The 56291-nt window shown below is 50.8% G+C and carries 60 protein-coding genes and 1 tRNA gene (2 of these 61 running past the window's edge); 29 read left to right on the forward strand and 32 right to left on the reverse strand.

Going from position 1 to position 56291, the window contains the following annotated elements; all coding sequences use genetic code 11:
* Both ACHZB8_RS08015 and ACHZB8_RS08020 read left to right on the forward strand, forming a co-directional pair.
* Positions 1-174, forward strand: the 3' portion of a protein-coding gene (locus ACHZB8_RS08015; protein WP_316859728.1) for an SIR2 family protein. It extends 723 nt beyond the left edge of the window; the window shows 174 of its 897 coding nt (coding positions 724-897); its start codon lies beyond the left edge, outside the window; the stop codon is at positions 172-174.
* Entirely contained in the window at positions 171-605 is a 435-nt protein-coding gene (locus tag ACHZB8_RS08020; RefSeq protein WP_316859729.1) for a hemerythrin domain-containing protein, read from the forward strand. Before ACHZB8_RS08015 ends, ACHZB8_RS08020 begins: the two co-directional genes overlap by 4 nt.
* Before the next feature lie 66 nt (positions 606-671).
* Here ACHZB8_RS08020 and ACHZB8_RS08025 read toward each other — a convergent pair whose 3' ends face one another.
* From ACHZB8_RS08025 to ACHZB8_RS08055, 7 genes are all read right to left on the reverse strand, one after another.
* The gene (locus ACHZB8_RS08025; protein ID WP_316859730.1) at positions 672-1031 is read right to left on the reverse strand and encodes a 2Fe-2S iron-sulfur cluster binding domain-containing protein; all 360 of its coding nucleotides are present in this window, start codon (positions 1029-1031) and stop codon (positions 672-674) included.
* Between the two features lie 83 nt (positions 1032-1114).
* Positions 1115-1405, reverse strand: a complete 291-nt coding sequence (locus tag ACHZB8_RS08030) for a 2Fe-2S iron-sulfur cluster-binding protein (protein ID WP_316859731.1) — start codon at positions 1403-1405, stop codon at positions 1115-1117.
* Positions 1406-1438: 33 nt separating this feature from the next.
* Entirely contained in the window at positions 1439-2701 is a 1263-nt protein-coding gene (locus tag ACHZB8_RS08035) for an FprA family A-type flavoprotein (protein ID WP_316859732.1), read from the reverse strand.
* A gap of 12 nt (positions 2702-2713) precedes the next feature.
* Complete coding sequence (locus ACHZB8_RS08040) at positions 2714-2989, reverse strand: 4Fe-4S binding protein (protein ID WP_316859733.1); 276 nt, start codon at positions 2987-2989, stop codon at positions 2714-2716.
* Between the two features lie 11 nt (positions 2990-3000).
* Positions 3001-4599 carry a nitrogenase cofactor biosynthesis protein NifB gene (nifB, locus tag ACHZB8_RS08045; RefSeq protein ID WP_316859734.1) on the reverse strand — a complete coding sequence of 533 codons (1599 nt, stop codon included), beginning with the start codon at positions 4597-4599 and terminating at the stop codon, positions 3001-3003.
* Between the two features lie 188 nt (positions 4600-4787).
* Entirely contained in the window at positions 4788-6431 is a 1644-nt protein-coding gene (nifA, locus tag ACHZB8_RS08050) for a nif-specific transcriptional activator NifA (protein WP_316859735.1), read from the reverse strand.
* 24 nt (positions 6432-6455) lie between these two features.
* Positions 6456-7214, reverse strand: coding sequence for an ATP-binding protein (locus ACHZB8_RS08055; protein ID WP_316859736.1), 759 nt, complete (start codon positions 7212-7214; stop codon positions 6456-6458).
* Between the two features lie 401 nt (positions 7215-7615).
* On the opposite strand from ACHZB8_RS08055, the gene rsxA reads away from it, so the two are divergent.
* The 7 genes from rsxA to ACHZB8_RS08090 are packed head-to-tail and all read left to right on the forward strand — an operon-like array spanning position 7616 to position 13093.
* Positions 7616-8197: an electron transport complex subunit RsxA gene (rsxA, locus tag ACHZB8_RS08060; protein WP_316859737.1), complete on the forward strand. Its 582-nt coding sequence runs from the start codon at positions 7616-7618 to the stop codon at positions 8195-8197.
* A gap of 21 nt (positions 8198-8218) precedes the next feature.
* On the forward strand, positions 8219-8755 hold the full coding sequence (locus tag ACHZB8_RS08065; RefSeq protein ID WP_316859738.1) for an RnfABCDGE type electron transport complex subunit B: 537 nt from the start codon (positions 8219-8221) through the stop codon (positions 8753-8755).
* Positions 8756-8768: 13 nt separating this feature from the next.
* Positions 8769-10307, forward strand: coding sequence for an electron transport complex subunit RsxC (rsxC, locus tag ACHZB8_RS08070; RefSeq protein WP_316859739.1), 1539 nt, complete (start codon positions 8769-8771; stop codon positions 10305-10307).
* Positions 10304-11395 carry an RnfABCDGE type electron transport complex subunit D gene (locus ACHZB8_RS08075; RefSeq protein ID WP_316859740.1) on the forward strand — a complete coding sequence of 364 codons (1092 nt, stop codon included), beginning with the start codon at positions 10304-10306 and terminating at the stop codon, positions 11393-11395. Before rsxC ends, ACHZB8_RS08075 begins: the two co-directional genes overlap by 4 nt.
* Positions 11392-12120 (forward strand): RnfABCDGE type electron transport complex subunit G, encoded by a 729-nt coding sequence (locus ACHZB8_RS08080; protein ID WP_316859741.1) that lies wholly within the window; start codon positions 11392-11394, stop codon positions 12118-12120. The genes ACHZB8_RS08075 and ACHZB8_RS08080 overlap by 4 nt, the downstream gene beginning before the upstream one ends.
* On the forward strand, positions 12117-12830 hold the full coding sequence (locus tag ACHZB8_RS08085) for an electron transport complex subunit E (protein ID WP_316859742.1): 714 nt from the start codon (positions 12117-12119) through the stop codon (positions 12828-12830). The genes ACHZB8_RS08080 and ACHZB8_RS08085 overlap by 4 nt, the downstream gene beginning before the upstream one ends.
* Complete coding sequence (locus ACHZB8_RS08090) at positions 12827-13093, forward strand: RnfH family protein (RefSeq protein WP_316859743.1); 267 nt, start codon at positions 12827-12829, stop codon at positions 13091-13093. The genes ACHZB8_RS08085 and ACHZB8_RS08090 overlap by 4 nt, the downstream gene beginning before the upstream one ends.
* 65 nt (positions 13094-13158) lie before the next feature.
* Here ACHZB8_RS08090 and ACHZB8_RS08095 read toward each other — a convergent pair whose 3' ends face one another.
* Positions 13159-14373 (reverse strand): alpha-D-ribose 1-methylphosphonate 5-triphosphate diphosphatase, encoded by a 1215-nt coding sequence (locus ACHZB8_RS08095; RefSeq protein ID WP_316859744.1) that lies wholly within the window; start codon positions 14371-14373, stop codon positions 13159-13161.
* Between the two features lie 331 nt (positions 14374-14704).
* Between ACHZB8_RS08095 and gph the strand changes: the two genes are divergently transcribed.
* Positions 14705-15364: a phosphoglycolate phosphatase gene (gene gph, locus ACHZB8_RS08100; protein WP_316859745.1), complete on the forward strand. Its 660-nt coding sequence runs from the start codon at positions 14705-14707 to the stop codon at positions 15362-15364.
* Positions 15365-15485: 121 nt separating this feature from the next.
* On the opposite strand, the gene ACHZB8_RS08105 is transcribed toward gph, so the two are convergent.
* A complete protein-coding gene (locus tag ACHZB8_RS08105; protein WP_316859746.1) occupies positions 15486-17087 on the reverse strand; it encodes an MBL fold metallo-hydrolase in 1602 nt (533 codons plus the stop codon).
* Positions 17088-17363: 276 nt separating this feature from the next.
* Here ACHZB8_RS08105 and ACHZB8_RS08110 point away from each other — a divergent pair, with 276 nt between their 5' ends.
* Complete coding sequence (locus ACHZB8_RS08110; RefSeq protein WP_316859747.1) at positions 17364-18086, forward strand: TIGR00730 family Rossman fold protein; 723 nt, start codon at positions 17364-17366, stop codon at positions 18084-18086.
* Between the two features lie 82 nt (positions 18087-18168).
* Here ACHZB8_RS08110 and ACHZB8_RS08115 read toward each other — a convergent pair whose 3' ends face one another.
* From ACHZB8_RS08115 to ACHZB8_RS08140, 6 genes are all read right to left on the reverse strand, one after another.
* Positions 18169-18654, reverse strand: coding sequence for a hypothetical protein (locus ACHZB8_RS08115; protein ID WP_316859748.1), 486 nt, complete (start codon positions 18652-18654; stop codon positions 18169-18171).
* Positions 18655-18876: 222 nt separating this feature from the next.
* On the reverse strand, positions 18877-20253 hold the full coding sequence (locus ACHZB8_RS08120) for a DUF2793 domain-containing protein (protein ID WP_316859749.1): 1377 nt from the start codon (positions 20251-20253) through the stop codon (positions 18877-18879).
* 197 nt (positions 20254-20450) lie between these two features.
* The gene (gene hemH / locus ACHZB8_RS08125) at positions 20451-21485 is read right to left on the reverse strand and encodes a ferrochelatase (RefSeq protein WP_316859750.1); all 1035 of its coding nucleotides are present in this window, start codon (positions 21483-21485) and stop codon (positions 20451-20453) included.
* Between the two features lie 196 nt (positions 21486-21681).
* The gene (locus ACHZB8_RS08130; RefSeq protein WP_316859751.1) at positions 21682-22200 is read right to left on the reverse strand and encodes a GNAT family N-acetyltransferase; all 519 of its coding nucleotides are present in this window, start codon (positions 22198-22200) and stop codon (positions 21682-21684) included.
* Between the two features lie 12 nt (positions 22201-22212).
* Positions 22213-22941: an RlmE family RNA methyltransferase gene (locus ACHZB8_RS08135; protein WP_316859752.1), complete on the reverse strand. Its 729-nt coding sequence runs from the start codon at positions 22939-22941 to the stop codon at positions 22213-22215.
* Between the two features lie 123 nt (positions 22942-23064).
* Positions 23065-25056 (reverse strand): exopolyphosphatase, encoded by a 1992-nt coding sequence (locus tag ACHZB8_RS08140; protein WP_394706145.1) that lies wholly within the window; start codon positions 25054-25056, stop codon positions 23065-23067.
* Positions 25057-25450: 394 nt separating this feature from the next.
* On the opposite strand from ACHZB8_RS08140, the gene ACHZB8_RS08145 reads away from it, so the two are divergent.
* The 10 genes from ACHZB8_RS08145 (at position 25451) to ACHZB8_RS08190 (ending at position 32249) form a co-directional block, all read left to right on the forward strand.
* A tRNA-Gln gene (locus tag ACHZB8_RS08145) sits at positions 25451-25524 on the forward strand.
* An 85-nt stretch (positions 25525-25609) separates the two neighbouring features.
* Positions 25610-26743 carry a site-specific integrase gene (locus ACHZB8_RS08150; protein WP_316859753.1) on the forward strand — a complete coding sequence of 378 codons (1134 nt, stop codon included), beginning with the start codon at positions 25610-25612 and terminating at the stop codon, positions 26741-26743.
* An 83-nt stretch (positions 26744-26826) separates the two neighbouring features.
* On the forward strand, positions 26827-27135 hold the full coding sequence (locus ACHZB8_RS08155) for a helix-turn-helix transcriptional regulator (protein ID WP_316859754.1): 309 nt from the start codon (positions 26827-26829) through the stop codon (positions 27133-27135).
* Positions 27132-28361, forward strand: coding sequence for a type II toxin-antitoxin system HipA family toxin (locus ACHZB8_RS08160; protein ID WP_316859755.1), 1230 nt, complete (start codon positions 27132-27134; stop codon positions 28359-28361). Before ACHZB8_RS08155 ends, ACHZB8_RS08160 begins: the two co-directional genes overlap by 4 nt.
* 75 nt (positions 28362-28436) lie before the next feature.
* On the forward strand, positions 28437-29750 hold the full coding sequence (locus ACHZB8_RS08165) for a MobA/MobL family protein (protein ID WP_316859756.1): 1314 nt from the start codon (positions 28437-28439) through the stop codon (positions 29748-29750).
* A gap of 46 nt (positions 29751-29796) precedes the next feature.
* The gene (locus ACHZB8_RS08170; protein WP_316859757.1) at positions 29797-30000 is read left to right on the forward strand and encodes a hypothetical protein; all 204 of its coding nucleotides are present in this window, start codon (positions 29797-29799) and stop codon (positions 29998-30000) included.
* Positions 30001-30064: 64 nt separating this feature from the next.
* The gene (locus ACHZB8_RS08175) at positions 30065-30316 is read left to right on the forward strand and encodes a hypothetical protein (RefSeq protein ID WP_316859758.1); all 252 of its coding nucleotides are present in this window, start codon (positions 30065-30067) and stop codon (positions 30314-30316) included.
* A gap of 154 nt (positions 30317-30470) precedes the next feature.
* A complete protein-coding gene (locus ACHZB8_RS08180) occupies positions 30471-30980 on the forward strand; it encodes a hypothetical protein (RefSeq protein ID WP_316859759.1) in 510 nt (169 codons plus the stop codon).
* A gap of 68 nt (positions 30981-31048) precedes the next feature.
* Positions 31049-31528 (forward strand): hypothetical protein, encoded by a 480-nt coding sequence (locus ACHZB8_RS08185; RefSeq protein WP_316859760.1) that lies wholly within the window; start codon positions 31049-31051, stop codon positions 31526-31528.
* Positions 31509-32249: a hypothetical protein gene (locus ACHZB8_RS08190; protein ID WP_316859761.1), complete on the forward strand. Its 741-nt coding sequence runs from the start codon at positions 31509-31511 to the stop codon at positions 32247-32249. Before ACHZB8_RS08185 ends, ACHZB8_RS08190 begins: the two co-directional genes overlap by 20 nt.
* Here ACHZB8_RS08190 and ACHZB8_RS08195 read toward each other — a convergent pair.
* The 3 genes from ACHZB8_RS08195 to ACHZB8_RS08205 form a co-directional block, all read right to left on the reverse strand.
* Entirely contained in the window at positions 32206-33120 is a 915-nt protein-coding gene (locus ACHZB8_RS08195; protein ID WP_316859762.1) for a M48 family metalloprotease, read from the reverse strand. The genes ACHZB8_RS08190 and ACHZB8_RS08195 overlap by 44 nt on opposite strands.
* A gap of 35 nt (positions 33121-33155) precedes the next feature.
* Positions 33156-34727, reverse strand: a complete 1572-nt coding sequence (locus tag ACHZB8_RS08200; RefSeq protein WP_316859763.1) for a type IV secretory system conjugative DNA transfer family protein — start codon at positions 34725-34727, stop codon at positions 33156-33158.
* Positions 34728-35157: 430 nt separating this feature from the next.
* The gene (locus tag ACHZB8_RS08205) at positions 35158-35343 is read right to left on the reverse strand and encodes a hypothetical protein (RefSeq protein WP_316859764.1); all 186 of its coding nucleotides are present in this window, start codon (positions 35341-35343) and stop codon (positions 35158-35160) included.
* A 604-nt stretch (positions 35344-35947) separates the two neighbouring features.
* Here ACHZB8_RS08205 and ACHZB8_RS08210 point away from each other — a divergent pair.
* Together ACHZB8_RS08210 and ACHZB8_RS08215 are read left to right on the forward strand one after the other, a co-directional pair.
* Positions 35948-36157 (forward strand): hypothetical protein, encoded by a 210-nt coding sequence (locus tag ACHZB8_RS08210; protein ID WP_316859765.1) that lies wholly within the window; start codon positions 35948-35950, stop codon positions 36155-36157.
* Positions 36154-36684, forward strand: coding sequence for an antirestriction protein ArdA (locus tag ACHZB8_RS08215; RefSeq protein ID WP_316859766.1), 531 nt, complete (start codon positions 36154-36156; stop codon positions 36682-36684). Before ACHZB8_RS08210 ends, ACHZB8_RS08215 begins: the two co-directional genes overlap by 4 nt.
* 20 nt (positions 36685-36704) lie before the next feature.
* Here ACHZB8_RS08215 and ACHZB8_RS08220 read toward each other — a convergent pair whose 3' ends face one another.
* The 8 genes from ACHZB8_RS08220 to ACHZB8_RS08255 all read right to left on the reverse strand — a co-directional run bounded on the left by ACHZB8_RS08220 (position 36705) and on the right by ACHZB8_RS08255 (position 45682).
* The gene (locus ACHZB8_RS08220; protein ID WP_316859767.1) at positions 36705-37796 is read right to left on the reverse strand and encodes a hypothetical protein; all 1092 of its coding nucleotides are present in this window, start codon (positions 37794-37796) and stop codon (positions 36705-36707) included.
* Complete coding sequence (locus ACHZB8_RS08225) at positions 37786-38115, reverse strand: hypothetical protein (RefSeq protein ID WP_316859768.1); 330 nt, start codon at positions 38113-38115, stop codon at positions 37786-37788. The genes ACHZB8_RS08220 and ACHZB8_RS08225 overlap by 11 nt, the downstream gene beginning before the upstream one ends.
* Before the next feature lie 103 nt (positions 38116-38218).
* The gene (locus tag ACHZB8_RS08230; protein WP_316859769.1) at positions 38219-38551 is read right to left on the reverse strand and encodes a hypothetical protein; all 333 of its coding nucleotides are present in this window, start codon (positions 38549-38551) and stop codon (positions 38219-38221) included.
* Positions 38552-38571: 20 nt separating this feature from the next.
* Positions 38572-39444, reverse strand: coding sequence for a phage integrase N-terminal domain-containing protein (locus ACHZB8_RS08235; RefSeq protein WP_316859770.1), 873 nt, complete (start codon positions 39442-39444; stop codon positions 38572-38574).
* Between the two features lie 1155 nt (positions 39445-40599).
* Positions 40600-40878, reverse strand: coding sequence for a recombinase family protein (locus ACHZB8_RS08240; RefSeq protein ID WP_316859771.1), 279 nt, complete (start codon positions 40876-40878; stop codon positions 40600-40602).
* Positions 40879-41227: 349 nt separating this feature from the next.
* Complete coding sequence (locus tag ACHZB8_RS08245; RefSeq protein ID WP_316859772.1) at positions 41228-41551, reverse strand: hypothetical protein; 324 nt, start codon at positions 41549-41551, stop codon at positions 41228-41230.
* Positions 41545-44007: a filamentous hemagglutinin N-terminal domain-containing protein gene (locus ACHZB8_RS08250; RefSeq protein WP_316859773.1), complete on the reverse strand. Its 2463-nt coding sequence runs from the start codon at positions 44005-44007 to the stop codon at positions 41545-41547. Before ACHZB8_RS08250 ends, ACHZB8_RS08245 begins: the two co-directional genes overlap by 7 nt.
* A gap of 13 nt (positions 44008-44020) precedes the next feature.
* Positions 44021-45682 carry a ShlB/FhaC/HecB family hemolysin secretion/activation protein gene (locus ACHZB8_RS08255; protein ID WP_316859774.1) on the reverse strand — a complete coding sequence of 554 codons (1662 nt, stop codon included), beginning with the start codon at positions 45680-45682 and terminating at the stop codon, positions 44021-44023.
* 71 nt (positions 45683-45753) lie between these two features.
* Here ACHZB8_RS08255 and ACHZB8_RS08260 point away from each other — a divergent pair, with 71 nt between their 5' ends.
* Complete coding sequence (locus tag ACHZB8_RS08260) at positions 45754-46215, forward strand: invasion associated locus B family protein (RefSeq protein WP_316859775.1); 462 nt, start codon at positions 45754-45756, stop codon at positions 46213-46215.
* Here the strand turns inward: ACHZB8_RS08260 and ACHZB8_RS08265 are convergent.
* The 4 genes from ACHZB8_RS08265 to ACHZB8_RS08280 all read right to left on the reverse strand — a co-directional run bounded on the left by ACHZB8_RS08265 (position 46204) and on the right by ACHZB8_RS08280 (position 49634).
* Complete coding sequence (locus ACHZB8_RS08265; protein ID WP_316859776.1) at positions 46204-47337, reverse strand: DHHA1 domain-containing protein; 1134 nt, start codon at positions 47335-47337, stop codon at positions 46204-46206. The two genes, ACHZB8_RS08260 and ACHZB8_RS08265, sit on opposite strands and share 12 nt — an antisense overlap.
* A gap of 1 nt (position 47338) precedes the next feature.
* The gene (locus tag ACHZB8_RS08270; RefSeq protein ID WP_316859777.1) at positions 47339-48205 is read right to left on the reverse strand and encodes a hypothetical protein; all 867 of its coding nucleotides are present in this window, start codon (positions 48203-48205) and stop codon (positions 47339-47341) included.
* A 97-nt stretch (positions 48206-48302) separates the two neighbouring features.
* The gene (locus ACHZB8_RS08275; protein ID WP_316859778.1) at positions 48303-48743 is read right to left on the reverse strand and encodes a hypothetical protein; all 441 of its coding nucleotides are present in this window, start codon (positions 48741-48743) and stop codon (positions 48303-48305) included.
* Positions 48744-48995: 252 nt separating this feature from the next.
* Positions 48996-49634, reverse strand: coding sequence for a hypothetical protein (locus ACHZB8_RS08280; protein ID WP_316859779.1), 639 nt, complete (start codon positions 49632-49634; stop codon positions 48996-48998).
* 509 nt (positions 49635-50143) lie between these two features.
* Between ACHZB8_RS08280 and ACHZB8_RS08285 the strand changes: the two genes are divergently transcribed.
* The 4 genes from ACHZB8_RS08285 to ACHZB8_RS08300 all read left to right on the forward strand — a co-directional run bounded on the left by ACHZB8_RS08285 (position 50144) and on the right by ACHZB8_RS08300 (position 52667).
* Positions 50144-50518: a tyrosine-type recombinase/integrase gene (locus tag ACHZB8_RS08285; RefSeq protein ID WP_316859856.1), complete on the forward strand. Its 375-nt coding sequence runs from the start codon at positions 50144-50146 to the stop codon at positions 50516-50518.
* Between the two features lie 351 nt (positions 50519-50869).
* The gene (locus ACHZB8_RS08290; protein WP_316859780.1) at positions 50870-51469 is read left to right on the forward strand and encodes an Arm DNA-binding domain-containing protein; all 600 of its coding nucleotides are present in this window, start codon (positions 50870-50872) and stop codon (positions 51467-51469) included.
* On the forward strand, positions 51412-52149 hold the full coding sequence (locus ACHZB8_RS08295; RefSeq protein ID WP_316859781.1) for an integrase: 738 nt from the start codon (positions 51412-51414) through the stop codon (positions 52147-52149). The genes ACHZB8_RS08290 and ACHZB8_RS08295 overlap by 58 nt, the downstream gene beginning before the upstream one ends.
* Before the next feature lie 92 nt (positions 52150-52241).
* Positions 52242-52667: a hypothetical protein gene (locus ACHZB8_RS08300; protein WP_316859782.1), complete on the forward strand. Its 426-nt coding sequence runs from the start codon at positions 52242-52244 to the stop codon at positions 52665-52667.
* Between the two features lie 337 nt (positions 52668-53004).
* On the opposite strand, the gene ACHZB8_RS08305 is transcribed toward ACHZB8_RS08300, so the two are convergent.
* Entirely contained in the window at positions 53005-53994 is a 990-nt protein-coding gene (locus tag ACHZB8_RS08305) for an HNH endonuclease signature motif containing protein (protein WP_316859783.1), read from the reverse strand.
* A 6-nt stretch (positions 53995-54000) separates the two neighbouring features.
* Complete coding sequence (locus tag ACHZB8_RS08310; protein WP_316859784.1) at positions 54001-55098, reverse strand: DNA cytosine methyltransferase; 1098 nt, start codon at positions 55096-55098, stop codon at positions 54001-54003.
* A 316-nt stretch (positions 55099-55414) separates the two neighbouring features.
* Here ACHZB8_RS08310 and ACHZB8_RS08315 point away from each other — a divergent pair, with 316 nt between their 5' ends.
* Positions 55415-56291 carry the 5' portion of a TIGR04141 family sporadically distributed protein gene (locus ACHZB8_RS08315; protein ID WP_316859785.1) on the forward strand. It continues 698 nt past the right edge of the window, so only the first 877 of its 1575 coding nucleotides appear in the window; its start codon is at positions 55415-55417; its stop codon lies off the right edge, out of view.

The raw sequence follows: 56291 nt of genomic DNA on the forward strand, positions 1-56291 counted from the left end.
TGGATCCTTGTCGAGGAACCGAGCGACAAGGAAAAAACGCTATTGCGCCAAAAAGAATATCGAGATTCTGGAAATGAGCCTTTCGGACTTCCTGAAATTGGCAAAAACCCCAGTTGTCGCCTAGCTGACAAAGTGTTTTGCTATCATGCGAAAAGCAAGCGGAATAGGCCATGAACGAGAGTTTGATCAATTGGGACGAGAATACGCACAATTTCGGCGTAGACGACCTTGATTCACTCCATCAGGAAAGCACGCTTTTGGTCAATCATCTGGCAAAAACGCTGGATGAAGCCGTCTTCAAGGCTCTGTTCATTCAATTGCTCGACCACACAAAAGCGCACTACCATCTGGAAGAGAGCTTGATGGATCAAAGCGATTTTTCCGACAGTCTGGTGCACAAGTCCCAGCATAAGCGGATGCTGAGTGAACTGGTTGATACCAATGCCATGGTGCAGGCTGGCAACATTGCCATCGGGCGGGCCCTTCTTCTGGATATTCCGAGTTGGTTTGAAAACCATACGGCGATCATGGATCGCGCATTGGCCGACCATCTCAAGGCAAAAGGCTTGGCCCATAGTCCTTATCAAGCGCGCAATGGCGCTTGATAGTCTCTTGTTTCGAAGTCACTATTCGACGGAACCCTGCTCCGCAGAAAACTGCTCCGCTCGTCATCACATGGTTTCATATGTGATCCGAATGTCCTCGTCGCGAACGATCATCTGACAAGCCAGACGCCAGTCGCTGGGCATGTCATTGACAACAACCTTTTCAAGTTCATCCTTGCTCAGCTTGCCGATTTCACGCAGGACCGATTTTTCCTTGTCGGTCATGTGAACACCCATATGGGTCGGGCCTCCTTCAAGATCGGTCACGTGAATGACACAAGAGCCGCATTCGCCATCGCCGCAGTCAAAAGCAATAGGTACCTTATATTCCTTTGCGAGTTCGAGAATGGTCTTCTTGTGGCTGCCTGCTGGCGCGTAGATTTCGATTTCTTCAAATTCGGGATGTTGAAATACGATTTTTGGCATTGTTCAGGTCCTTTTTGTTCGATGCCGCATTGCTCTGGCAAACACCATTGCCGGAGGGCACATGCGCATTGAGTGGGCGCAAATCAGGCCGGTTTGACTTTGACTTCACCTTCACCGATGACCTGTGCCTGACAGGCACAGCGCATATCCTTGCCCGCCATGTTTTCCTTCAGAACCTTGTCTTCAAGAGCGGTTGGCTCTGACAGATGCTCCATTCCTTCCTCCACCGTCATGAGGCAGGTTCCGCAATCGCCTTCCCTGCATCCATAAATGATACCGGCGCCGATCTTTTCAGATACTTCGATCACGCGGGTTCCGCCCGGAACATTGACCGAAACATCAATGTCAGTGAATGTCAGTTTTCCTTTGGCCATACTTGTCTCCTTGGTCCGTTCTCTTTCAAAAAGTCATAGGTCTGCAAAGTCGATCTCTTTCGGCTTTGCCTTTCCAGCCAGAACTTGCGCGATTTTTCTGCCATAGGCTTTGCAATCGCCAAGCTCCTGTTCTGTCGGGTGAAATTTCATGCGCAGGCCCTTTTCGGGAACGCGCATTTTCAGGCCGCGCAGGCGATCCTCGATCATGCCGACAGCCTCTCCGGTCCAGCCATAGGAGCCGAAGGCAGCACCGAGCTTGCCCTTTGTCTCGATCGCGACAAGGGAAGCCAGCATGTCCCAGACCGGTTTGACCGCATCGCCGTTGATGGTTGGCGAGCCGAACATCAACCCGTCGGCATCCTCGATCAGATCGACGAAGGGCTCGACTTCCCCGCCCTGAAGATCATAAAGAGAGACAAGCACCCCTTCGACATCGCTCGCTCCCTCGTAAACGGACTTGGCCATGTCGGCCGTCGCTCCATAGGCGCTCATATAGAAGATCAGCAGACTTTTACTCTCTTTGCCCTGTTCGATGGGGATCGAGGAAGTGGAAAGGGTGCGGTAACTCCTGACATATTGCATCGGCTGGTCACGCAGGATCGGACCATGCGAGGGAGCAATCAGCCTTGGCGACAGGGCTTCAATCTTGTCCATAGCCTCAAGGACATAACGCTTGTAGGGGCGCATGATGTGCTTGAAGTAATATTCAAAGGAAAAGCGGAAATCGCCGACCAGATCATTGAACAGCCGGTCGTCGCAATAATGGCTGCCAAAGACATCACAGGAAAAGAGCAGCTTTTCCTCTTCCAGATAGGTGCATTTGGTTTCTGGCCAGTGCAGATAGGGCGTATGAACAAAGCGGATGGTTCGCTCACCGAGTTTGATGCATTCGCCATCTTCGCTGAGACAATATTCATATTGCCCCAATTCATCCTTGAGCGTCGCCTGCAATAGACGCAAGCCACGATGGGATACAAAGATTTTGGCTTGAGGGGCACGTCGCATCAATTCGGGAACAGCGCCCGCATGATCCGGCTCAAGGTGGTTGAGGATGACAAATCTGATATCCTCATAGCGTGTCACGCTTTCCAGGCGGGCAAAGTACTGCTCGGCGCATTCTTCCTTGACCGTATCGATGATGGCAACCCCGTCCGGGCTCTTGATCGCATAGGCGTTGTAGGTGGTGCCGTTGGCGGTTTTGAGGATCAGGTCAAACACCCGCAAATCAGGATCAAGCGCACCGATCCAGTGCACATCCGGCGCGATCTCAAGAGTTGCGTCTTTACCTAGCGACATTGTGTTGCCCACCTATAAAACGCCCTGCGCGACCAGTTCGGCCATTCTTTGCGGAGGAATGCCGGTCAGGGATCCCGGCGGGTTGGCAGCCTCGCCGAATTGATCAAGAATCGCGCCTTCTACCGGGCAGATGCTGGCGCATTGCGCATCGGCAAACTCGCCCTCGCAATGAGTGCAGGCCTTGGCCGTAATGACAAACTGGCCGTCCCCTGCGCAGATCGCATTTGAGGGACACACATCCATGCAGGCATGGCAATTGACGCAAAGGCTGGTGATTTGATAGCTCATGGATCGCTCTCCTATGCGCTCGCTGGCCGGATTTCTTCGCTCACCATGACACCGGTTCGTGCCAGCTCGTCATAAACGGCCATGAGACTTGGCACGATTGGTTTCATGGCATATTCGCCATTGGGTGTGATGCCCGCGTCTTCCAGTTGCGACCAGGGTTTGAACCCGACCTTGGCGCAGAGAACCACTAAGCAATCCTTGAGACTTTCGATTGTCTCGGGCAGCGCTGCATCACCCTCGCCGCAATGTGTCGGGCCACTGCAATATTGGGCGGTCTTGCGATGCCCGACGAGCCGAGCCCCATTGGGCGAGACTTCATAGATCATGAATTCCTTGGCGGATCCGAAATGTTCGTTGATGATGCCCTGTCCGCTGCTGGCGACCGCCATCAGAACCGACGGCAAATCGGGCATATTGCCCGCCCGGACGCCAGTGGCCAACAAAGCCCGGTCCTCCGCAGGATCGAAGGCTTCTGCCTGCCCCGTCTGGCTCTCATCGACGACAACCCCGTTAAAGGTAAACAGAGTCCCGCGTTTGCCGTGTCTCATCTGTTGCCTGAGATCTTGTTGCCGCGCCTTTTGCCGCTCGCGTTCCATTTCGATATTGGCTTGCACCTCGGCGCGATTCTTCATCGCCTTCTGATAATCGACATCGAGCGCGTCAATCTTGTCCATGGTGAATTCAGCCCCACGATCCTCGCCAAGGAGGCCGACCGCATCGGCGCGACACTGGCGGCAATGGCGCATCATGTTCATGTCGCCACAGGCATCCTGAAGTTTGGTCAGTTCAGCCTGAGTGGGGGCTCTTTGCCCCATGACGCCATAGTATGTGCCGTGCTCGGGCTCTGTGATCAGTGGCATGACATTGTGCAGGAAGGCCCCCTTGGCCTTGATGACACGACTGACTTCCCTGAGATGGTCGTCATTGACACCGGGAATAAGCACCGAGTTGACCTTGACCAGAACACCACGCTCAATGAGCATCTCCAGCCCCTTCTGCTGGCGTTCGATCAGGATTTTCGATGCTTTCACGCCCCGTATGCGGCGATTGTTGTAATAGATCCAGGGGTAGATCTTCGCTCCCACTTCCGGATCAAGCGCGTTGATGGTGATGGTCACGTGATCGACATTGCATTTCACCAATTCATCGACACAGTCAGGCAAGGCAAGGCCATTCGTTGAGACACAAAGCTTGATGTCGGGGGCCTGTTCGCTCAGTGCCTTGAAGGTGTCGAATGTTCGCTGCGGATTGGCCAAAGGATCGCCCGGGCCGGCAACTCCGAGGACGGTCATCTGCGGGATGGTCGCCGCAACCGCCAGAGTTTTCTTGACTGCCTGTTCAGGGGTCAACAACTCGGATACGACACCGGGACGGCTTTCGTTGGCGCAATCATATTTGCGATTGCAATAATTGCACTGGATGTTGCAGGCCGGGGCAACCGCAACATGCATGCGAGCATAATGATGATGGGCTTCTTCGGAATAACAGGGATGGTTCCTGACCCGTTCGCGAATGGATGCAGGCAATTGCTCAATATGGTCGTTCGAGCTGCCGCAAGAAATCTGGCTGCATCCGACAGACTGATCTGTTTGCGAGTGTCCTTCCAGCATTGCGCCCATAGCCTTTCATTTTGGTGGTCCAATTCCAGACTATGGTTTTGCAAGGGATGTGCCAGTCAGACACAAATCAACAAGATATTGAAATTACTATATAATTTTTAATGTAGCAGAAAAACTCTCTGTCGCAGATCCGACAATTTTCAAACGTGAAGATGCAGCATTCGTGACAATTGGAACAATCAGATTCTACGAACCGAAATGCCGAGGATCTTGATGCGATAGGCGATCTGTCTCGGGGTCATGTCGAGCAGGCGTGCAGCCTTTGCCTGCACCCATCCGGCCTCTTCGAGCGCGGCGATAACGCGCTCACGCTCATCGAGTTCTTCATCCTGCCACGCTTTTTCTGCCGTGCGGCCGGGAGGTGTTTCCTCCTGCCTTGTCTTGAGAACCGGAGGCAAGGGATGGGCGGGCACTCCGACCAGGGTTTTTTCGGGCAATCCCGAGAGTGAGACGACGTCTCGGTCAATGATGCCGTCCGGGCTCATGACGGCGGCGCGCTCCATGCAGTTTTCCAGCTCGCGCACGTTACCCGGCCAGCTGTGCCGCATCAGAAGGCGGATTGCGCTGTCCTTGAGCGTCAATTGCCGCCCCTGCTGCCGGGCGATTTTGGAAATCAGAAACCGCGCCAGTTCCGGCACGTCATCCATGCGCTCATGCAGGGACGGCATGTTGATGGCCATCACGTTGAGACGATAATAGAGGTCCTCGCGGAAATCCCCGCGTTCGACGGCGGCTTCTAGATCCTTGTTCGTTGCAGCGATGATACGGACATCGACCTTATGGGTCTTGTTGCCGCCGACACGCTCGAACTCCCCTTCCTGCAAAACCCGCAAGAGCTTTGATTGAAAGGCCGGGGTGATCTCGCCGATTTCGTCAAGGAAAAGTGTGCCGCCATCAGCTTGCTCAAAGCGCCCCTTGCGCATGGAGGTGGCGCCGGTGAAAGCTCCCTTCTCATGGCCAAACAACTCAGACTCCAGAAGATTATCAGGAAGCGCTGCGCAATTGAGCTTGAGATAGGGCTGGTTGGCGCGCGGCGAATTATAGTGGATCGCGTTGGCAATCAGTTCCTTGCCGGTGCCGCTTTCACCGCGGATCAGAACGGTTGTGTTCCACTTGGCCACCATGCGCACCTGATCGAAAATCAGTCGCATGGCGTCGGTCTCACCGATGATGTTTTCAAAGCCATGCTGGCGCTTGACGCTCCGGCGCAGACTGTCGCGCTCTTCACGCAGACGATCCTGTTGTTCCTGAACGTTGTTGGACAACAGGATTGCCTGACCGATGAGAGAGGCAATCATTCGCATCAGTTTGGCATTGTCTTCAAGAAACTTGTCGGCGAAATAGGGTTGCGCAGCGAACACCCCGACAGGCTCGTCTGTTCCAAGGAAAATGGGAGCGCCGATAAAGGGTCGTTTCGGATCATAGACCCCCAGACGATCAAGAAAACGGGGTTCATCGGAAATGCGCGGCACGATGATCATTTCCTTCTCGCTCAGAATAGAACCAACGATCCCCTCACCGGGCAAATAGCTGACATTCTGGGTAAAGGTTGCCTCGTCCTGGTGAATATCGATAATCTTGAGAAGTCCGGTATCGTTGTCGAGCAAGCAGATCATGCCATAATGCAGGCGTCCTTCTTCATGCAGCAGTTTCAAGACTTCCTTGGCACTCACATGCAGGTTCAAAGAGCGGCCAAGCAGTTGGCTCACTTTGTAAAGAGTTTCAAGCTCCCTGCGATAAAAAGCACAAAAAACAGGTCTGGGACAAAGACCTTCATCCTGTTCTATCACTTCTTCCGGAGTCGTTGGGCACTGGGTGTTCATGTTACTCGCTATTGGATCGTGGGATTAACAGGCAGGCAGGTTGATGCAGACGATGGAACCACCGGTAACGCTTTCGCGAATGTCGATGTCACCATGCAGGTCCGAAACGATCTGACGTGCAATCGCCAGTCCCATTCCTGCGTGATGCGGCCTTGACTTCCAGGCGGTGTAGAAGGGTTCGAAGATTTTGGCTCTTGCTGATCGCGCAATACCTGGACCGGAATCGTGAATGCAGACTTCCACGGTATGATCGGCACCTACGCGAGAGATGACACTCACCTCACGGCTGTTCGCGCCATGTTCATTGATCGCATTGATGGCGTTATCAAGAATGATACGCAGCAAAACCCGAATGACGATATCGTCACTAAAGATCATTGGCAGACTTGAGGAGGCATGCCAGTCAACCTCTATCCCGCTGGCGTCAATCCGGTCGGCGGAGACGATCAGACAATCCCTGATCGCTTCGTTGATATTGACGGGCGCGTGGAGAAAGTCCTTCTCATCAGGCAGAGACAGACGCAATGTGCGCGCAGCTTCGCGACCGGAATCAAGCGCCTCATCCAGCGCGCATCCCATTGGCGGGCAGCCGCTGGCACTCTTGGAGCAATTGCCGCGTTGCAGATTGTTCGACAGCGCGGTCATGACATTGAGTGGTTTTTGCAACAAGTAAAGGGCGCCATCGATGACTTCTCGCGTTCGATACTCCATTTCCATTTCAGCCATGCGGGCCCTGATGGCATTCAGTCGCGCCTTTTCATATTCCTGCTTCTGAAATTCCACGAGCTGGCATCTGGATGCGCATTCTGCGGTATAGAAAGGGACGTGCGCCCGATTTGCGAGAGGTTCCGGCATTTCTTTCCATCACTCGAGTTGCTGTTGCGTCCCTCAAATCGATGCAATTTGTATGCCGGTCTTGGTTTTCCTCCGTTTTCCGGGCTTTTTGCCAAGCTCGAGCCCTTTGCCCGATAACAATTGTCGCCTTTACGACATTTTTTTAGGCGCGCAGCCCTTGCTTGTTGCAAATGCGTCAAAACACGCCAGCCTGCCCAATTTTGGTTTGCCCTGCAAAAATCGGAGGTTTCAGCCAGCCAGCCCGATACGATCCGTCGTTGGCACGTTTGATGCAAAGTCTTATTCGAACTTCATTTTCTGACAAAACCCCGAAGCGAACGGAGTGCCAGATGGAACATACATTGCTGATCCTTTTGGAAACGGCGCTCGTGAATAACGTTGTGTTGGTCAAGTTTCTCGGGCTTTGCCCGTTTCTTGGCGTGTCGAACAAGCTTTCGGCAGCCTTGGGAATGGGTTTTGCCACGACATTTGTCCTCACGATTGCAGCGACGGCTGCGTGGGCTGTCGAGAAGCTGGTCCTTGAGCCGCTGGGACTGCAATATCTGCGTATCCTCACTCTGATCCTGCTGATTGCCGCCATCGTTCAATTCACGGAAATGGCGATCAACAAATTGTCGCCGGTTCTTCACCAGAGGCTCGGGATATATCTGCCGCTAATCACCACCAACTGCGCCGTTCTGGGCGTTGCCCTTCTGAATATTCAGGAAGATCACACCTTCCTTGAGAGTGTGTTGTTTGGCCTTGGCTCGGCGGCTGGCTTCTCTCTGGTGCTGGTTCTTTTCGCCGGGTTGAGGGAACGGATCAGGCTCGCGGAGGTTCCCACCCTGTTCAAGGGAACGCCGATTGCCTTTTTGACCGCTGGCTTCCTGTCGCTGTCGTTCATGGGATTTGCCGGCCTTGTTTCACACTGATTGCACCCAGAGGACTCAGACATGTTTACAGCAATGAGCGCACTTCTGATCATGGGGCTCATTTTGGGCGGTGGCCTTGGTCTCGCAGCGCTCTATTTGCGAGTTGAGGGTAATCCGATAGCCAAGGAAGTGGAAGACCTTCTGCCCGGCTCCAACTGTGGGCAATGTGGTTTCCTCGGCTGCGCAGACGCGGCCAATGCTCTGGCCGAGCACAAGGCAGACGTTACCCTGTGTCCACCGGGTGGCAAATCGCTTGCTGCCGAGCTTGCCGACAAACTCGGGGTCGAAGCGGACTTGTCCGACATGGAAGACACCGGGCCTGTCATCGCCTTCATTTTCGAGGATCTTTGCATCGGATGCACCAAATGCATGAAACGGTGCCCGACGGACGCGATCATCGGCGCTTCCAAGCAAATTCACGGCGTTGTCGATGATGCTTGCACAGGATGCAAGAAATGCGTCGAGATCTGCCCGACCGGCGCAATCACGATGCGCGAAGAAACATCAACCCTCCAGACATGGCACTGGCCTAAACCCGACCTGCCATTGGCAAGCTAAGGGACCGGATCTGATGAAACTTTTCAAGATAAAAGGGGGTGTTCACCCCAAGGGACGCAAGGAGTTGGCGGCTGAAAAGCCGATTGCCCCGATCCCTCTGCCGAGCCTTTTGCGCATTCCCTTGCAACAGCATATCGGTGCCCCGGCAACGGCGATTGTCGAGAAAGGCGATCTGGTCAAGAAAGGCCAGTTGCTGGCGGTCTCACGCGGGGCTGTTTCTGCGGCCATTCATGCGCCGACTTCCGGCAAGATCATCGCAATCGGCCGTTTCATCGCCCCCCATGCCTCGGGGCTGCCTGCCCCAACCATCACCTTGCGCCCCGATGGCAAGGATGAATGGGCAGATATTCCCCCTCCCCTTGATCCGTTCGCATGCGAACCCGAAGAGATTGCTACGCGTGTAGCCGCTTCGGGCATTGTCGGCATGGGGGGAGCGACCTTCCCCTCGGCAGTCAAGCTCAATCTGCGCAACCGCAATGCGCTGCATACACTGGTGATCAACGCGGCGGAGTGCGAACCATATCTGACTTGCGATGATCGCCTGATGCAGGAAAGGACCGCCGAGGTGCTCGACGGGGTTGCCATCATCTGTCATGCACTCGGCGTTTCAAAAGCCATTGTGGCTATTGAAAAGAACAAACCGCAGGCTTATGAGGCTCTAAAGACGGACGTCAAAACTCAATCCCGCTTTGACATTCAGATCGTTCAGGTGCCGACACGCTATCCGATGGGATCGGAAAAGCACCTGGTCCAGGCCCTCACCGGCAAGGAAACGCCAGCTCGTGCGTTAACCGCCGACATCGGCATTGTGGTACATAATGTGGCCACCGCTCATGCCATTCAACAGGCCGTTCGCCATGGGCGTCCGCTGATTTCAAGGGTCGTGACAGTCAGCGGCGAAATGATGTCCCAAAGGGGCAATTTCGAAGTCCCGATCGGCACACCGATTTCCCACTTGATCGAACAATGTGGTGGCTTTATCGGGGAACCGGACCGTCTTCTGCTCGGCGGCCCGATGATGGGGCAGCCTGTTTCGAGCCAACGTGCGCCCATTGTCAAGGGTGTCAATGGCGTTCTGGCGCTTGGCAAAAAAGAGACCCCCGCAAGGCAGAGCATGCCCTGCATTCGCTGCACATCCTGCGTATCGGCCTGCCCGTGCGGACTCGTGCCATACGAAATGGCCGCAAGGATCCGGGCTGATGATCTGGAGGGTGCCGTCGAGATCGGTCTGCTTGATTGCATCGCCTGCGGATCCTGTGCCTTTGTCTGCCCGGCGACCATCCCGCTGGTGCAATATTTCAATTTTGCCAAGGGGAGCCTGACCGCCAAACAACGGGTGGCCCACAAGCAGGAAGAAACCAAACGCCTCATTCAGATTCGCGATGCCCGCATGGAGAAGATCAAGCGGGAAAAACAGGAAGCCATGGCTCGCATGAAAGCAGAACGCGAAGCCAAGAAACGGCAAAAGGAATTGGAAGAAGCAGCAAAAGCGGCACAAGAGGACGGGCAGTCTGAAGACTGTTCAGAAGAACAAGCAAGGGCAAAAGCATGAGCAGCATCGATATTCCCTCAGGTCCCTATTCCCACTCGGGGGCCAGCATCCCCCGGACCATGGGACTGGTTCTGGTAGCCCTCCTGCCCTCGACGATATTCGGCTTCGTCGTCTTTGGCTGGCCCGCGATCTTTCTGTTTCTGACAACCGTCCTGACCGCCATGGCTGCCGAAGCCTTGAGCCTTAAAATGTCCGGCAAGCCCATAGCGCCATTCCTGTTTGACGGTTCGGGGATCCTGACAGGCTGGCTGCTCGCCATGACCTTGCCCCCCTGGTCACCCTGGTGGATCGGCGCGGTCGGTTCCGTGGTTGCGATCATGCTTGCCAAACATGCCTTTGGCGGATTGGGACAGAATGTTTTCAATCCGGCGATGGTGGCAAGAACGGTTCTGTTGATTTCCTTTCCCATCCAGATGACCCAGTTTCTGGGGCCCCAGCCGATTTTTGGCGCAGATGCGCCGGGCTTGTTGCAAGGCCTTGGCATAACCTTTGGCGGCCATCCCGAGATTGACGCCCTTACCAGCGCATCGTTACTCGGCTCAATCAAGACCCAGTTGGGACAGGGCGAAGTGTTGCAGCAAATTCTCTCGCGCGAGTTCGACCTCAAATCCATGGCGATTGGGCTCGCCCCAGGATCGATGGGGGAAACATCGGCCCTGCTGGCACTCGTGGGCGGTCTGTTTCTGCTGGTCACCCGCGTCATCAGCTGGCACATTCCGGTTGCCATGGCTGGCGCAATGATTGTTCTTTCTGGCCTGTTTCATGCCATGGATCCGGGCCAATATGCGAGCCCGCTTGTGCATCTGGTGTCCGGCACCTTCGTTTTTGCCGCCTTCTTCATCGCGACCGATTATGTAACCGCACCGGGAACACCGGTCGGCAAGCTCATTTTCGGAGCCGGTGTCGGCACCCTCACATTCGTTATCCGCAGTTGGGCGGCCTATCCGGAAGGCGTTGCCTTTGCCATTCTATTGATGAATTCGACCGTGCCGCTAATCGATACCTATATCAAGCCGCGCATCTATGGCCGCACCAGAAAAGGCGACCCGATCCAGTACAAAGATGCCGAACAGGGAGATGCAGGATGAGCGAGACCGAGTTGAATGCGGACGAGCTGTCAGGCCCTGACGACGCGTCAGGTCTTTGTCGGAAGATGACCAAGTCTCTCGCCGATTTCCATACCAGATTTCACGCCAATCCGCTCTATCTGGCAATCCTTTTGGGTGGCTTCTCGCTGATTTGCGCACTGCTTCTTTCCTCGAGCCATCTGGCGACGCTCGATCCTATTGCCCAGCGCCAAAAGGAGGATCTGCAAAACTCTCTGGCGCTGGTCATACCGGCAGCACTGCATGACAATGATCTCATCAAGGACTCCTTCCTGCTCAAGGACAAGGACGGAGCGGAAAAGCGGGTTTATGCCGCCTACAAGGATGGTCGGTTTGAAGCGGTCGCCTATCAGGTTCAGGGGATTGGCTATGGCGGCCCGATCCTTGCTCTGCTCGGAGTAGACCGAAGCGGAAAAATTCTGGGTGTGCAGGTGTTGCAGCATTCCGAAACACCTGGACTTGGCGACCGCATCGAAGCCAACCGATCCGACTGGCTCAGCCAGTTTACCGGCTTGTCCCTCATCACTCCGGGGCGCGCGCAATGGAAAGTTAAGAAAGACGGGGGCCGCTTTGACCAATTGTCCGGCGCCACGATCACCCCGCGCACCGTCGTGCAATCGATCCTCGGCGGCCTCGATTTTTTCGAAGCGCACCGTGAGACACTGCTCAATTGTCCAAAAGGAAACTGCGAAGGAGCCGGTTCATGAGCAAAGGCTATCTTGACATCACGCTTGAAGGGCTCTGGACCAACACGATCCTGTTCTCCCAGACTCTGGCCCTGTGCCCGATGCTGGCGGTAACAGGGACAGCAACCAACGGCCTTGGGCTTGGGCTTGCGACCACGGTCGTTCTGGTCGCTTCGGGTTTGCTCATCTCACTGCTTCGCAGTGTCATCGAGCCGGAAATCCGTATTCCGGCCTATGTGTTGATCATTGCGGCGCTGGTGACAATTGTCGATCTCTATATGAACGCCTATATGCATGATCTATACAAGATCCTTGGGCTGTTCATCCCGCTGATCGTTACCAACTGCGCCATCCTTGGACGGGCCGAAAGCTTTGCCTCCAAGGCCAGAATCCTGCCTTCCATGCTTGACGGGCTGATGATGGGTGTCGGTTTCACATTCGCTCTGGTTCTGCTCGGATCGGTGCGCGAGATTCTTGGCTCCGGCACGCTTTTCTCAGGTGCTTCGCTTTTGCTCGGGCCTGCTTTCAGCTTTCTGGAAGTGGAGGTCATTCCCGACTATTCGGGCTTCCTGATTTTCATTTTGCCACCGGGGGGCTTCATCATGCTCAGTCTCATTCTGGTCGGCAAACGCATCATCGACAACCAGTTTGAGAAGGCCAGGTCCGAACCAGAGGGACAGTTGGCTGCATCAGCCCCCAAACAAATCACCATTTCGGAGCCATCAGCATGAATATCGGGGTCGCCTATGTCACACCCACGCACAAGGTCTGGCTGCGCATGGAAATGCCGGATGGATGCACGATAGGGGAAGCCATCGAAAGATCTGGCGTGCTGGAGCAATTCCCCGACATCGATCTTGAAGCGCAAAAAGTCGGTATTTTCGGGCGGATCGCCAAGCTCGACAAGGTGCTTGAGGATGGGGACCGTGTCGAGATCTACCGGCCGATTACCGCCGACCCCGAGCTTGTCGAAAGGCGCGATCAGGAAGACTAGGAAGAACGGGCAAAGTTCTCTCCCTCTGGCGCAATCTCAGCTGTGGGAACCAGAAAGCCCAAAGCTCAATGGGCAGGATTTGCGACATAGGCCGGGCGACCGGCTACCCATGTTCTGCGGACTGCCGGAACATGCCCCTCGGGCCAGCCCACCAGCACGAGATCGGCCCGTTTGCCGATCATGATGTCACCGCGATCCGCCAGCTTCATTGCCTTTGCAGGATTGCTTGACACGAGCTTCCAGAGAGACAGGCGATCAGCACGCTGCTCTTCATCCAGCCGGGCCACGGCGGCCAGCATGGCGGGATAATAATAGTCCGACGCGAGAATGTCACAAAGCCCTGCCTCAACCATGTCGCCGGCTCGGGGTGAAGCTCCCATGTGGCTGCCGCCCCTCACCGCATTGGGTGCCCCGAACACAACCTTGTCGCCCCGCTCCTGCGCCACCGCAGCAACGGAAACCGACATGGGAAATTCGGCAATATTGGCCCCCTTCTTGCGGTAGAAATCACGGGTCTCGTCTTGCGTATCATCGTGACTGAGCATCGGAACATCGTGCTCCCGTCCCAGTCGGGCCACTTCGTCAATTGCTTCAATGACCCTTGGACGCATCGACCACCGTTCCCTGATCAGCCGCGCATAGTCACCGGCGTCAAGTCCGGACCGCTTTGCAATCGGCTCAATCCGCGTTACAAAATCAGCGCTTTGTATGTCGGCCAGAGGAAAGTGACCCGAATAGGGAAAGGGTCGACGCTGGGCCGGGATCTCAGGATCCGCCACGCACATGGAGGTGTGATCGTTAAACGCAAGAGCGGGGCGCACGGGACCTTCGAGCACCTCCTTTATGAGATCCACCCCCTCAAGGCAAAAGGTCTCCCATCGCAGCTGAACCCGGTTCTCGATGGTCAATCGGGGACCCCATTGATCAAGGGCCCTAATCATTGCTCGCGCCTGCTCTACACTGCGCAGACCGGGCTCCCAGCTGATGGTCAGGGCATGATAGGCCGTTGCGATGCCATTTGCCGCCAATTGCCGATCCGTTTCCATGAGAGCCGCTTCCATGGGAAAAAAGACCTTGGGACGCGGCATCAACTGTCTTTCGAAAGCATCTCCATGCACATCAACAAGCGCGGGGGCCAGAATGCGCCCCCTGCCATCGATTTCTTCTCCCTTCACGGCACCACCAATATCCGAGATCATCCCGGCCGATACCGTTACAGTCGTTTCGGCGATCTGATCAGGCAAATAAACGGTCGCGCCCGTAATCGTGAAATCACTCATGGGATAACATCCTCGGCGGCAATGGAAGCCTTATTCAACAAGGGAAAGTCTTGGGAAACTCACTCGGCACAAGAAAACCGCGTGTTCCATGTCAGGAAGATTACAAATAGGTCAGAAGTTGATTTTTTGCCCGACAATAACAAAAAACAAATGCTATATTCCTCATCATGACACGTTTTTCGTGAAATCATCTGGCCAGCGTCGTCGAGCAGATTGTATCCCAGGCAAAGGAGGAGTAAGGCTTGTCCGACATCTGGCCTTAGAGATCGGCAAGACGCCAAGAGACCCCGCACCGCTCCTTCCCAACGAAGCCACTCAAGGACAATTCAAAATGAAAGCAGTTCTATTCGACCTAGATGGCACGCTCATCGACAGTGTGCCAGATCTCCACAAGACGGCAAATCGGTTGTTGGCTGCCCATGATTGTCCGTTGATTGATCTCGCTTCGGTCCGTTCCTTTGTTGGCAATGGTATTCCGGTTCTGGTGCAGAAGATCTGCAATGCTGGCGGGCTTCATCTTGATGGCTGCAACAACGACGAAGTCAACGAGGAATATCTCGCTTTCTATGATCAGGTTCTGGAAGAAAAGACCACATTGCCCTATCCGGGCGTGGTCGAGTGCCTGCAAAATCTTCTCGACATGGGACTTGACCTCGGGCTTTGCACGAACAAACCCGAGGAACCGACTTATGTGATCATGAAGGATCTCGGTTTTGACACCTTTTTCAAGACCGTGGTTGGCGGAGATACCCTGCCACAGAGAAAGCCTTCGCCAGAGCCCCTGCTCAAGGCGCTGGGTGAGCATGCGCGTCAGGATTGCCTGTTTGTCGGTGACAGTGAAGTGGATGCGGCAACGGCCAAGGCCGCCGGCGTTCCCTGCGCACTCTATACCGAGGGATATCGAAAGACATCACTTCAGAACCTGCCACATGATTTCAGCTTCTCGGACTATGCCAAACTTACCCGCTATGTCGAGGCCTCGCTGAAATAGGCATCCATTTTGAAACAACACACTTCAGCCACACAACACACTTCGAGAAGGTGCACTCCGAGCTTCTGGCTCATTTTGTGAGTGCACCCGCAAGTCACGGATCAGGCACTTTTCAAACCTGTCAGGCGTCCTGTTGCTGCTCAAGGGCCCGTTTGATACGGCGAGCCAATGCGCGGCGAGATTTCTCGTCGGCCAGTTGGTCAAACGCTGCCTTGAGGTCGATCTGCAATTCGGCAAACTCGTTATGAGCATCCCAGCTGGCAACATCGCGGGTCTGGATGCGGTGCTTGATATTGGGTGCAAATTCCGGTCGTCCGCTGGTGGTCAATTCAACTTCGTCATCGATTGCAGGAATATTGATCAACCCGTCCGGAAGGCCTGCCTTGATGAGCTCATCCCTCAAGGCTTCGGCGGATTGCTGTTCCCCATGACACAGATAGAGGCCGTGTCGAATGGGCTGCCGTTCCATGATCCATTCGACAAGCTCATTACTGTCCGCATGACCGGAATAGGTTTCGATCTGTCGAACCTTACCGCGAATACTGATCTCTTCGCCGTGAATACGAACCTTTGTCGCGCCATTAAGCAACAGGCGCCCGAGCGAGCCTTCTGCCTGATAACCGACCAGCAGCAGAGTGGTATTGCTGCGCCACATATGGTTCTTGATGTGATGGCGAATACGCCCGGCGTCACACATGCCACTGCCAGCCATGATGATGGCACCCGACTTGATCCGGTTGAGGCTTTTGCTCTCCTCGACGCTTTCGGTGAAATGAATGCGTGACGTATCAAGCTTGTCTACGAAACTCTCGACATCTTCCAGCGCGGAGGCATGCTTGACAAAGACCTCGGTTGCCTTGATGGCCAGAGGACTATCGAGAAAGATGGGAATTTCCCTCAATTGGCCAGTATGCTGAAGAATCAGCATGTCGGCCAGAAGCTCTTGCGTTCGCTCGACAGCGAAGGATGGAATAAGCAACAGCCCGTTATCGTTGAGAGCCAATTCAATTTCGTTGAGCAGGATTTGCCGCTTTTTCTCTGGCGTCACGTCCTCGCGATTGCGGCCGCCATAGGTGCTCTCGGAAATGACATAATCATAATCGCTGGACGCTGCCGGATCCGGGTAGAAGAGTTTGTGGTCAGGACCGATGTCGCCAGAGAAGAGAACTCGTGTGGCTTTCTCATCAGGATCATCGGAGGGGATTTCAAGGGCGATGGAGGCCGAGCCCAGAATATGGCCAGCATTCCAGTATTTTGCGCGAATACCCTCGATATTGATCCATTCTTCAAGATTAACCGAATTAAAGTTAACCTGACAGGCCTCGGCATCCTTCTGGGTATAGATTGGTTCGATAAGAGGCTTGCCCCGGCGTGCATTGCGCCGGTTCAGGTTCATCACATCCATCTCCTGGATATGACCGCTGTCCGGCAACATTGCAGCCAGCAAATCCTTTGTCGGTTCAGTCATATAGACCTGGCCTTTAAAGCCTTGCTTGAAAAGTTTTGGAAGCAGTCCCGAATGGTCGATATGAGCGTGGGTCAGCAGAACGAAGTCAATTGCTGTCGGATCGAAAGGAAAGCCGTCATAGTTAAGGGAACGCACGGTCTTCGTGCCCTGAAACATGCCGCAATCGACCAGAAAGCGATGGCCTGCTGTCTCAACATAATAGCAGGACCCCGTTACGATTCCCGCCGCACCACAAAACTTGATTCGAACACTCATATCTCCGCTTCCTTCCGCCTTCTGGTCTTTTGCGCAGTTTCAATCAACTGATGAAAATACTGCCGTTTGACAAACCACCCATAGACCCATCCTTTCAAGATGCGTTAGGAATGCAACAAGTCTTTGCATGAATTATGTCAAAAGGAGCAGAAAAGGTCTTCATTTTGACATATCGTCTGTTTTTTAATGTCACCTGCGGCTGCCTTGTCCTGTTTGTGAAACAATCAAAAAGTGAAATTACCGATGCAATCAAACCGACCCCGTCCCGATCGTCCAATGAACAATGAAGTGCTCGCTTATGAAGATGTCAACTTCCTGCGCCGCGAAGAGCTGCGCGGGGCTCGCCTTGAACTGGAATTCACCAAGGCCGACCTTGGCATGCGCGATCATGGCATTGTCTCTACGGTCGTTGTCTTTGGCAGTGCCCGCATGCCGGAGGATCATCCCTTCTACTTGCAGGCGCGGGAGTTTGGCCGCATCGTCTCTGAACGCGGCGGGGCTCTCAGCCCGGTTGACGGAAACCACTGCAATGTCATCTGCACTGGCGGAGGTCCGGGCATCATGGAAGCGGCCAACCGCGGGGCGCATGATGCTGGGGCACTGAATATCGGTCTCAATATCGTCCTTCCTCATGAGCAGCATATCAACCATTATGTCACGCCGACCCTGAGTTTCGAGTTCCAGTATTTCGCCCTGCGCAAGATGCATTTTGCGATGCGCGCCAATGCGCTTGTGGCCTTCCCCGGTGGGTTTGGAACGCTCGACGAGCTGTACGACATCCTGACGCTCAAGCAAACCGGCAAGGTTGACGGCATGCCGATCATTCTTCATGGCAAGGAGTTTTGGGAAAATCTGATCAATTTCGACACACTGATCAAACACGGGACCATCTCGCCCGATGATGTAAACCATTTCATCATCGTCGACGATCCGGAAGAAGCATGGGAAGTCATGATCAATCATGGTCTTCTGAGCAAACGCCCCGGCAAAGTGGTGTAGACCGGACAGAATGATCAAGGGCTTTCCCCGCTCTCATATAGAATGAAACAGCGAAAGCCCTTGACGTGCTAGGAAACTTTGGTCAGTCCGGCCAGCGGTCATCCTCATTGATCGGATCAACAGCATCACCAGCGTCGATGATATTGGTCACGGCTTCCTCAACTGAAGCGAAATAGGCGTAGGCCTGCTTGATCAGGCCAAGCGTTGCCGTGCTCTCTTCAGAGGGCGTTTCACTCATGGCAAGCGCCAGATTATAGGCATCGATACAATCCCGATAATCACTTTTGGCGCTGGCCAATCCTGCATCGGTCGCATCATAGCTTTTGTCGTTGATGGCCAACGCGTTGATTGCAGCGATCTTCAATGTGAGCGCATAGGTCCTGATATCTGCTTCAGAAAGTCCGGGCGCACTATAGGCGTCCGGCTCTGGTGCTCCATCCGCAACCCATTGTTGCCAGACGCGTCCGCCGCCAGCAGGGCCACCGGTCTCGAGATTCCAAGGCACAATTGCCCCGTCGCTTCGTTTCACTGCGCTTAGATCATTGTCCAAAAATTGATATGTGTTCATGGCTTAAAGCTCCGCATCGGCTTCGTAAACGCCCAGAAGCGCTCTGTAACTACCAGTACTGGAAATAACCAGTCGATGGACAAACGCACTCGTGGAAGCACTTATCGCACCATGCGTACAGTTTGAATAGGTTGGATCCGTTAGAATGGAAGCGGTTGGCTCCGCTCTCATTCTTGTATGAAAGCTCGCAATCGGCCCTTGCTTGCCTCCACCAGCTGGTCCCTACAAATAGGCAAGTCCCTGGTCGTCGGTATATCCACGCCAATAGTATCTCTGACATTCAGACACAGTATCTTCTGGCGAACGACGTTCAAACGGATCATCATCCCCGCTTGCGTTCCCCTCAACGAAACTCATATGAACAATGTCGTAAGTGTCGGCCTGCCGTGGTGTCAGCACCCAGGCCAGAGCGAGATAATCGTCGCCATTGGAGCCGTAAGTCATGCCGGAAACGGACGGCACGTCAAAGAGTGCTGATCGCGCCATGCCGTCCGCGTCATAGATGGTTGCAACATCCAGACTTGTCGCTGCCGTGGTGACTTCGCTTGAGGGAGAGCCGCCGGTGCCAAAATTCTGCACCACTTCTGCCGCAAGCGTTTCGCTGCCCGATGGTCCATAGAAATAGCCCCGCGCCGTGGCTGTCATCTCTGCCAGTTTTTGCACATATTCCACCCGCTGTTCTATGCGAATGGTGCCGCTGGTTGGAGCCGTGTCAAAGGCCAGTTGCATCTTGTATCTTGGATTGCCGGGAAAGTTGGTTGATCCCGGCGTTGCGTCACTTTGATAGACCGTCACAGACTGATCGGTATCGTTGGTCACCAACCAGCGGTCAAGCGTATAGGCCGAACTGCCCGCAGCAATCGTAAAGCTTGTTCCCCTTTGCGAGACGTCAAAATCGCCGTTGATCAGGTAGTTTTTCGGCACGCCGCCACCAATTGAGGAATTGGGGAAAGTGACCGCACCGCTGTCCTTGTCAATCGAGATCCCTTCAAACCAGTTGGAGCCGTCCGGGCTCACCTTGAAAGAAAAGCTGTCTTCGCCTGCAAGGCCCATTTCGGCCCGGCCTGACCAGTCTGTCTGAAACAGCAATGAAGCGGTATCCGTGTCCGCTGCCTTGTTGATCTTAAGCTGGCTATCGCCGGTTCCAGGTGTCACGTCATCATGGCTAAACAGAACGGCGTCCGACTTGACCGACAGGCGATTGGTCTCATCGGCTGAGGTGTTGACGCCCCATGTGCTGACACCGCTTTCCACGACATAGTCGGAGAACAGCACCCAGCCCTCAGCGCCATAGGTCAGAATGGCCTCTTCATCTTCGGCCCAGGCTATCCAACCGACCGTTGGAACGAATTGGGTCCAGACCCCGTCAAGATAGGCTGCAAGGCTATCGTCCCAGCCTTCCCAATCATCGCTTCCGCCTTCCGCCACGATATAGCGGTCGCCCTCTGACGGCTCCTCTGGCGGGGCTGTCAAATGCCGGTCTTTCACTGAAAGCTGGACAAGGGCGTCAAGCATGCGCAGGGCTTCATTATGCGTTACATGCTTCTGGTTCTGACTTGCCGCGATATAGGGCAAGGATAGTATTGCAGTCTGTTCCATGGCTCCACCATTTGCTGCCATGGAGCCATGAGCCGACCAATGCCAGCGCAGGCTCCACAGTTATTGATGCTGGAAACCATTATGCTGTGCCGCCCCGACGAGGCGATTAGGAGAGGAGCACCCTATTAATGCCCTCACCTAACACAGTGCCAGGACGTGTTAGGAGCGTGTCCCGGCGCCGCATTGAGGGTGTTTTCCTACACCCAACCCTGCAATTCATTGAGAGTAAGTTTGGTCAACATATCCATACCCTCGTCGCTATCATTGAGGCATGGGAGATGCGCAAATTGCATCCCGCCATGCTCCATGAAGATCTCGCGGTTCTCTCCGTCGATCTCTTCCAGAGTTTCAAGACAATCGGACGAGAAACCGGGATTGAAGATGGCGATACGCTTGACACCGCTATTGGCGAGCCCCTCGACAGTCTTGTCGGTATAGGGTTGCAGCCATTCTTCCGGGCCGAAACGAGACTGGAAAGTCGTGCGCATATACTCGGTGCTCCAACCCATTGCCTCACGGATAAGGCGCGAGCTTTTCATGCAATGACAGTGATAGGGATCACCATTGTCGAAATAGCGTTGCGGTATGCCGTGATAGGAAGCCAGAATGACCTCAGGCTCGAAATCGAGTTTGGCGAGGCTGTTCTTAAGCGAGATAGAAAGCGCCTCGATATAGGCCGGATCATCATGATAGGGCGGCAGAGTGCGCAGGGCCGGTTGCCAGCGCATCTTTTGCAAAACCTCGAACACCACATCATTGACGGTCGCGGTGGTGGCTGCCGCATATTGCGGATAAAGAGGCAGAACGAGAAGACGTTCGCAGCCCTTCGCGAAGAGGGTTTCAACCTTCGACTTGATGGAGGGATTGCCATAACGCATGGCATAATCCACCTCGACAGGACGGGCCAGATCCATCCTTGACAAACGTTCCGTCAGCTTTTCTGCCTGACTTCTTGTAAAGGTCAGCAATGGACCTTCGTTCTTCTCGTAGTTCCAGATTTCTTCATAAGCCTTGCCGGACTTTTGCGGACGGGTTTGCAGGATGATCCCGTTGAGAATGGGCCACCATTTCCATTTCGGCTCTTCTATTACACGCACATCGGACAGAAATTCCTTGAGGTAGCGCCGCATGGATTTGTAATCGGTACCGTCCGGTGTACCCAGATTGACGAGCAATATCCCGACTTTACCAAAAGCGACTTGAGGGTGATTTTCAGGCCAATGTGTTTGCATGATTTGGTCCTCTTCACGAATTCTGGTCAAAAATGGCTATCTGTCTGGTCTTTTCGGGCAGCCAGCTAAAGAGAGACCCGTTTTTAGCAATTTGCCGACAGTCTCGCACCCCGATTTTCGGCCAATACATGAATTTCTGGAAATGGAAAGCGTTAACATCGCAAGTTTCTACGAGGAAAGCTCGAGAGCGGTTCACTCATTTGTCGTCGCTTGACCGACAATTCTGGAAAATCGTCGATACCGGTGCCTGCATGATCATGGCCGGAAGGGTCTTGTTTTCAAACAATTGGTAAGGCTCGTCGGCGATCTCGCGGAAGCCGAGCTTCTTATAGAAGGCCATCGCCCCCTTGCTTGCTTTGAGAACACTGACTTCTACCGGGAAATCGGGATTGATCCCGTCGATCACGTGACATAAAAATCGTGTACCCAGTCCATGCCGTTGCAACTCTGGAGCAACATAGAAGCCCCAGACATAGATGTGATTGCTCACCACTTTCCTGATGATGCTCGCAACAATCCGGTTTTCATCGTAACAGGCGAAGGCTTCTTCGCCATCTCCGGGCAACAGAAAACCGACATCGTCCTTGATGGTGTGTTCGACCAACGCTTTGGCCAGATCTGCCCCTATCTCATCGGTGTAGGTCTCGATCCAGCATCTTTCCAGGAAATCCCGAAGGTCCTGATGCCGGTCCTGATGAAGTGGCGCGATATCCATATGCGTTCCGGTCTATTCTTCCGCGTCGTCGTCCCTGCCGCGAAACCCTTTGGCGAAAACATACATTTCGGGGCTTTCCTTGCGGCTTGCCGGTGGCTTGATATGGGAAATGCTCTGATAGTCCCGCTTCATGTCGGCCAGCATTTCATGCTCCGTACCACCCTTGAAGACCTTTGAGAGGAAGACGCCTCCGGGTCTCAGATTTTCCTTTGCAAACAGGGCTGCAACTTCGAACAGATGCACGGTTCTCAGATGATCCGTCTGCTGGTGACCGGTTGTCGGTGCAGCCATGTCGGACAGGACAATATCGGGCGGATGGCCCCCCAAGGCATCAAGCAGCATTTGCGGCGCGTCGTCATCGAGAAAATCCTTCAGGAGCACCGTAACACCGGGGAGAGGATCCATGCCCAGATAGTCGATCCCGACGACGAGCGGATTGTCGCTATTGGAATGCACCCTGCGTGCTGCAATGTCGCACCATCCCCCCGGAGCGCAGCCGAGATCGACCACCCGCATACCGGGTTTAAGAAACTGGAATCTGTCATCCATTTCAATGAGCTTGAATGTCGAGCGTGACCGGAAGCCTTCTTTCTTTGCGCGCTGGACATAGGGGTCATTCAACTGGCGCTGTAGCCAGCGGGTCGAGGAGCTTTTGCGACCACGAGCGGTCTTCACTCTTACTTTCTCGGTGCGGTGGCCGCGGCTGCCGCGTCCTTCCCCACCATCGGATCTTTTTGCCATCCGTTGCGCTCCGGTTGCTTTGGGCGATCAGTTTTCCGCCCTGATATATCATTCTTCGGCTTGGTCGGCCACTCTTGGCACATCACTCGGCCTTCAGGTATTGCTCGGTTGTGAGTGTTTGGATCAACTGGCCGGTTTGCGCCCCTGTCCACCGCGATGGCCGCGACTTCCCCTGCGACGGGACCGTCGTTTCTTGCCCGATGCGCTTTTGCTGCCTTGATCACCATTGCTCTTTTGCGTGCGCGGAGCCCAGACACCATCGTCGATCATCATTTCCATCAGGATGCCTTCCCTGAGGCCACGGTCAGCCACGCGCAATTGCGAGCATGGCCACTCCCTGTGAAAGGCTTCCAGAATGGCGCAACCGGCAAGCACAAGATCGGCACGATCTTCACCGATACAAGGATTTTTCATGCGCTCTTCGAAATCCATGCTCAGAACGCGACCGATCATGGCACGCAATTCGAGCGCTGATAGCCAGGTTCCGTCAACCTGACGACGATCATAGCGCTCAAGGCCAAGATGAACACCAGCAAGCGTGGTGACAGTGCCCGAGGTACCCAGCATATGGATATGCTTGGTCTCGATTGCCTTTGCCAGCGCTTTACGCTCCTCGAAATGATCAAGCATGCCCCGCACTTCGTTGACCATGGTTTCGAACCGCTCCTTGGTGACCAGTCGTCCGCCATGCTTTTCCGACAGGGTGACCACGCCGACCTGAAGCGACGTCCAGCAGCGGATGCGCTCGGACATCTGCCTCATGGCCCGCCTTGCCTGCCGGTTCTTTTTCTCGCCCGGCTGGCTTTGATTTTCCTCATTAAGGGGATCAAGATCGAGCCAGACAATCTCGGAAGACCCGCCGCCAATATCGAACAGGACAACGCCATCAGCCTCTGGATGGACCAGCGAAGCGCACCCGGCAACGGCGAGTCGGGCCTCGGTTTCCCGATCCACGATCTCAAGCTTGAGGCCGGTTTCCCGGTAAACACGATTGAGGAAGGCCGCTCCGTTGGACGCCCTGCGGCATGCTTCCGTTGCGATCAGGCGAAAGCGCTTGACGGACCGGTAGGAAAGCTTTGACTGGCATACCTTCAGCGCAGCTATGGCGCGGTCCTGGGCATCCGCGCTGAGGTTACCCGATTGGGACAATCCTTCGCCCAATCGCACAATACGGGAAAAGGCATCAACGACCTGAAAGCTCTGCCCCTGTGGTTCGGCAATCAAAAGGCGGCAATTGTTTGTTCCAAGATCAAGCGCCGCATAGGCCCCGTGTTTTCTGTCGCCCGTTCGTTCAGGGCGAGCTGCCGGTCTTGATCCCTGTTGCGCCCCGTTGGCTCGAGCAGACGGTTTTGCTGGCCTTGAGTTCGAAGACCGGTTTCCACTGCCTTGAGCGTCGCTTTCCCTATGGGCGGGTGATCTCTCATGCGATCTGTTTCTTGACCGTTTTCGCTCGGTTGCCTCTCCCGCGTCCGATGCCCCCGCATGCTTTTGATCTGCCTTGATAGCAACACCAGCGTTCGAGTCCGTCTGCAAGACGCCTTGAGATGTCGACTCTCCATTCTGCCCGCCGGCCTTGCGCCTGTGACGCTGACCGCGACGCGCGCGCCTTTTCTCGTCATGTTTTTGATGATGGGCGCGATCATCGTCGGTGTGCTGCGCGGCACGGGATGAAGGCTCGCGATCTCCTTTTGTGCCTTGCTGCTCAGACACAAATCTCCCGTTCAGTGGAGCATTTCCGTCTGCTCCGCTGGTTTGCCTTTCTTTCGAAAGTGCTGTCTGGCTCGTCGCATTCACATCTGGTGAAGATGCATTATTCTTCCTGCGTCGAGAGCGCGACCGGCGCCGTTTTCGACCTTGCTGCTGACCATTGGCGTCATCCGCCCCCTTGCGGACGGACTGCCCCTGTGTTGATGATTCGGACCGTTCGCTGGCAGACATTTGAGGGACTCCCCCCTTGTCTGCACTCTTGTCTTCCCTCGCATCGACAGGTTTGGCGTGTGCATTATCCCTGACATTGCTGCCAGAAGAGCCGGAGTCCCCGCCTCTGTCGCGCACGCGCCTTGGACCAGCAGATGAACGGCTCCCCTCCTGGGTGCCGCCACCGTCCTGTGCCAATATCTATCTCCCGCTGCGCTGCAAACATGAGGACAAATCATGGCGCGCAACCTATGATTCAATCATTTTGTCTCGTTCAGTTTAGCAGCATGAGGCTAAAGGGCAAGCCGTGAAATCACCTTTCGCCATTTTGACGAAAGCCCATGCGGCTGCCTCGGCCCCAAACTCGTCGATGCCATTCGGAATGGGTCAAGGATCTGGCTCGTCCCTTTCAAGCAGAAAAGCAAATTTGAAACCGGTGCTGTGGGAAAAAAGAAAAAAGTCGCGACTGTCACGGCTTTTTCAAAATTGGCCCCTTGACGCCTTTGGCGCGCAGGGATAGAAACCCCGCACGACGTTTTTCAACGGCGTTCTACCGATTTCTTAAAACACTGGCGCAAGCCATTGTTCCTGCTGGGGATTAGTTTAATGGTAGAACAGCGGACTCTGACTCCGTCGGTCCTGGTTCGAGTCCAGGATCCCCAGCCAATAATTTCAATAGCTTAGACCTCCTTACTTTCGCCCTAATGATCTCGCACACTACACACACACTTTTCAGAGGAGTGTGTGAGAGATGGAAGCGCATACGATACTTGGCGGAAAGGTTAGACTCTATAAACGCCCTCGCAGTAAAGCGTGGCAGTGTTCAGCCTACTATGATGGGAAGGAATGGCGGGTCAGTTCTCGGCAAGAACAACTTGATCAAGCCACTAAATTTGCCGAAGACTGGTATTTAGAGCTACGTGGCAAAATCCGTTCTGGCGATATCAAGGCAGAAAAAACCTTTGCTGATGCAGCCCAAACTTTCATCAAAGAGTATACCGCCATTACAGCAGGGGAACGGAATGCTCGTTACGTTGAAAACCATGCTGGCCGCTTAAGAAACTACCTCTTACCCTTTTTCGGCAAAAAAGGCCTGTCCGAGGTTACTCCAGGCCTCGTGCAGGAGTACCGCATTGAACGGCTGACTCCGAACAAGGATGGCAAGGTGCCAGCCCGCAGCACTCTCAATCAAGAAATTGTAGTTCTCCGGCAGGTCATGAAAACAGCTCAACGCTATGGGTGGTTACAGCATCTACCAGATTTCTCAGCGCCCTATAAAACCTCCCAGAAAATAACCCACCGAGCTTGGTTCTCACCAGAGGATTATAAGAAGCTCTACACTGCAACCCGCAAAAACGCACAGGAAGCCCAAGGCAAAAAATGGCAGTGGGCTGCCGAACAGATGCACGATTATGTGCTGTTCATGGCCAATACTGGTCTACGCCCTGACGAGGCCAACAATCTGCAATACCGCGACGTCTCCATTGAAAAAGAAGATGGCCAAACCATTCTAGTAATTGAAGTGCGTGGCAAGCGTGGCGTTGGCTACTGTAAAAGCACGCCCGGTGCAGTCCATCCCTTCCAGCGCATGAAAAAGCGCAACAAACCACAGAATACTGACCTACTATTTCCAGCTTATCATCGTAAAGGCTTTAATCGAGTGTTGGAAGATGAAGGGCTAAAATTTGATCGCGAAGGCAATCGCCGCACCGCGTACAGCCTCCGCCACACCTATATTTGCCTCCGGTTGTTGGAAGGGGCAGATATCTATCAGATCGCCAAGAACTGCCGAACCAGCGTGGAAATGATTGAAAAGCACTATGCGGCGCATATTAAAACCAGCTTGGATGCATCTGCTATTAACGTACGCAGAAAGCGGACATAAGCCTGTCAGGCTTATTTATTGCGGTTTTTCAAAAGTAATTGTATAGTATCATTAGAGATCAATATTGGAATTTAACTAATACAATGATATCACTTTTGACAGTTCCGAAAGCTCAAGATCGACTGCGCGAGCATCTGAAGGCTCGGCGGTTACTATTGGGTTTCACGCAAGAAGGCCTTGCCAACCGAGCAGGCGTTAGCCTGCCAACTTTGCGTAAGTTCGAGCAGAAAGGTGTGATCTCGCTAGAGTCTTTCCTGAAGCTCTCCATGGTACTCAATGCTCTAGAACCGCTCGTTGCGGCATTGGAACCCAAGCAGGAAGAATTCTCTTCGATTGACGATGTGTTGTCTAACAAGAAATCAAAACCACGCAAAACTGGGTGGCGTTCATGAGTTACACCCCTGTTTCCGAAATTAAAGTCGGCCTACAGTTTACCGATAAGGCCATTCCTGTGGGACGCTTGGCGACAAGGGACCGCAAAATCTATTTTGAATTTGCCCCTGAATTCTTAGACACCGGCCTCTCAATCTCACCCTTTTACCTTCCGCTTACCCCGGGCTTAAAAACATTTGAATCGTCATTGTTCCAAGGCCTGCCTGGCGTGTTCAATGACAGCTTGCCAGATGGCTGGGGACGTTTGCTCGTAGATCGTACCATGCGTCAACAGGGGATCCTCCCCGAGCAGCTTTCTCCGCTCGATAGGTTAGCCCATGTCGGGCATTCAGGGATGGGGGCTCTTGTCTACGAACCGGATATAGGCATTGACGACGCACCCACCATTCTGGACCTCGATCAACTGGCAACCCAAGCAGCAGACGTTCTCAATGGCGAAGCCGAAGATGTTCTGGCCGAGCTACTTGCCTTGAATGGGTCATCCGCCGGAGCACGCCCGAAGGCAGTTATTGGCGTCAGCAGCGACACTAAGTCAATCAGTCATGGCCGCCTCCCCCTACCCGCTGGACACACCCCTTGGCTGGTCAAATTTGCAAACAGCCTCGATGGGGTAGATTCAGGTGCGATTGAATTTGTTTACGCGCTTATTGCGAAAGAGGCTGGATTGGCTATGCCAGAAACACATCTCTTTCCCGCACAAAACGGACCTGGCTATTTTGCCGTCAAGCGCTTTGACCGAGAAGACAATCGCCGAATTCACGTTCACAGCGCATGCGGCCTCCTGCACGCGGACTTTAGAACCCCAAGTCTCGATTACGAACAACTGCTCGCATTGACCGAGCGATTAACCCGAGATGTCCGCGAAGTTGAAAAAATGTTTCGACTAGCAGTCTTTAACGTACTGTCCCACAACAGGGACGACCACTCGAAAAACTTCTCGTTCTTGATGGATGAACAAGGCGAGTGGAAATTATCTCCAGCCTATGACCTAACTTTTTCCTCTGGCCCCAATGGTGAACAAAGCACGATGGTGATGGGAGAAGGCCGAGTTCCGACTACAGACCATCTGGTTGCTCTTGGCGAGGCAGCAGGCCTAAACGCTAAAGACATCAACCTGACAATAGACCAAGTAAAAACAGCACTCAGTCAGTGGGACAAACTTGCCAGTGAATATGACGTATCAAAATCCAACATAGACCTTATCCGCACGCGACTTCAGACCTAAATCAGCAACCAGGCTTGACAATCAACAGTTGATAGGGCGAACTTTCGCTAGTCACCCTCAAACTCGCGCTATGTTATGTCTGGGAATAGCTCAACATCCGACGAACCGAATGTCACTTGGGAAAGCATTCACTGCCATGCGGATAATATCTCTCGCAAAAAAGGGCATAGTTCCGTGGCAGCGGCAGCCTATAACACCCGCGCCCGCCTCAAAGATCAACTAACAGGCAAGACCCACCGCTATACCCGTAAACAGTCAGATATCGTGCTCTCAGGCATCCTTGCACGAGAGGGTGCACCAGCCTGGGCCACCGACCGGGAGGCGTTCTGGAACCGCGTGGAGGCCGCTGAGAACCGTAAAGATGCGCGCGTCGCCAAAACTATTGAAGTCGCGCTTCCGCGTGGGGTAGCTAAAGCGCACTGGCAAAGCCTGATCGAAGAGTTTGTGGCCCCGTATGTCGCCAAGGGATTAGTCGTTGACTATTCCATCCATGACAACGGCACCGGACATAACCCCCATTGCCATATCTTGTTGCCAACACGTCCACTATCAGGCGATGGCTTTACTAGCCATAAACTCACTGAACTCAATGCAAAGCGCTTCATTTATGACGTGCGTGAAGCTTGGGCGACGGTCTGTAACAAGTTTCTCAAAGCCGCAGGCTCAAGCGTACGCCTGGATCACCGCAGTTTGAAAGCGCGCGGGATAGCCCGTCCGCCAACCCGCCATCGTGGCAAACAGCCCCGCATTCAAGAACCCCAGCCCCAGGTGCTAAGACAGGAGCAATCAGATATGGCCAAACGCCCCACCTTCTATGACAAACGTGATTACCCTCTCCTCACGGAACGGGAGGATTGGCCGCCGCAGTTCCGTACTCCCAGTCAGGACATGAGCGAGGAAGAACGAGCAGAACTTGCCGAGTACTGGCAAAAGCAGGATCAAGACCGGGATCACCAGCAAGACGCTGAGCATGAGCAGGTGTGGGGCGAACCCGCAGAGAACGACCACCAACAACAACTGGACGAGCAGGAGATTTTGGAGCGCAAGGCCCGCTCCCTGCCGATGTCCCGCGAAGAGCAAATGTGGTTGGATGACGTCCAACGGGATGAGCCGGAAAAACTGGAACTCACCGAGCAGCAGATTATTCAGGAGCGTGTGAGCGAGATTAAAGCGCAAGAGCAAAAAATTGATCCTGCTGATCTGGATGCTCAATATCACGAGACAATGCAAAAGCAGCGAGACCGCGTGCTCAATTACACAGCGAGCGAACGCCAGCGCATAGCCGAGGCACGCCTCCATTCAGATGCGGCTGAAAACCGCGTCCGTGATGAAATCCTCCAAGAGAGGATCGATGCCCATCATCATCGGTTAGAACAAATGCCCCAATGATGAACGCTGGGAGCATTTAGGTCGCCTGTCCCGCGCTGAAGATCAGTTGACCGACAGCGAACGGCACCAATTGGAACAAGCTGCCGAAGTCGCCCGCTATGAAAATGACCAAAGCATCTACAATCTGGCCCGTGAGCAAATCCATAAGGACAAAATCGAACAGCTCAAGCTTCAGGACGAGCAGCTCCGCAAGGCCGAGTTGGAGCGCCAGTACCGCGAGCGAGAGCAAGAGGATATCTGGGATCGCTGAATTTTGTTGACGCAAACGTCAATTGGTCAAATAATTTTCCCAGAACAAAATACTGGGTACTTATTTGAAACAACCAAGCGCCAAATATCGGCTATCAGATCAAGAATGGACTATTGAATGCGGCAAAGCCTTTGAGCAATACCAGCAGTTTACCAACGGGCTTAAAGCCAAAGGCGTGCATATTGATGCCTTTGCCGATGTGGTCCTCAAAGAAGCGCTGCAAAGCTATTATTTTGGCTATGGCGCAGAAGAGACCGCTAAAATGATCAAACAGTTTTGCGACCGCGTTGGGATGTCACCAGACCTGCTTGCGTAGCAAGGCACCCCTTAGCGACAAATTGGCGTTAAGCGCCCTCTTTGTGCTGGTGCAATTCCCCACGTCAACTATCCCTGATTGCCAGATCGCCTTCTAGGTTGCATAGTGGCTGTATTCGCCTGCTAGCTACCATTTCTGTTTGGAGGGCTTTCGTATGCTCCGCCTTCTGGCTGTTTGCCTAACGCTACTAATCACTCAATCTGCCGAAGCGAAATGGCTTTATCATAAAGATGTTGCCGGGGCATTTGCTCAGGGTAATGGTGTTACAAATCGCATTTTAGTCAATTGTCTAGGTGGACCTCTTCATGTCAGCTTCCAAGTGAACAAGCAGAAGTGGGGCAGCGGTCAGCATACCGTCTCTTACGTCTTTGATGACCAGTCTACTATTTCCTTTCGCCACCATGCCAAAGACGATCAAGGCATGCGCTTCTATATTGGCTTAGGGTTTGACCGCAGGTTTTTAGAGCACTTATCACGTAAGAACAGCGTCGAGATCAGAATTGATGGCAAACGGATGATGACCGTGCCACTAAGCGGCTCATCAAAAGCGATCAAAGCCACTTTGAAAACCTGCAAAAATCGCCTCGCTAACCTTTCCAATAAGGACCTGGCCAAACACGAGCAGTTCAAATCACTGCCGCGCCCGCAACCAAGCCAAAGGTGACAGAACCACAAACCGAACCGCCAGTGCAAGCGGCATCGCCCGTTCCAGCTTCTGCTAATGAGAGTAAGATGCTGGAACGGATACCGCCTACCCCCGGCCAGGAGTGGGAGCTCAGCAAAGCCTTCAAGAATACCGCCCTCGTCTGCAACGATAGCCACGCCAATATCGACTGCTTTGGCCTCACCTGTTTGGAAGGTGGGTTGCGTACCGTGATTGCTGCGACAGGTGGCACGGCTCCTAACAAGTTCTATCGCGGGGTGACGGTTGACGACCAGCCCAAGCAATGTGTCCGCTTTGTAGGCTACTACAGCGACAAGATTTCTTACTTTGCCAAAGGCGGGGATCGGCTGAGCAAAGACTTTGTCGATATGCTCCTTGCTGGGTCAACCGCTTGGATCTCCTCGGATAGCAAAGCCTTTGGCTATTCCTTGAAAGGCTCCAGCGCCGCTATCAAAGCCCTAGCGCGCAAATGTGGCATCAACCTCACCCAACTCCCAACCAAGAGCTATACGACCTGTTCACACCGTCGTGAAGAAGAAAACCTTTGAAGTCGGCACCCTGCGCTGGGCCACAGATGTGCTGGGCGAAGACTGGCAGCAGATATCACCAAAGCTCAGTTCAATTAAGCAGATTGATATCGACCTGAACAGCAGCTCCAAAGACTATTTGGTCAAACTCGGCGGTAGCCACTATTGCGGGGCCAGCACCTGCCCATTCTACATCATTCAACACTTTGCCAATAAAGGTTATAAAACGGACAACCTCATTGCACTCAATGGCGTTGCCGCTTCCAGCGCCCGCGTCATCGATAAATACCATGAACACACCAAGGTGCTCGAGCTATGTACCAACCAAGGCTGTTCAGATTGGGTTTTTGACAAAAGCAAGCTCAGCTACAAGCATTCCCCGAACTGGCAGCAAAAGCAGGAGCAAAAGCACCTTGAGGCCAAGCGCGCCAAGGCTGCACAAGAACGCCGTAGAAAACAACAACTGGCCCAGCAACAGCGTCAACGACAATTGGCCTATCAGCGGCGCAACAGCTACCAACAGCAGCTCTTTCAGCCATTCTATAGCCAGCCCCGGCAACGCTCAGTTTTCGAGCGCCTATCATCTGCCAATCCCATTGAACTGCTATTTAGCGCGCTGATTTTCTATCCGTTCCTCATGGCCTTTGTGACCCTCCATAAAGAGCGCCAGAATCGAGCAGATTGGGCCAAAGCCGAAGCTAGTCAGCAGGTGCAAGCTCCGGTGCCGCAACTGGAAACCTAATCGGTAGCCGATAGATATACTCTCGGTTCTCAAGCGCTTCAATCCGGCGTGGCAATGGCGGATGGGTGCGAAACAAGCCGTTTGCCTCAGCGCGGAACATGAGATTAGCAAAACGCTTTTGTTGCTTGGCCGGTTTGGCGTGATCATCCATAATCGCCTGGAGCGCTCCGATCATATCGGCTGGGCTGACCAGCACAGCCCCCACCGCATCCGCATAAAATTCCCGTTTGCGCGACAGGCGCAAAATTTCAACCTCTGAAATAAAACTGAACACCCAGCGTGCAATAAACTTCAGTTTCCTGAAGATCAGGAACCACGTCAGCGCCGTTTGGATACCATAGGCCATCGTCATGCGATGCATGTCCCGATTGGCCACATGCGCCAGCTCATGGGCCATGACGGCCATAAACTGTTCGCCCGTCAGCTTAGCAATACTGCCCCGCGAAAAGGCCACCAACGCATTCTCCTTTGATGTCCCGCAGGCAAAGGCATTGATGTCATCGCTTTCGAAAAAGCCAACATACTTGATGGGTGGGAGGTCCAACTGACCGCACATGCTATGCACGCGCTGGACAATATCGTGATCTGGTTCCAACAACCGGACCCCCATTGCGCCAGCCATCGTACCCGATCCACCAGCAGCAACATTGGCAAAGAACCAACCGCCGATAATGGCCCAAATAGGAATGGCGACAATACCGATGGAAATCATGACTGCCGCTTGCGCAAAAATACCTGGAAACAACAAGAATGCCAGCGGGCCTGTGGTCGCAAACAAGGCTCCAAGTAGGAAGAAAAAGACTCCGATTATCATGCCCACAATAGCGCCAAGAATGAGAATGCTGACTGTGGTGGTGATGGGATTGTGCAACCGAGCCGGATCAAGCTCAACGTCGGGCAGTTCTGCTAGCTTTTCCATTCGAGGCCACACCGATCCTTCACCGCGCGATCCAAATGCCACGGGGTCAACTTAGCCTTGGCTCGCAATCCACCCCGGAAGAACACCAGCCCTCTGCGGGGCTTGCTCAGATCAAAGGACGCCATATAGCGTTCCACCTGATCCGGCGTCATCAACGCAATCTTCTGATAGGAATACTTTTCATCAATGGTATAGGACGTTGCGCTGCCACCGATCGACGTGGTGCCGCTGGTGGGATCGGCTACTGCTTCTGTTTTGAACCCTAGATACTCAGAGATGTAGGCGGCGGTTTCCTTATCATCCGTACCAAAGAACGTTTTAACTTCCACTTGCAGGAAGGATTGCCAATTTTCAGGATAACGGTGCCTGAGCGTGGCCAGATCCTGCAAAAAGAACCACAGGCGCACCCCAGCACTGGCATGGGTGCGCAAGGCATCGACAAACTTGTCTGAACGATCTAACGCCAAGAACTCATCCAGCACGAACAACACCGGAATTTCCGGCTTGATGCGGTTATCCAGCATCGCGTTCAGCGCTGCCGCAAACACAATTTGCACGAAGGTGGAGTACGGCGCTAGATCGTTAAATGGCAACACCAAATAAACCGTCGCAGGTCGATCCTTGAGACTGGTGAACGTAAAATCAGATTTTGAGGTGACGTCTCGCAGCGCTTGGGTATCCCACATCTGCATATATTGATTGATACTATCCAGCATCCGCGAACGCCCATCCTCGCTTTTAGACTCTACATTACGGGCCGCATTGCGAATACTGGCAGGCATGTCGTTGGCTTTCATTTCCCGCAGCAACTGCCAGAATGCGCCGTCGATATTGGCGGTAATATCGCGCATGGTGCCAATCGAGCGATCTTTGCCATCCTTATACAGCGCGAAATACTCAATCACTCCGGCCAAAAAACCAATGGCCTCATTATCAAAAAAGCGCTGTTTTGAATCCTCCGAACGGGGATAGAGCATTTCCGCCATTTCACGGGCAGAGCGATCATCCTTGACCATATCCAGCGGATTAAAGCTGTTGCTACCTGTGCCCAAACTAGGCACCGCGAACGGATTGATTTTGAAAATGGGGCCGACATTCTCCTTGCGCCACTTTGCCGTGGCTTCTGCCAGTTCGCCCTTCGGGTCCAGCACCACCGCTGAGCCTTTGTAACGCAACAGGTTCGGAATAATTTGTACCGTACTTTTACCTGTGCGGGTTGGCGCAAGGGTCAGCAGATGGCTTTCACCATTCCAATACAGCGGTTCGCCTGTTTCTTCATGGTGCCCGAAAAACAGACTGCCCACCGTATCGCCCCCGGCCCCAACCAGCCCTGCGGTATCGAGTTCGGCCTGTGAGGCAAAATGGGCATCCCCATGAATGGCAGGCGGGTTCTCAATGAGCTCTTGTTTCTTCTTCAGCGCGGCTTGGGCGTGGTTGGCTGCATGGACAATGGCTTCGGCCTGTTCTTTGTTACCAGCCTTATAGGCAGTAACCGCATTAGCAATGGTGATCGGATCATAGCCCTCAGCCTCCAGCCCGCCGCTTAAACATCCAAGCACCAGCGCTGTTGCCTATAGCTATCCCGGCCTTAGCGCTTTTAATCATCGTGCCAAAGCTATCGGTTGGATCAAACGGATTGTTGCCCATAATGCCCCCGAAAACTGGTCTATTTCGCCTTCAAACTATAGCCAACCCGCCACAAAAAAGAAGAGCTGACGTGCAGTTTGTCCTGTTTTCAACCTGTAAGAATGGCGGATATTGGTTCTCAAACCCGTTAAAAGCGCACTTACATGTTGCCCGACCTGTACATGTTCAGATGAACACGTCCTCGGTCCCAGCAACATTACCGTGTTTGCAGGACTCTTAGAGAGCCCACAAACAACGGAAGCGCGGCAGGGGGATACCCCCTGCACCCCACGCCGTGCCAACTGGCTAATACTGAAAAACACCTCCAACAAAAAAGGGCAGAAATATTCTGCCCCATCGACTTTAGCAGTCGCTCCGAAACTCGACCTTGCGCATGAACTTAATATGTTCACGCATTGAATGTGCAAAGCCGTAGCAAAAACCACCAACGAACATGACGGTTTGCACCAACAGTCCCAGAGCCATCAGGCCAAAAAATACGAAATTAACGGCCCAAACGGCATTGGCAATAGTGTCCAAAGTGAACATCAGATTTTTCCTTTAAAACGGGATTGAAGTTGTTCACTTATGGAAGCTGGTTCATGAGCCAGCTGACAGTCCTAGAAGCCGAACGGCTCCGACCCTTAAAAAATCCCGAACGGGATTGCTCTTTCTTGTCAGGGAAGCCCGCAGGGGCTGAGCGACAATACTTCCCCTCCCCGTATGCGGAACATGGTTGAGCAAGCTCCTGAACAGGGGTTGCGGTTTCGTTCTGTCTGACAGCTCATTTATTCCGGCAGCACGTTTCCTGCGGCGACAGCCCCATCATCAAAGGTCATGCAGGGTTCAAAGCCCAGCCAGCCGCTATGATGGCCCAGCGAAACAGTTGATCCCAACGGCATTCATCCCCTCTCCTTGAAACTCCTACTTGGGCCCTGTCGTGTTTGGTCTGGGCAAGGAGTGGGCTCTCCTGGGTGAGAGGTCCCCTGTGGCCGGAAAGGGTCGGAAAATCGTTCAGTCCGCCCGTCCTGCAATGGCCTTCCGCCGCAAGCGGTCTCCCGAGAAAACCATTGCACGCCGGGACTAGGCCTGAACGAGAAAATTTCCGACCGGCCACACGGGGTGGCCGCCAACCAAAACAGGAGAGCCAATCATGGCATCAGATACCAAACACGACAAAGCACCAACCCACGAAGTCTTTCATGTAGTGGGAGATGGAGACAAAGCGCGCTGGAACAAAATCGGAGTTGGCTGGGCCCATCAAGATGGAGCAGGACTGAACCTTGCAATCAACTATACCCCACTGGTTGACGGTAAAACCATCATCCGCAAAGCGGGACGCAAACAGGAGGCCGCCAAATGACTTCCTATTTAACTGCAAACGGAGCCGACAATGGCTCCGTTTATTTTGCCCAGCCTTACAACATTGATGCCGTCGGGTTCTATTTCACGAGTATGGAAGATTATTCGGTCAAAGCTAATGGACATACAGACCATTATGGCCAACCCGTAGAAGAATATGAAATCCAGTTCATCAATGGTGACAACTATCGGCTGTTTAACGAGCTTGCGATCAATCAGGCTACGTTGGCCACATGGTTTGAAAACTTTGCGGACATTGAGGCAGATGAAGATGACTATCTCAAAGCGGTTTATCTAGCTGAGAATGGCTATGACATCGCGGATATTCTGTCCAGAATGCGTGATATCTGGCTCTATCACGGCCGGGCTGAGGACTATGCCGAGGAAATCATCTCAGAATGCTATGACGTACCGTCCCAGCTTGAATACTACATTGACTATGAAGCGTTCGCACGCGACATGCGCATCAACGGAGATTTCGGTGTTCTGGAAACCGATCAGGGTGATGTTCTGGTATTCGGCCATTAATGAGCCGAATACCCCTTCTCTTACGGACGATGCAGTATCCGTATCCCCCTCGTACCTTCAATGACACAGTCAAATCCTGCATTTTCTTCGAACCCTTGCGCAATTAACTCGGCAAGCATCCTGCTGCTTTCATTCTCCGGTTCAGCAAGATCAGAGGTACTGATGTCGGCAATACCGCTAAGTTCAATATTCAACGAAAGCAAGTCATCTTTTTCGACAGGAATAATACTGCCCTCGCCAAACTCATAACGACGCAGAAACTCCATAACGGCCCACTCCCTCAATTGCCAGACAGAAAGCTTTGCATCCAACTCGGTTCGAGGATGATCAGGATTTTGGTTCAATGCATGGATATCGTCCGCAAGTACAAACAGCACTTGCAAACGGGTTGCAGTCTCGAACATGAACTTTAAATACTCTTTCAATCGCAAGCCCGAGATCCGGTTTCTATAAGCCCCCAGTACCGTTATTAGTCCGAAGATGTCTGCGGCTACTTCTTCCTCCAGCGTCTCATTGCCATCTGGGTAGATTGTTGCAAATTCGGATTGCTCAGTAAGCAGTTTGCGGGCTGCTTGCATATACGCAACGAACTGCTTTTCACGGCTAAACACGTGTCCGAGTTCATGGTTGTGCATGAAATCGGTAACTAATGAGGCAAACGTATCGGTGGAGTGTTCTAACTCGGGCATCCGAGTCCGGAAGGCAATGATTTCACGCAAATATTTGTCGTACTCAATCAGCGTCTCTAAGAACAACACCCGGGCCATGCGTGTGTCTTGATGCACAAATAACTGCTCAGCAAAAAACTTTTTTGCTAAACCTCGCGCCAATTTCGCATTTGAAACACCGAAATCGCGATTGATTTCGCGAGAATCAACCATTGCAATCAGAGCAAGGTTGGTGAGAAACGAGGTCATATATGCATTACTGAAGATTACAAACTGGTCGCCAAAATCCCTTACTTTATACGTGTCGCCTTTGCTGTTGTGCATCACCTGATAGATATGACGCACTGTTTCAAGCTCAACACCCTCAAGGGTAATCTCGCTGACCCGATGCAGGTTGTCGAACTCTTGCCCACTTACCAAGTGAGCAATATCCTCAATCTGCATCTTTGTCGTCCTGTTTCAATGAAGTGGACATCTTCTGAATGGCGATCACAACGGTATTTAGGTCATTCGGATCGACATTCTCAATTTCAATCTTGTCCTCACCTTTGGTGATGACAAGAGTTTTGATCGTTTTTGCCCCCAATAGCCGGAGCAAGAAACTCTTGAAACTTGAAATTTGCGCTTCAGTCAATTCTCCTAGTATCTTGAGCACTCGGTCGCTATCAAACCCAGTATCAAGACTGATGAGCGCCCCAATCATTTCGGTGCGCAGTTCATCAACTTCGGCCTTACTAAACTGGCCTTCAATCCGAATTTCCATCTGAAAACCTTCCCTTCACGGCATTTACCCCAAGTGCAATCCATTGCTAAAGAGATAGGAAGTGGTGTTGAATTGTTCCAGAGCTGGTTGTGATGATGCCAGCCTAAAAATAGCCTGAATACCATTCACTCTTCCAGTAGATGACCAATTCGCAATAGCGCTCGAACCTCGCGGTTTCGCGCTTTTCGTACTTTTCTCCTTGAACGGCTTCATCCCAAAACCACTGATAGTCTAAATGGCTAAGCTGTCGCGTAAGATCACGTGCTGCTTGCGTACCGCTCAGATTGATCGGTACCTGCTGAAAAATTCGCACATAATCTTTACCCAATGAGGTTGCCTGCATTATCGCTTCATTGACAGTTTCCCAATTGAAGTAGGATGCCGCCAATTGCTCGCTAGTCTCCTGAGACAACCGCAGTGCGTTCTTCGCATTCATCAACTCGCTTGCCCCTCCTCTTAGCCTAAATAGATTTTCGTAATGCTGGTGCGATTATGGCCTAACTCCTGAGAAATGATCAGGCGCGCCTGATAGTCCAAACGTCGTTGGGGCCGGGTCATCGCGCGGCGGTTGGGTCCGCCGTGCCGTGGGCTGTGCCAGCCCGTTAATTCGTAATAGCGTGCTTGCGCGTAAGCATGGCGCAGGCCATGTAAATTGCTCAACCCTTGTTTGAGCGTTTGATGTTCAAACGCCTTCCGGTGCTGGATATAGCTCTTCCCTGCAGGAATCATCGCCCCTTGGCCCACCAGCGCTGTAGCGCGGTGGAGCAACTGGCGTTGCGCGTCGGTGCGGATCGGCACCTCACGAGGCCGTCCTCCCTTGGTCCACGAGCCATTGAGTTTGAGGCAATGGCCTTGGTCTGCTTGCTGAGGTCTGAGCTTCAACGCCTCTTCGATCCGCAGCCCAAAGGCTGCGATCAGCTCCAACGAGGTCTGCATATATGGATCTGCGAGCACTAGCGTGCTGGGTAGGTCCCAAGAACGGTTGCTCTCCGCATTGGTTGCACGTGATGCAATGCCAAGGGTGGCATTGTCGCGTGGCACGACCGAGGCCTTATTGACCTTCTCCGCCCACCACCGAATCCAGCCGAGGCGGTTTTTAAGGGTAGCTTGGCTCAGGCCTTGCCCTTGCCAATGGTCCACCAGCGCCGTCACATGTTTTGGCTTGATGGAAGTGGCCTTCGGCATTTTGTAGCCCAACGCGTATAGATCTCCTGCCATGGCCTGAAGCCCGCGCAGTCGGTTCGCCTGAGTGGCGTGGGAGCCATCTCGGTTGCGACGGCACAACTGGCCCAAGGCATGGGCGAGATCGTTCACGGTTGGTGCTTTCATTGGTTAGTGTTGATGGTTACTGGTTGGCCGTGGCACAACTCAGTCCGCCCAGAGGGCGGCAAGAACCTGATGTCTGGTTTATCTCCTTTGCGTCTTGAATTTAGGCACAAAAAAAGCCCCTCTCAGGGCTGGGTGATCATCGTGCCGCAATGGGCGGTAGGCGTTGGGGCCGTGGGTCATACGCACTACATGGTGGCTGCTATCTAAGTGCAGCCTATCAAAGGGATCGGCATAATGGTTCTCCTTTCTGGTCAAACGTTCTGAAAGATAGGTTTATAGCAGGGCTTATTCCATACTGACTGCATCATGGCACAATATTCAGAAAAATACAAGTATAAGTTGTATTTCAGGAATTGCAATGCTCGGCTGGCACGTATGGGGCACGCGCCCAAAGGCGCTGAAACCAAAGGCTGTAATGGGAAAGTCGCTGCTGTCACTACCGAAAACTATTTTCATCTTTGCTGTTGCTTGATCCCCCCAATCGTCAACATCAAAGATCACCCGTTTGTAAAACCGGCACAGTTACCCCCCATAACTGCGCTCTACCGTGTCCCCCCAACACGGCAGACTTTCCGAGTTTTACATCCGGCTAGGCCGCCTAAGAGGCCAATGATTTTCGTTAGTGACAGCAGCAAGACACTTACCGTGGCCAGCTGGCCACAGGGGATGTTGGCCACTCCCCTAGCCCCATAGCGATAGCCTTTGGCCATCCAATACGCTATGCTTTTGGATTTATTTGGTTCCCTTATTTACATATTAATTTTTGCTCAATCATACGTTCAACGAGACTTAGCCCCTTTTTCCTGAAGTTTATTTTCCCAAAATATTTCTGAAAAGTCCTTCAAGTAATCCTCGTAAACATCATTTATAACATTTATATTCTCAGGCGCAATCTTACCTTCGTATTCGGTACACCACTTCGCAGATTTTTCTACTGCTTTTTCAAAATTTATTTCACCAATCTCAACATTTAATGAGGCCTCTTTATAAAAAGCGACTACACAATCAGTTTGTATCTGACTACTATTTATATAGTCTTTAACATCACGCTTATTATACGCAATTTATTCTTCACCGTTTTGTCAGCCAATAATTTCATTGCATCTTCTCCAAAAGCTAAACTCGCAATACAATTGCTTATTACAAAAAGCAAAATTAATTTATTAAATCTGACCATCCAAGCCTCCTCAATGCTTCATTGCGTTTTACTGCATCAGCGTAAATTCTACGGCTGAACCCCATTAAAAATGGGGGGATTACCACATCATCTTCCTGAAGAGCAGAAATGGCCTTGGCCAGTTGAGGGCGGTTCTGAACGTCTTTACCGCTGGCCTTCTCCTCATAAATGAGGTCGCACCCTTCAGCCTTCAGGGCTACAAGTTGGCGGTCGAGGTTTTGCGCCTGAGTGCTGACGCGAGCGTATCCGATTTTCATGCCCGAATTATAGCCCGATTTTCGGGACGGATAAACGGGACACGTAATTTATTGAATTTTATGGGGCAGGGGATGTGTCCCGAAAGTCATGAGTTTTGAAAAACAATCTTCAATACAGCACTAGAAAGATTTACATTCGAAGTATTCGCGGAAGACTTCGTGGTTGCGATTGAAATGTGAATCCTCCAAATTCCATACCTGACGAAGTTATATCTTCACTTGTAGCAGCAGAAATCGCATCTAGAACAGCATCTAAAACCCTATTTTTTCCTAAAATATAATACTATTTTCCATACTACCGATATTAAATTAGTATTACTAGTTTTACTGCCAAAAAATTTTACGCAAACTAATTTTCAAAAACATTAGGAAATCCTTTTTGAAAAGCTTTTAATATTTCATCTTTAAATAAATTTTCATCAAATTTACTTTTGTCAACGTTCATTTCTTTCAAACAATTTTCTCTAGATTTTTCAAACATGTACTCAACGCCATTTTCATATTTAGAAATAAGATTTGCTATATCATCGTGCTCATTTAAATAATTTCCATACAACCATATTTCTACCATTTGACAGCCAAACAGATCTATCTGATCAGCATTTAACTTTTCCCGTTCCTCAGAAAAAGCCATAGTTGAGAAAAATAGAAACAAAAGTAAATATTTTACCATCCGTACTTTCTCGATTCTCGTTCTTTTAATTTCTCTACATCCAATTTGTCATCAACAGCATCTTCTGTATTTTTATAGTTTTCAGCTGCTATCGATGCCCACTTACCAAATATTTTTTTCAAAGCTTTTTTAAATCCTACAAAATCATAATCATCGCCGGTGTCAAATGCCTCAAACAAGTTATTAATACCATCTTTCACTTTATCTGCATCTAACGTTCTTCCGTTATTACTATTTTTTTCTGAAATAACGTCAACCAAATTGTAAATAATTGAATATGTTTTAAATTTCTCAAAAAAATAATCTATATAATTTATGTCTAGAGTATAATTTACATCATCGGCCACAAAATCTAATTCTTCGGACTCTTCTTCAGCAACAATAGAACTGTCTGGTACAGAACCTGCGCTCACAAATTCAGAATATTGCGAATTTGGGTCTCCATCACCTTCGATCACGATATAGTAAGATTCAGTTTCATCTGACATTATCTTGACGAGATTAACGATTGAATTAGCAGTATTATCCCCGAACTCAACAGAACCACCATTTGTATAAATTTTTGCTCCAGATTCGATTTCCACGAACCCAGGCATAAACTCTTCATATTGTTCTTTAGAGATATACCCCTCTTCTAACAATTGAGTAACTAACTCGCCCAAATTCTTAGAAAATCCAGTTCTATTGTCTGAAATATAGTCGATTACGTAATTGTAGAGACCTTGAGCCAATTCCCATGAGCTAGAAAAAATTTCATCTTGCGCCCGAGTAGTAACAGTAACTACATTGGTAGTTGGATTAGTATAATACTCAACTATATCACTAGAACCCTGTCCTCTGTCTGCATCTACTGCAAACCCAACATTAAGTCGACCACTGTTTGATCCAATGACAACTCCTGAAGAAATCGTCAAACTATCTTTCGCAGCCAAAATCAATGACACCATATCCCAGCCGGAGCTCTTAATAATGTCTGAGTTCACAACGATTGAATCAGCATAGTTAATCGCGTTAGTGCCATCATTTAGCAAACTAACCAAGGCGGACGCCTCTTTTGCATTGATTTCTGAATACTCTGGATCAAACAAAATCGTCCCGCTTAGCCCGTTCGGAGCTGTTAAATCAGCGTTGATATTGTCAAAGAACACTTCTTTTTTGCCCGACACTTCAACAAAGCCACCATCACCGCTTTGGGAGCCGCCTTTAGCGAGGATTGTGCCATTAAAAGTGGTTATGTTGTCTGACCAATTAACGATTTTTCCACCGTCACCAGCGGTGATAGCAGACGCGCTAAGGGTTGAGCCCTCATCAACAGTCAGATTGGTTGCTGTCGGAATATCCTGATCCTCAAGAGCGATCCCATACCGAGCCACGATATTCTCATCTGGATCACCTCCCATATAGTCACCACCCACTAAAATAATGCCGCCTCCGGCATCTCCATCAGTGGTTACAGTGACGTTGGTCAGACCCAAAATCTCTCCCAGTATTTTAATCTCACCACCAGTCTGCCCTGCATCAGTACCAGATGCATCCAGTTTTCCTGAAACTCGAACATTCTGCTCCGGGGCCTGTGCTGTTTTGGTCGCAGCCGTTTGGGCCTGCAATACGATCTGCCCGTTTTGAGTACCCACGCTTTTAGCTTCAATGATCCCATCATTATTAATGACGTTATCAACCACATAACGAGCCGTTGCAGCAGTCAGCGCCACTCTGCCGCCATCGGCAGTAATACGTCCCTGGTTATCGACCAAAGCACTCATAGGCTGGCCTGTAGCCAGGTCAATCACCTGATCGACAATTTCATCATCGACCTTCAGCTTGATTAGCTCATCGCCATACAGATCCAGCGTGAAGCTATTGGCGGATGATAAGCTGACCTGTCCCAGCTTGGCAGTGATCACCCCACTGTTGCGCACCCCAGGAGCCACAAAGGCCGCAACACCACTGTCTTTGACGGTGATAGTACCTTCATTGATGATGGATGCCGATGGGTTGCCGGACTTTGTAAAATTGTACCGCCCCGCCATAAAATCGCTGTTCTCGATATCATGGGTGGTGGCAATCAGGCCGCCTACATCAATCTTGGAGTTTTTGCCAAACAGAATGCCATCAGGATTGACCAGCATTACCGTGCCGTTGGCGGTTAGCTGCCCCATAATTTGGCTGGGGTCGCCGCCGGTAACACGGTTGAGCGTGACAGAGCTGGCGTTCGGTTGAATGAACTGCGTCCATTCTCCCTCGCGGATATCAAAGCTGTTCCATTCAATAATGGCCTTATCGCTGCTTTGATTGATCTCTGTTTTGGTCGCAGAAGGGCGAGACACGGTAGCCGATCCTTCGACCACATTCTCACCGAGCGGATTTGACCAGGCAGGGGTAACAAGTAACACCGCACTGGTAAGGGCAGTGGTTGCGAACAGGATTTTTGGGAGAGTGAGTGTTGATGGTTTCATGATCTCTGCTCCCTCAATAGCTGGCCGTTAGGCTGAAATAAGCCTGCCAATCATCATCCCCAACCGTGCCACTAAGCCGGTGGGAGCCTTCCAAACTGGCGGTCAGATGATCTTTGAAACCCAAGCAAATACCGGCACCGGCTGAACTGGCCTGATCATGTTTGGCCGTGCCCGTGGCAGGCTTGCGCCGCCACACAGCGCCATAATCGACAAATGAATAAAGTTGGGTTTTGGAAAACGGATTGTTTGGGATCTGCGGGTCATAGCGCAACTCGGCGCTAAGCTTGATACCGTGATCCCCAGCCAATACCGATGAATCAAAAGCGCGGCCATAATTGCTGCCGCCATAGGTAAACTCTTCAGCGGACAGCAGCGGGGTTAAGGCATATTGCCCGTCAATTCTGGCCACTAAGGAAAATCCTTTGGGCAGGCTTTGATAACGGGCAATACTGCCTTCAAATTTGGTAAAATCAACGCGCCCTGCTGAACGGGACGCTAAGCTATTGCTGTTCTTCGTACTGCCCAGTCCTTCAATGCCCTGGCTGAAGGTTCCGGAGAATTGGGTGACGCCTTTGAACTGATCATATTGATCGAAGCTACCACCAACCCGCAAGCCACGCAGCCGGTCTTCACTTAGACGAGATCCCAGGCTGTCACTGAATGAGTTCTTCATAAAGGCCAGAGCGGAAACCGTGAGATTTCGTTCCCGCGTTCGGATCACCGGAAATGCCAACCCTCCCTGAAACGCGATGCTCTCGGTTTCAAATTGGATGGCTTGAAGAGCTGAAGTGCCAGGTTCCCCGGCGCTATAGCTGCCACTGAAGCTGAAGGTTAGCCCTTCGCTATTGAGCACCTGGCTGTATGTGCCGGACACATATTGCAGCTCTTCGAACTCAAAAGACCCGGCATAGGTGACACTGAGGGCTTCATGTTGCTTCAACACGTTGTTGGCGGTGCCGGTTAAGGTGTATTGATAAGGCCCACGGCCTTCAGTTCCGCGATTATCAACGCTGGCGCTGGCATCAAGTTTTTTCTCGGTCATCTCAACCACTAGGGTTGAGGCTCCGGTATTGGTTTTGGATGGCTCCATCGTCGACTTAAAATCAAGGCCGGGAAGATCCCCGGCCAGAAGCAAATAGCGTTCAATGGTTTTAATGTTGATCGGACGGGCTGCGGTAATCTTCGCGCCATAGCTGCTAAATAGATCCCGATAGCCCTCAATTCCGGCTGGCCATCGCACCTGATCAATATAGCCTTCAATGACCTTGAGACGAATAGTTGCCCCACCTGGATCAAGTGATTGCGGAGGCACAATCACACGGGACAGAACATAGCCGTCATTGCCGTATTGGGCTGTAAGCTTTGCGGCCAGATCGTAGATCTGCTGCAAGCTGACTTGGCCGACAACTGTACTGGTTAGGTCTGTAAAATCTGCCGCATCATAAACCGTGCTTCCCTCAACCAATACCTGGCGCACATTCAAGCGCACTTGAGCGGCGTTTGCTGGTGCTTCGGTAGAACGGAGCACAAAACGTGGAGAAGGGGCTTGAGATTGTGGCGTAGACGGCAACGCAAAGCGTTGCTCTATACGCCCGGCTTCCTCACTACTTGGGATAGTCTGAGCAAAAGCAATTGAAGGAATAAGTACAATCGGCAATAAAGAAAGGCGCAGCAATAGCCTGCTCCATTATGAACACCAGAAAACATTAACAAGAACCTAATAGCAACCTATAGGGGAATTATCAATTGCGACGTTTTGGCTGGGTATTATTTGCTAGTTTGCTTGGATATTCGAGAATAGCGGGCGCGGGCACAACAACTGAAATAATCGGCGATTGGCAAAAAATATGTAATGAGCAAAACTGCCATCTCGAACAGGTTGTGTTGCAGAGCGTTTCTAAGAAAGCAAAATTGAAAGTCAACATTGTTAGAAAAAACAAGAGAATTTTTCTACTTCTGGTTACGCCACTTGGACTGAACCTGCCCTATGGCATGAGGATCAACGTTGATGGTGGCAAGCCATTTATGGGAAAGTTCAACACCTGTACAGTTCAAGGGTGCTTTGTCGCTATTCCGTTTGATGGAGCAATTCTCAATGCTTGGAAAAAGGGAATAAGTGCCCAAATTATTTATCAAGATGGTACTGCACAAAACGTTATATCTATAGTTTCTCTCAAGGGAGTAACTGCTGGACTTTCAGGTCTTTAAAATTTCCAACCTTAGGTCTTCCAATACATTTTCTGTATATTCCTTTTTTATTGTTGCCCCAGCTGCCATTGGATGACCACCTCGTGCAACGAAATACTCGCTTTTTAGATGCTGTAGTAGCTCCACTAAATTTGGAGAATTTATATTTCTGGCTCGTCTCAATTCTATTGCTGTATTGTCTTCTTTAATCTGAATAGAAACCACGACCCCTTCTCCGATTTGATTTCTAGCTTCTGAAGCAACAAGATTTACAACATTATACTTTGTATCTAAATAAATTTTATAAACATTATAGTCCTTTGCAGCGATCCACAAACAATCATGTTTTGATTTTCCAACTTGATCCTGCACAACACAGCTAATTTCTTTTGAACTGTTTCGCAAAACTTCAAACAACTTTGACTGTCTGACTCTCTCCGACGCAGCTTGAATACTTTCTCCACCTTCTTCTTCTTTGACCAACTGGACAATGGATCGAACAAAACTTTCTGCAGCTATGCTAGTTGAATTTAAAAGACAAAATGCAGTTATTCCTCTACCAAATTCTCTTGCTAAATTCTTCACTCTTTGGTTTGCATGAAACGATGCAATGTCAAACAGATGAGTTACCCCTTCACCAAAAAGGCCTGCTAAAGCAAGAAAAGCCTGCATTCCAGACCTTTCTTTACTAGGTGCTTGAGATAGAAAATCACAGAAATAAACTGCTGGACGAATCTGATTCCTCGTTTCTTGCGCATCCCTATCTGGCAACAACTGAATAATTCTACAATTATCTGGCGGTCGTCCAACGTCACCCAAATGGTCATCTATAACTAAAACTGTACCTTTAACTATTCCACAAAGTTTCTGTAAAGCTCCTTTACTACTCCCAACATTTATATCCAGTGTTATTAAATTTGAAACCTTTTGATTTTCAAACCAATCAATAAGCGTTTCTAAATTGAGTTCTTCGCTAGAAACACAGTAAAAATCAGCAATATTTTCCTTGAGTATCGTTTCTAACAAAGCAGCAGCAATACAACCATCAGCATCACCATGAAACGCAACACAGGCACCAGAAACAGTCAAGCTATCGAGGTATTCTAAAATTTCTATTCTGTCTAAATGATCAAAATCATGCATTCTATGACTTCTCGATACCTATACTGTTTTCGACAAATTTCACAATGTCTTCAGACAGTTTTTTCCAAGATCCTGGAGTATTTCCATACTCGATATACCTTATACTTGCGACATCAAAAGGAACATCCTTCTTGTCTTCAACAATTATAACGCACGGCTTTCCCATAACGTGCGCCATACCTAGCTCGTAAAAAACATTCGAGTTCCTATCACTAACATCTGAGATTACAACACTACTGTCTTTTATCATGTTAAATATATCATTTGGTATTTGCGTAGATTTACAAATTTCATCGACTCTTAGACATTTAAGCTTCAGTTTTCTTTCAATAGGCTTTTTTACATAGTCATTATAAATCTCATCTCTTCGCCGATCAAATGGCATAGCTATGAAACAATATCCTAAATCATTTAACTCCAGAGGTCCCCAGAAGGATTCGATCCTAGAGGTCATATCATTTTTCCGCTGAAGCGAGTTTAGTCCAGTGTCTGCTAACGCTAGTGCAAGATCAAATTCAAAACTCCTAATCTTTGCGATATTCCTAGCAATTGCTGCCCGAACTATTACTGCAGAAGCATATTCAGGGGAATCTACAGAACCTCCGAATGGAGGCTCGGAATACCAGTATCCATTATCTTGTAGACGAATAATATGATTAAGACACTCATCCAGAAGGGAAAATACTTCATTTGATATTAATTTGTTCAATACATCAAATCGTTCATATATATTATATATTGTAAATGCATCATCTATGATGTTATTACTGAAGCCAGAACGTCCATCATTACAAATTCCATAAGATTTTTTTAAAAATTCAACAGATCTTTCGAAGATTTCTGTTGGTAGCTCTTTCATGTCGGCCATCAAAGACAACCCCATTGAGGTAATAGAAGTTTTGCCATACCAACAACTTGAACTACTCCATTCCGAAAGAATCCACTTCACAGTTTCATCAATTCTCTCAGACTCTCCCCCCCCCTTCCTTAAATCTCAGAAGTTTTAGCAAAAAGAAAAGTGCTGGATAATCTGGATTACCTCCGGCTCTCTCTTTTTTACTAAATAGATATTCTATGTCATGATTAACAATATTCTCGTATTGAGCAACATTTAAAAGAGGGCCACTTCGCCAAAAAAAAGTAGTTAATCGTTTTGTATTTAAGTCAGCCAAATACTCTAAAGCAGGTTTTAGCAACTCAGAAGTTGGCTGCAACCCTGCAGCCATAAGCGTCATCACAACATGATTAGTACAAATGAATTGATCTAGAGAATCTGGCCCGCCCCAAGTTCCATCTTCATTTCGCTCCATCACAATTCGATGAATTGATTTAGAAAGAAGAATTGCCAAGCTAGAAGAATTTCTGGGCGGACGTGTACCAACCGCAAAATACCGACTAACACCCATTAAGGGCCTCCTAAATCAAGAATAAACTCTGATTGAAACTTAACTATAATTCGATTTCTCAAACAGACAAGAGTTAGATGGATCTATGGACAATCTGAAATTGCTTTTGCCTTTTTTACGTTTTCAGATTTTGATTTGTTAGAAGGAACTATTTATTTTTCTTAACTCTCAATCAAATCTTTTTTATATCTATTTGTAATATAAAAAAGCCGCCCACCGGGCGGCCTTTCATATTAGATCAAGTTCGCAAGCTCAGAAACTAATCCGTAACACAGGACCAACCGAGGCATAAGTGCCTTTCGTGCCGCTAATTGTGCGCCCTGCTTCGGCTTTAAGGGCCAGAGTTGCCCGTTCTTTAAATAAATTCACCCCCAATTCAGCACCACCAAACGCGGCAGTGATATCTTCTGATGCATTTACGGATGTTGATGCTGCGGGGACTGTTACATCGACATCCAAGTTAATTTGGCGCACGCCACCATACGGCGCAATAACAAAATTTCCAGCATGCGCTCTCGCTTTAACATACCCACCGAATGACGTCATGCTCGATTTACTGTTCGTCGACACGCCAGCAACGGAAGAGGCTTTTGTGGCATCACCAAGGCTAATAAATCCGGTACCACCACCGCAAACATCCAACCAATCTGCAGAGCCTACACCAGCCTTACACACCTCAACCGAGCCCTCAATACCGTAAAAAGTATTGCTAATTGCATCAGCCATATCGCCGTTATCGGGATAGAGCCCCATGACCGTTGGGCTCAGGCCAGTGCTAATATACCAACCTTGCTCAATTCGGTCGGTAAACGACAAATCCTCTGCACAGGTCACAGCGATAGATGTCGCAAGAATACAAGCGGTGCACACACTTGTTTTCAAGATATTCATGTTCGTTAATCCATGGACTTGAGATAGAATAACACGAAACAGAATTATCAATTCTGTACAGATACTATGATTCATAAGGAAATTGGACTTGTCAGAGCGTGTGGGAAGCGGTAACTAAAACTTTGTCGGCGGTTAGCACGTTGCTTTCGCAGGCATTTCATCTGCGAAACAGAATTGATAATTCTGTTGCTCATTTGTGACAGTTGAACTGAGACCAATGGGCAACCCTAAGGGCAGGTGACATCGCAAAAAGCGCCAAAAATCCGGCAAACAATGAGCCTCTATACGCGTACAGGCGCTCGTAAATATCTCAACACCGAAGAACGGCAGCGTTTCCTTTCAAGCGGCCTATGAGGCCAAACCGTTCGCAAAAAGCCTAGCTCTCACTCTTGCTTGTACAGGCTGCCGCATCTCTGAAGCTTTGGAACTCACCCCTGCATCTCTGCAACCTGTCCAAGGAATTATTGCCATCCGCTCACTCAAAAAGCGCGGCGCTATCATTGTTCGCGATGGTACCGATTTCTCCGGTTATAATGGCCGCAATTATTGATATTCATGGGCTTTCAGCTTTGGATAACTCAATTATTAAAACGCAGCTGTGGCCGTGGCATCGGGTACAGGCTTGGCGCGAAATCAAAAAAATTATGCAGAGAGCAGGTATTTCAGGCGTACACGCAACGCCTAAAGGTCTTCGACACGGTTTCGCGATTCACGCAATACAGTCAGGCGTTTCGATCAACCTAGTACAGCGCTGGCTTGGCCATGCTTCACTCTCAACCACAGCCATCTACACCGAAGCCGTTGGTCCCGAAGAACGTCTCATTGCAGCACGCATGTGGCAGTTTGAAGATCGAATGCTTGAGGGGAGTGGCCGGAAGAATTAGCATTTACACCACTGTTACACGAGTTTCTGGGGAGTAAGGAGAACTAAGTAAGATATTGATTTTAATGGCGCACTCGGAAGGATTCGAACCCTCAACCTCTTGATCCGTAGACGCAAAAGGTGCCATTTCTGTAAAATTTTCAGATTGCAGTAAAAGCTAATGTAGCTGCGGAATTTCCGCACTTGACTACAATTTATACTTGCATTTTTATCTGCAGCGTCTCAATATTTCCGTTCACACGAAAGTTACACGAGATGCCAAATGTATATTTAACAAACAAACTTATTAAGACAGCAATTTGCCCAGAGAATAAACATCAGGAGCTTTACTGGGATCACCCCAAAGGAGCCGATGGAAAAATCCACCCAGATTCCCAAAAAGGGGCTTGGCCTACGCGTAACAGCGCACGGCAGCATGTCCTTTGTTCATGCATTCCAACTACATGGCAAAAGGCGCAGAGTGGTCATCGGAGATGCTGCCAACATGAATATTGGCTCAGCAAGGCTGTGCGTCGGACAACGCCGCCTACTCCTTGGAGAGGGAACTGATCCAGACGCTGATAAAGTCGATCACCGCAAAAAGCAGGACTTACTTGTTGAAGATATAATCGAGCGCTATTGGGCAGAGCATATGTCAACCAAGTCGAAAAATCATCAGGGACAGTTCTGGTGCTATATAGACGACAGCATGCGCCCACAGCCCAAAGCCAACACTCAACGCGGCAAAAAACAAAAAACGCTCGTATCGCAGCTTTGCGCAAATGCATGGCATTCCAACCTATCACTGACATCAACCCATCTGATGTCACACGATTTCTGGCACAGTTTAAGGCTGATGGAACCTGGAATGCCGCATATCGGCATCTCAAGGCTTTATTCAACTGGGCGATACGCATGCAGATTGTTGATATGCGAAACCCTTGCACTCCCCTTCGCCAGAAAACCGTCTTAAAGCAACGACGCGATTATTCACCAGAACAAATCAAGGCAATTGCCAATTACATCTTTTCGCCCGTGATTGAGCCATCGGTTCCAACAGCAGGTCTAAATGGCCGGAAAAAGCGAATAGTTTCACTTACCAATGGCAGAACAACCGTTGGAAACGCCCAGATGGTTGAGCTCTGCAACTACATGGGCATCCTATTTCTAACGATGGCCCGACCAACGGAGCTCAAGCATGCTGAGTTTTCCCATTTCGATCTGGACAACCTCATTTGGCACAAGCACAACACTAAAGGCATCAAGCTGTCACGGGCACCATCTGAATATGCCTACCGTTCAGTTCCCATCCACCCCAAGGTGGCTGAATTGGTACGTCATCAGCAAGGGCGTTGGCCAGAGGCCAAATTAGTTTTTCCTTCCCATACGGATGCCAATCAACCACGCGACAACTTCCGTAATCCGCTAGCTCGATTTAAGAAGCTAGATGGAGTGCCAGATTATTTTCAGCTCTATGACCTCAAACGGATTGCTATTTCCCTGATGTTGGTTGGACAAGGGGTGAGGCGTGAAGACGTCAGCCACTACGTGGATCACAAAGGGAATCTGGAAACGACCATGATTTACGACCTTGGTTTTGTTGATCCATTACGGCCAGTGACGGACAAGTTAGGACAACTATTAGGTGTATAATTCTTGACTTCCGCACCCATATATAGTATACAGCAACAATCCGGCAGTTATAGCTGGACTGGTTTTAAGCGCTCCTCGAGAGCGCTTTTTTTATGCGCAAATCAATGAAAGTGAGGATTATGGAAGCAATCTCAGCCGTCGTGCTGAATAAAGACGTATTGGAAGAAATGTTGGAACGTGCGGGGCAACGTGGCGCTGAACTGGCAGTCGCGCAGTTCAAAGAGCAACTGGAGCAAGACCCACAAGATCGACACGTAATGCGGTTACGGGAATTCTTACTCGATCGCAGCTCGGTTGAGCTTCCGCGTGAGGTTTGGGCCAGCAGCCATCATATTCGGCGGATTGAGCTCAGCCCCAAGGGCAAGCCCAAGTCCAATACCTGGATGCAGCATTTCAAGCGGGAAAGTGGGTTGGAAGGATGTACCTCACGTCCCAGTCCCTCTCATGGGCGGTTACGTGAATGGTGCTTTGAGGACATCGCTAATGCTTGGGAGCGGTTTTATGCGTTTAAGTGGTAAGCTGGGGGCGCTGCCCCCAACGGCGGTTCAAGGGGCCGAGGCTCGCCTGTGGCTGCGCCCGCACCCTCCCCCTTGATCCTCTGCCCCCCGCATTCGCCATGTGGCAGGGGTGCAAGGGACTTGCACCCTCAAGATTTGTCGATGAAATGTTTGTGTATAAACCTTCGGCGCTCAGCTGTTGTTAAGTCAGTTCGCTCCACATACTTCAATATCTCAGATGACGGAACAAACCCCTCGACCGCGCTAATAGACAAAGCACGCTTTATCGTAAGTTTTCCCACTTTTGAGACCTTATCGTCCGACATCAAGCTTTCGACAGCCTTTGTCCAGGACAAGTCTAAATTTCGTACCATTCGTCGCCATTCCAAACTAAGCCACCCGCATGAACTTGATCATGGTGTACATTGCACAATGTTTTCAAATTATCCAGCTCATTTGCTCCACCCTTTACATGGTCAACCAAATGATGCAGTTCTAGGAACTTTCTCGGATCGTCGGGATTAAGATTGTTTCTTGACCATCCGCAATAGGTACAACAAAACTTATCACGCTTCAGCGCTTTCACTCGGACAGGGTCTGGAATATTCCGATCATGAACTTCAGCCTGGCGATCTTCTTCCAGTAAATATGCGCCAACACTGAGGTCAGAGCGCCCCTGCATACGCGTTACAACTGGCCAACCATCCTCTGTTCGCAGCTCGCGTGTTCGCCTAGCCCATTCCTTGTTGTCTTTAGCCAGGTAACGTAGTTCTTCACCAGTCACAACATGACCCACATTTAGCCGCAAATACTCTAGTAGCTTTGCCTTCACTCCACCTGGTTTTTTACGAATCGCGTTGAGTTGATTCCATCTAAGGGCAGCCTCCCGATCCTGATTAACATTCATTAGCACATATTGATCAGGCCTCAGATGAAAGTCCTTCATCCTGAGCATCGCTTCCAACTCATCTACAATCTCAGGCGCATCCTCGACGACTTCAGTAAGCGTTGCGCCGGTATAAATCGTCCAACCATACTGTACACGCAACTCACGAACGCGCCGCGCCCATTCTCCAATACCTGAAACGACCATCAGTTCATCGCCATCGATCAATGTTTTTGGATATTTCAGCAGATAAGCAAGCATTCGGTCTCGTGCAGATCTAACATCCTCACCTTTAACAAGCCCGCTGCCTAAATCTCGCAATGCATGAACAGCTGGTACTAAGCTTCTCACTTGCTCGCGCAAATCGTCTTTTTTGACGCGCTCCAAGAAAGTATCGAGCAGCTGTTTAATTTCAATGACTTGAGTTTGTTGATTTTCCGCCGCTCGAGATCTTCTTGCCATGGTCGACTATGCCGATTTCTTTAATTGAACATACATTTCACGGATCATTCGGCCTAATGCCGATGCAAGTGCTGGAGGCACTGCATTGCCAATCTGCCGCGCAATTTCGGTTTTCGATCCGACAAACTTAAAATCATCTGGGAACCCCATCAATCGTGCAGCCTCACGATGAGTAATCGGCCGATGCTGCTCAGGATGGAGATAACGCCCCTTCTCTGGCTTAAAAAACTCTGTCCGAATTGTGACTGATGGTCTATCCCACCACAGCCGACCAAACAAATCAGTTCCACCACTCTTTTTCTTTATCCAACAAGCTGGCGTTAAATCTGGCGCATTTTTCTGTAGATCAAACCGATTACCACCCGGAGGCACAACTTTGTATCGAGCAACACTCTTTGCCGTCGGGTTTCGTTTGATATGCAGATCTAACGGTGCACTTCCTCCAATTTCAGTTTCGGTTGGCTCTGGCAAATCAGCAATTGCATCCCGAACCGTTCTCCAGATCGGCAAATTGCTCGATTTCTTGGGGTCAGCATGAGTTGGAAGTGGTGGAAATACAGGAGGCTGAGCATTTTGCCGCCAACCAAGCACGATAGTTCGCATACGCTTTTGAGGAGCGCCATAGTCTGCGGTGTTTACAACACACGCATCAGTCTCAAAGCCATATTGAGCAGCTTTTTTACAAATTTCTTGCAACTCAGGAGAACGGAAAAGCTCAGCTACATTTTCCATCACAAATATTGGTGCATTTGAGCAGTGGGCAATCTCAATAAATGGCTCCCACAACGCTCTGCGTTCATCTCCTTTTCGTTGCCTATTAAGCAAACTGAAGCCCTGGCAAGGCGGACCACCAATAACAATATCTGCCTCGGGAATTTCATGTGTTTGAATCCACTCCTCAACATTAGCGCAGACTGACTCACCACTAAAATTAGCTGCGTGAGTTTGGATTGCGGCTTTATCATTATCGATTGCAAGAACCGATTTAAAACCGCCGCAAAAACGCTCGTCAATCAAGCCAAGCGACATCCCTCCTGCTCCGCAGAACAGATCAATCACTCGCAGCGAACTAACATTATCTGAATTGATTCGAGTTTCAGTCATGCTTCCATTCTACATGAAGAGGTGAACGAATAAAGAACAAACTTCCCCTTTACGTAGGCCAGAGGTTCGTTCTCACCTTTTGTATCTGATTCACTTAGTTCCTTTAAGATCGGCCACCTTTTCTTGAAAAACTTCTAACGATTGCTGCTTTTCCTCTTCGAAGTCCTCGCAACATGCGTTGAAAGCATCAGGGCGATTATCAACCGTATCGGTGATCTCCTCATACGAACAGTTCAACGTTTGCCAGCATTGCTCTTAGTGTAAAAATGTTTGATACTCAACTTAAGCGAGATTTACTGAAATAGGGATTAAACCGTTGGCAAAGTCAAAAACATACTCACTCTATCTCGCAAAAGAGGGTATTACCGAATTCGAAGAACTCTTCACTGAGAATGCAAAAGAAAAAATTCGTAACGGTAAAGTTGCGCGTTCTGATACCAATGATCTTGGAGATGCCGCTAGAGTTTATGTATTTGAAAATGCACCTACGCCACCAACTTGGCTTGCTGATATCTCAAGCGTATTTGCAACATCTTTTGCCCACGGTTGGCAGTTTATAGACGACACCAAAATTGAATCAGACTTTGGATTGCGCGTTGCAATTAACTCCCTCGATGACAAAAAGGTTCGCCGGATTGATCGCAGCCATCTCGGTGAAGCAATCAAAGGGGTCTCCCAATCTTCATTTCAGCGGGATTTGCAAGCTTTCGGTATCGACGAAGCCCTCGACCTAGTTCGCAGAATCTCGGGACGAGTGGACGATAGCGACTTTGCCAATAGTCTTTCTGGAGCAACGGCCCTTAAGGTGACACGCGAGATGAGCCTCGGGGACATAGCAGACGTAGCTAAAGAGGCGCTTGAGCGCTCTCAATCAAATGAGTACCAGGCAACCGGCTTCTACATTATTGATAAGGTACGCCCTACACTCGACAAATTGTTTATCGCTAAACTAGACGAGGCTGCAGTCGAAGCAGTTAAAAACGACACAGAAAATTTTGAGCTATCGATGCCAGGATGGTCCGAAGAAGACGTTATCTACTACGGTATGTACGGCCCTGGTCTAAAAGGTCGTTTTCCAGACCTTCTTATTTCACACTACCGCGACGCCTTAGGAGATAAGATCGAAGAGTTAGATACAGAAACAATCTGTCGAAAACATGGGATTTTGGCTGAATTTAACAATGACGCTGGAA

Source organism: uncultured Cohaesibacter sp. (assembly GCF_963556055.3).
Classification (GTDB): domain Bacteria; phylum Pseudomonadota; class Alphaproteobacteria; order Rhizobiales; family Cohaesibacteraceae; genus Cohaesibacter.

Excerpts from the sequence above, each read along its gene's own strand:
- ACHZB8_RS08265 (WP_316859776.1), bottom strand. The coding sequence starts at position 47,337 with ATGCATGATTTTGATCATTTAGACAGAATAGAAATTTTAGAATACCTC.
- ACHZB8_RS08300 (WP_316859782.1), top strand. The coding sequence starts at position 52,242 with ATGCGCAAATCAATGAAAGTGAGGATTATGGAAGCAATCTCAGCCGTC.
- ACHZB8_RS08205 (WP_316859764.1), bottom strand. The coding sequence starts at position 35,343 with ATGTTCACTTTGGACACTATTGCCAATGCCGTTTGGGCCGTTAATTTC.
- ACHZB8_RS08305 (WP_316859783.1), bottom strand. The coding sequence starts at position 53,994 with ATGGCAAGAAGATCTCGAGCGGCGGAAAATCAACAAACTCAAGTCATT.
- ACHZB8_RS08245 (WP_316859772.1), bottom strand. The coding sequence starts at position 41,551 with ATGGTAAAATATTTACTTTTGTTTCTATTTTTCTCAACTATGGCTTTT.
- ACHZB8_RS08120 (WP_316859749.1), bottom strand. The coding sequence starts at position 20,253 with ATGGAACAGACTGCAATACTATCCTTGCCCTATATCGCGGCAAGTCAG.
- nifA (WP_316859735.1), bottom strand. The coding sequence starts at position 6,431 with ATGAACACCCAGTGCCCAACGACTCCGGAAGAAGTGATAGAACAGGAT.
- ACHZB8_RS08155 (WP_316859754.1), top strand. The coding sequence starts at position 26,827 with ATGATATCACTTTTGACAGTTCCGAAAGCTCAAGATCGACTGCGCGAG.
- rsxC (WP_316859739.1), top strand. The coding sequence starts at position 8,769 with ATGAAACTTTTCAAGATAAAAGGGGGTGTTCACCCCAAGGGACGCAAG.
- ACHZB8_RS08210 (WP_316859765.1), top strand. The coding sequence starts at position 35,948 with ATGGCATCAGATACCAAACACGACAAAGCACCAACCCACGAAGTCTTT.
- hemH (WP_316859750.1), bottom strand. The coding sequence starts at position 21,485 with ATGCAAACACATTGGCCTGAAAATCACCCTCAAGTCGCTTTTGGTAAA.
- ACHZB8_RS08165 (WP_316859756.1), top strand. The coding sequence starts at position 28,437 with ATGTCTGGGAATAGCTCAACATCCGACGAACCGAATGTCACTTGGGAA.
- rsxA (WP_316859737.1), top strand. The coding sequence starts at position 7,616 with ATGGAACATACATTGCTGATCCTTTTGGAAACGGCGCTCGTGAATAAC.
- ACHZB8_RS08095 (WP_316859744.1), bottom strand. The coding sequence starts at position 14,373 with ATGAGTGATTTCACGATTACGGGCGCGACCGTTTATTTGCCTGATCAG.
- ACHZB8_RS08135 (WP_316859752.1), bottom strand. The coding sequence starts at position 22,941 with ATGGCAAAAAGATCCGATGGTGGGGAAGGACGCGGCAGCCGCGGCCAC.
- ACHZB8_RS08080 (WP_316859741.1), top strand. The coding sequence starts at position 11,392 with ATGAGCGAGACCGAGTTGAATGCGGACGAGCTGTCAGGCCCTGACGAC.
- ACHZB8_RS08025 (WP_316859730.1), bottom strand. The coding sequence starts at position 1,031 with ATGCCAAAAATCGTATTTCAACATCCCGAATTTGAAGAAATCGAAATC.
- ACHZB8_RS08215 (WP_316859766.1), top strand. The coding sequence starts at position 36,154 with ATGACTTCCTATTTAACTGCAAACGGAGCCGACAATGGCTCCGTTTAT.
- ACHZB8_RS08090 (WP_316859743.1), top strand. The coding sequence starts at position 12,827 with ATGAATATCGGGGTCGCCTATGTCACACCCACGCACAAGGTCTGGCTG.
- ACHZB8_RS08150 (WP_316859753.1), top strand. The coding sequence starts at position 25,610 with ATGGAAGCGCATACGATACTTGGCGGAAAGGTTAGACTCTATAAACGC.
- ACHZB8_RS08220 (WP_316859767.1), bottom strand. The coding sequence starts at position 37,796 with ATGCAGATTGAGGATATTGCTCACTTGGTAAGTGGGCAAGAGTTCGAC.
- ACHZB8_RS08290 (WP_316859780.1), top strand. The coding sequence starts at position 50,870 with ATGGAAAAATCCACCCAGATTCCCAAAAAGGGGCTTGGCCTACGCGTA.
- ACHZB8_RS08035 (WP_316859732.1), bottom strand. The coding sequence starts at position 2,701 with ATGTCGCTAGGTAAAGACGCAACTCTTGAGATCGCGCCGGATGTGCAC.
- ACHZB8_RS08065 (WP_316859738.1), top strand. The coding sequence starts at position 8,219 with ATGTTTACAGCAATGAGCGCACTTCTGATCATGGGGCTCATTTTGGGC.
- ACHZB8_RS08085 (WP_316859742.1), top strand. The coding sequence starts at position 12,117 with ATGAGCAAAGGCTATCTTGACATCACGCTTGAAGGGCTCTGGACCAAC.
- ACHZB8_RS08130 (WP_316859751.1), bottom strand. The coding sequence starts at position 22,200 with ATGGATATCGCGCCACTTCATCAGGACCGGCATCAGGACCTTCGGGAT.
- nifB (WP_316859734.1), bottom strand. The coding sequence starts at position 4,599 with ATGCTGGAAGGACACTCGCAAACAGATCAGTCTGTCGGATGCAGCCAG.
- ACHZB8_RS08020 (WP_316859729.1), top strand. The coding sequence starts at position 171 with ATGAACGAGAGTTTGATCAATTGGGACGAGAATACGCACAATTTCGGC.
- ACHZB8_RS08270 (WP_316859777.1), bottom strand. The coding sequence starts at position 48,205 with ATGGCCGACATGAAAGAGCTACCAACAGAAATCTTCGAAAGATCTGTT.
- ACHZB8_RS08180 (WP_316859759.1), top strand. The coding sequence starts at position 30,471 with ATGCTCCGCCTTCTGGCTGTTTGCCTAACGCTACTAATCACTCAATCT.
- ACHZB8_RS08040 (WP_316859733.1), bottom strand. The coding sequence starts at position 2,989 with ATGAGCTATCAAATCACCAGCCTTTGCGTCAATTGCCATGCCTGCATG.
- gph (WP_316859745.1), top strand. The coding sequence starts at position 14,705 with ATGAAAGCAGTTCTATTCGACCTAGATGGCACGCTCATCGACAGTGTG.
- ACHZB8_RS08295 (WP_316859781.1), top strand. The coding sequence starts at position 51,412 with ATGCAGATTGTTGATATGCGAAACCCTTGCACTCCCCTTCGCCAGAAA.
- ACHZB8_RS08240 (WP_316859771.1), bottom strand. The coding sequence starts at position 40,878 with ATGAAAATCGGATACGCTCGCGTCAGCACTCAGGCGCAAAACCTCGAC.
- ACHZB8_RS08230 (WP_316859769.1), bottom strand. The coding sequence starts at position 38,551 with ATGAATGCGAAGAACGCACTGCGGTTGTCTCAGGAGACTAGCGAGCAA.
- ACHZB8_RS08250 (WP_316859773.1), bottom strand. The coding sequence starts at position 44,007 with ATGAAACCATCAACACTCACTCTCCCAAAAATCCTGTTCGCAACCACT.
- ACHZB8_RS08235 (WP_316859770.1), bottom strand. The coding sequence starts at position 39,444 with ATGAAAGCACCAACCGTGAACGATCTCGCCCATGCCTTGGGCCAGTTG.
- ACHZB8_RS08275 (WP_316859778.1), bottom strand. The coding sequence starts at position 48,743 with ATGGGTGTTAGTCGGTATTTTGCGGTTGGTACACGTCCGCCCAGAAAT.
- ACHZB8_RS08310 (WP_316859784.1), bottom strand. The coding sequence starts at position 55,098 with ATGACTGAAACTCGAATCAATTCAGATAATGTTAGTTCGCTGCGAGTG.
- ACHZB8_RS08285 (WP_316859856.1), top strand. The coding sequence starts at position 50,144 with ATGGTACCGATTTCTCCGGTTATAATGGCCGCAATTATTGATATTCAT.
- ACHZB8_RS08110 (WP_316859747.1), top strand. The coding sequence starts at position 17,364 with ATGAACAATGAAGTGCTCGCTTATGAAGATGTCAACTTCCTGCGCCGC.
- ACHZB8_RS08115 (WP_316859748.1), bottom strand. The coding sequence starts at position 18,654 with ATGAACACATATCAATTTTTGGACAATGATCTAAGCGCAGTGAAACGA.
- ACHZB8_RS08160 (WP_316859755.1), top strand. The coding sequence starts at position 27,132 with ATGAGTTACACCCCTGTTTCCGAAATTAAAGTCGGCCTACAGTTTACC.
- ACHZB8_RS08105 (WP_316859746.1), bottom strand. The coding sequence starts at position 17,087 with ATGAGTGTTCGAATCAAGTTTTGTGGTGCGGCGGGAATCGTAACGGGG.
- ACHZB8_RS08225 (WP_316859768.1), bottom strand. The coding sequence starts at position 38,115 with ATGGAAATTCGGATTGAAGGCCAGTTTAGTAAGGCCGAAGTTGATGAA.
- ACHZB8_RS08185 (WP_316859760.1), top strand. The coding sequence starts at position 31,049 with ATGCTGGAACGGATACCGCCTACCCCCGGCCAGGAGTGGGAGCTCAGC.
- ACHZB8_RS08030 (WP_316859731.1), bottom strand. The coding sequence starts at position 1,405 with ATGGCCAAAGGAAAACTGACATTCACTGACATTGATGTTTCGGTCAAT.
- ACHZB8_RS08280 (WP_316859779.1), bottom strand. The coding sequence starts at position 49,634 with ATGAATATCTTGAAAACAAGTGTGTGCACCGCTTGTATTCTTGCGACA.
- ACHZB8_RS08075 (WP_316859740.1), top strand. The coding sequence starts at position 10,304 with ATGAGCAGCATCGATATTCCCTCAGGTCCCTATTCCCACTCGGGGGCC.